The following is a 56747-nucleotide window of genomic DNA, read 5'->3' on the forward strand; positions in this document are numbered from 1 at the left end:
GTATCCGGCTGGAAACAAGCCATCAACCAAATGGCCGTAGCCTTTCCCGCCCGCTTCGACAAATACCTATAAACCTAACCCCACACACAAACAACTTGACACGCTCGATCAACATCAACCTCGTTGAAGGAATGAAACATCGCCAACCACCGCGGATGAACCCGAAACTATCCAAACCCCGGCCGAAACGCAGGCCATAACCATAAATCGCTAGAAGTGTCCAAGAACTCCATGGATTCCGTGTCCAAGAAGACACCGGACTCCGTGTACAAAAACCCTATGGACATAACATCATTAGCTTAGACCGGCGCGAACCCTTGACAGGCACAGGTACTGAACCGTAAATTGAGACACAAACGTGCAATCGATTGCACGACCCGTCGAAGCTGCTCTACCCCTAGGAGCCGAAATGGCCGCAACCACCCTCAAGCACGTAGCCGCTGCTGCTGGAGTGTCCATTTCCACCGCCTCGCGCGCACTTGCAGAAAACCCAGCTATTTCCGCAGCCACCCGCACGCGCGTAAAACAGGCAGCTGAACAGCTCAATTACCGCCCAAATGCCCAGGCGCGCGCGCTGCGCAACGCACGGTCCAATGCCATCGGCCTCGTCATACCAAGCCTGGATAACTCGTATTTCGCCGCCATGGCCGCCGCAATTGAGCAAGAAGCTAATGCTTACGGTTTCGCCACCATGATTACCAGTTGCGGCGAGGATCCTGCGCGTTTGAAACGCGCCCTCGATGCCCTCACGCAGCGGCAGGTCGATGGAATAATTACCGTTCCCCTCGATGGCGCAGAAGAGGCGATTGGCCAGGCCCACTCTTATCGGCCGTTGCTATTGATTGACCGAACACTTGGGGGCTTCCCTGCTGTGTTCTCTGATCCCAGTCCGGGAATGCACAGGGCAATTGCGCAGCTCAAGGACAAAGGCCATACCTCGATTGGCTATCTTTCCGGCCCCCAAGAAACCTCTACTGGCAGGCAGCGCCTCGCTGTATTCAAGGAAGCAGCTCGCGACCTTGATATCCACATTCACCACGGCAGCTTCCGGCACCGAGAGGGATATAAAGGGGCGATAGAGCTACTAAATGCAGGGGTTACGGCCATCGTCGCCGCTGACTCGATGATGACTGCGGGCGCATTAGAAGCCTGTCATAATTCCGGCAAGGCCATTGGAGAGGAAGTCGCACTCGTCGGTTTCGATGACTTCATTTATCTGCGCTTCCAACCGGCACCCATATCCGTAGTGGACCAAAACGTCGATCACATGGGCAAGATAGCCACCGCAGAACTCATCGCGGCCATCAAAAATAAGCGCCCGCCTCAAGGATCGATAATCGATACGCGATATATCCCCCGCATGTCCACAGCATTCACCGTAGAATCCGATTCATAGGAGGATTTCCAATGAGCAAGCTCACCGTCGTCGGCTCGATTAATGCTGACCTTATTGTCCACGCCGAACGCCACCCGCACCCCGGCGAAACCCTGCTGGGCTCCGGCGGCGAGATCCTCGCTGGCGGCAAGGGCGCGAACCAAGCGGTAGCCGCCGCGCAATTGGGCGCCAATGTAGCTTTCGTCGGCGCGGTCGGCTCCGATCCCTACGCCGAGCCCGCCATGCACTACATGCACAGCTCCGGCATCGACCTCAGCGCGGTGGAACAGTCCGATACCACTACCGGCTTGGCGGTCATCACGGTCTCCGCCGATGGCGAAAACACCATCGTCATCTCCCCCGGAGCAAACGCTCTTGTCGATGCCCCCTTCGTCACCGCCCGCCAATCCACCATCGCCGATGCGGACGTGGTCCTGCTCCAGGGCGAAATCCCCGCCTCCGGTTTCAAAGCCGCCGTCGATGCCGCCCAAGGACGCGTAGTCGTCAACCTCGCCCCTGTCATCGAGGTGGATCGCGACGCCCTCCTGCAGGCCGATCCCCTCATGGCCAACGAGCACGAGGCTGGCCTCATCCTTGAGCAACTGGGCCTTTCTTCCACCGGCACCCCGCGCGAGCTCGCCCACCGCCTGGTTTCCGCCGGCTTTAAATCGGTGGTGCTGACCCTCGGGGCCGAAGGCGCCTACGTGGCAACGCCCGAATCCAACACGGATATCCCCACCCCACAGATCACCGCGGTCGATACCACCGGCGCCGGCGATGCCTTTGCCGGAGCATTTTGCACCAAGCTCCTTGAAGGCGCCACGCTTGTCGATGCCGCCACCTTCGCCGCCCGCGTCGGTGCCTTCGCCGCCACCAGCGCCGGCGCCCAGCCATCCTATCCCACGACCTCTTCGAGGTTGCCAGAGGTCACACAGAAATAGGAGCGCACAGCTTTAAAATCACACCAATGGAAAGTCGCATCAGCCATCATGCATAAGAGCTTTGGAAAAGATAGTAAGAATGGGAGAAAGAGCAGCAAGAACGAGCCTAAAAATGGAAAGCCTTTTTAATCTCGCTATTGATATTCCTGCTTTTCCCCTTGCCTTTTGCTCTTTACCTTGGCGGCACTGAGTGGCTTTTCAACGACAAGGAATCGGTGCCGAAAGAATTCTGGGTTTCTTATGTACTAGGTTTCGTCGTTTTTATTGGTGGATTGCTCTGGATGCAGATCAAAGAGTGGTTCCACAATGACTCCAAGAATTCTAAACGGTAGCTGACTGGAGTCCCCCTCTCTTTTAGCCGACAAAGAAAGGGGGAGCTCCTCCCTACTCCCCTAGCAACTTCGAGCGCAGGTTCTTATCCTTCTGCTCAACTTCTTCTGCCATCTTTTCTTGGTAGGCAACCATCATGTCTTGCAGCGCTGGGTCTCCGGCGCCCAAGATGCGGGCGGCCAGCAGGCCGGCATTCTTTGCGCCGCCAATGGAGACGGTGGCCACGGGAACGCCGCTAGGCATCTGCACGATAGAAAGCAGGGAGTCTAGGCCATCGAGGTCCTTGAGTGCGCGCGGGATGCCGATAACGGGCAGCGGCGTGGCCGCAGCAACCATGCCTGGCAGGTGGGCGGCGCCACCGGCACAGGCGATGATGGCTTTAAGGCCGCGGGAGTGTGCGCCCTTGGCGTAGGCCAACATCTTTTCCGGGGTGCGGTGGGCGCTGACCACGCCAACCTCAAAGGGAATGCCGAAGTCCGCGAGGACTTCCGCTGCGGGTTCGACGGTGGGCCAATCCGAATCCGAGCCCATGATGATTCCTACCTGCGGTTCCATAATGTCCTTTCTAGGTTTAAGAGTTATGCCCACGTTGCGTGCATCAAAAAGTGCGCGGCCTGGCGGGCGGCATCGCGGGTCTCATCGAGCGATGTACCAGCGACATTGACGTGGCCGATCTTGCGGCCGACGCGGTGATCCTTGCCGTACAGGTGAATCTTGGCGTGTGGGAAGCGCTCCATGACCTCGCGCACGCGCTGCGGCATGGGCATCTCAGGATCTTTGTCCGCGCCGAGCACGTTGGCCATAACGGTCACCGGGGCGAGGGCGTCCACCGCGCCCAAGGGCAGGTCCAGTACGGCGCGCAGGTGCTGTTCGAACTGTGAGGTCACGCAGCCATCCTGGGTCCAGTGGCCGGTATTGTGCGGGCGCATGGCCAATTCATTGACAGAGATGTCCTCGCCACCCTCACCGTTGAAGGCGAAAAGCTCCACGGCCAGCACGCCGGTCACGCCGAGGGATTCGGCAATGCCAAGCCCCAGCGCAGAGGCGCGTTCGGCCAGATCAGGCGAGAGATCGGGCGCGGGCGCGATGGCCTCGGCACAGATGCCGTTGGCCTGGCGGGACTGGGTAATGGGCCAGACCTTGGCTTCACCGGATGGGCGGCGCGCTACCAAGATCGACAGCTCGCGGGTCAGGTCCACCTTCTCTTCGGCCATGAGCGGCGTGCCGGCCTCTAAAAGCTCGGCGACGAGCTCATCAAGATCGGCATCCGAAGGAAACCACACGCCCTTGCCGTCATAGCCACCGCGGCGGGCCTTGAGGCAAACGCGCCCGTCTACGGCATCGAAAAAAGCGCGGGCATCGGCGACTGATTCGATGGCACTAAACCGCGGGACGGGCGCCCCCAGAGCGGAGAGTTTTTCGCGCATGTCCAGCTTGTCCTGGGCATAGCGCAGGGCGCTGGGCTGGGGCTGGACGTTGAAGGAGGCATCGATAAGCGCGGCGGAATGCTCATTGGGCACATGCTCATGCTCGAAGGTAACCGCATCCGCGCCGCGGGCTGCTGCGAGCAGGTCCTCGTACTTGTGGTAATCGCCCACCACGATGTCCGGGGTAACCTGCGCGGTAGAAGAATCCGGGCTACCAGCAAGAATCCGCAGATGAATATCGAGTTCAGCCGCGGCCGGCTGCATCATGCGCGCCAGCTGACCATCGCCACAGACAGTTACAATAGGTTTTGAGACACTCACGCCCACAATATTAGCTTGGATACCATGTTTACCCGTCATTCGATCTTCCAGAACTCCCTCATGAGCGCCCTCCTTGATGGCATTTATGACGGCGAGATGACCATCTCTGAGCTGCTAGGAAAGGGCAATTTTGGCATCGGTACCTTTAATGGCCTCGATGGTGAAATGATCATCTTGGACGGGACCTGCTACCAGCTGCGCGGCGATGGCTCCGCGCGGGTTGCGGACTTGGACCAGCAGACTCCTTATGCCGTGGCCACCAACTTTGTGCCGCGCATTCTTGTCGATGCCCCTCGAGGCCTGCGCCGCGACGAGCTTTCCGCCTTCATCGATGAGGTGGAACCTTCCGCCAATTACATGTACGCCGTCCGCATCACGGGCAGGTTTTCTGAGGTCTCAACGCGCACCGTGGTCAAACAAACCAAGCCCTATCCCCCAATGACCAAGGCGGTCGGCGGCGATAAAGAGCTGCACTTTAGCGATGTCGAAGGAGTCATTGGTGGCTTCCGCACTCCCGTGTACGAGCGCGGGATTTCGGTGCCCGGCTGCCACGTGCACTTTATCGACGCCGCGCGTAAGTCCGGCGGACATGTGCTGGATTACACCGTGGATGAGGCGAAAATCGAGCTCTGCCCCGGTTCCGATTTAGAACTGCGCCTGCCGCTGACCCAAGAATTCGGCCGCGCAAACCTCGCGCCGGAGGACCTAGATAAGCAATTGCACTCGACCGAGGTTAAAACCAAGGGCGATCATTAATAATCTCCGCCACCTGCTTCGACTTGGCCACGGTGGGAAAATACATGGCCCTGTCCCAGCCGTTGAGCGCAATGGAAATGCCGCCGCGGCGCTTGCGGGCGCCGCGAATATCTTCCAGCGGGATCGAATCGATGTGGCGGCCCTCTCGCACGATGACGCGGCGATTGGTGACGATGAACCGCTTGCGGCGGGCCCTATATAAAGGAATAAGGAAGCGCCACGTGCTCAGCCCAGCCCACAAGACGACGAGCCCATTGCGCAACATCGGATCTACTCCCTGGGCATCGCACCAGCCGATGGCAATCCACAGCACGCCGGTGATGAGGATGAGCTCCAAGAATGGGAAAACGAGGGCGCGAAACGGCGCGGATACATCCGCGCGCTTTACCTCGCCTTGGCCCATCTTCATCAATCCCATAGCCATGGATAGTACCAGTGCGAGGCCGTGCTGCTCAGACCACGCGGACTCCGCAGCACCCGCCGCACGATGCCTATCGTGCGGCGCCTATCGCGCCGGACGCAGATGCGTCACGTCGCCGGCGGAGTAGTACTCGCCCGCGACGTTAATGCGGCCGTCATCGCCAATGCCCTCAACGCGGCCGATGACATCGCCAGTCGGGGTCTCCAACCGCACCTCCTGGTCAATGGATGAGCACACCGCGCGGTAATCCTGCATAAGCTGCGGATCCTGGTTCTCCCACTGCGTAATGCGGCGGCGCAGGTTTTTCAGCACGGTAATGGCCAGCTCGGTGCGATCGGTATCGCGTCCTTCAAGCGCCAACGAGGTCGCCTTTTCAATGGGCAATTCCTCGCGGGTGAGCGTGACATTAATGCCCATACCCACGACCACGCGCGCGGAGGGCGCCTGCCCGCCGACGGCCTTATTTACCTCGGCCTTATTGACTTCAGTCTTGTTGACCTCGGCTTTGTTCAGCTCTGTTTTGTTGAGCTCAGTCTTATTGACCTCGGTCTTCGGTGCGGACTTGAAGGCTTGGCCCACAGGACCGGCCTCGGCAAGGATGCCGCAGAGTTTATTGCCATCGATATGCACGTCATTCGGCCACTTGAGCACGGAACCCTCGATGGAATCGGTCACGGCCAGGCCCGCGGCCAGCGGAAGCGTCCCCAAGTAATCGAGGGAATCGGGCAAGAGCAGCACGGAAAAGATCACCTGGGATCCGGCAGGCGCCGTCCACGCCCGGCCGAGGCGGCCCTTGCCGGATAGCTGCTCATCGGCAAGCAGCACGGTGCCATCGGCAACGTTGGTGGCCTGCATCAGATCGGTATTGGTGGAACCGGTCTGATCCACGAAATCGATGGTGGTGAAGTCCTCTGCCAGGGCGGTGCGGATGCGGTGCTTATCAAGTGCAGTCATAGATTCCAAGATACCGCCCGCTGGTGGTGCTAGTGTGTTGCGCATGGCAAAGGTCACTTTTGAAAAGGTAAATATCACTTACCCCGGCGCGGCGGCGCCCACAGTGAAGGAATTGGACCTAGAAATCGCAGACGGCGAGTTCCTCGTTTTGGTGGGCCCTTCTGGCTGCGGTAAATCCACGACGCTGCGCGCGCTGGCCGGCCTTGAACCAATTTCTAGTGGCCGGATTCTCATCGATGATGCGGATGTCACGGGCCTCGAACCGGGCGATCGCGATATTGCGATGGTTTTTCAAAATTATGCGCTCTACCCGCACCTTTCGGTGGAAGAAAACATGGGCTTTTCGCTCAAGCTGGCCAAGCTCCCCAAGGCTGAAATCAAGCAAAAGGTCCAGGATGCAGCGGAGATGCTGGGATTGAACGAGTTCCTCAAGCGCAAGCCCAAGGACCTATCGGGCGGTCAGCGCCAGCGCGTGGCCATGGGCCGTGCCATCGTGCGCAATCCTAAAGCCTTCCTCATGGATGAGCCGCTATCTAACCTGGATGCGAAGCTGCGCGTGCAAACCCGTACGGAACTTGCGAGCCTGCAGCAGCGGCTTGGGACCACCACGGTCTATGTCACCCACGACCAGGTCGAGGCCATGACGCTGGGGCACCGGGTAGCCGTGCTCAAAGATGGCGTATTGCAGCAGGTTGCCCCGCCGCGCGAGCTTTATGCGGAGCCAGCCAACGAGTTCGTGGCCGGCTTTATCGGATCGCCTGCGATGAATATCTTTGACCACAACGGCAAGCGCCTGGGCGTGCGCCCGGAAAATATGCACCTCAATGAAGGAGCTGAGGGCCTGCGCGGCGTGGTCGACCTGGTTGAAGAATTGGGCTCCGAATCCTTTGTCTACGCCACGGTGGGTAGCGCACGGTTCGTCGCGCGCTGCGAAGGCACCCCACCGCGGCGCGGTGAGGAGGTTGTATTGGCCTTTGATGAAAACGTCGCACACCGCTTCGACCATGAAACCGGGCAACGCATCTCTACCTCCTAATTCACCCCCCATTTAGAGGTGAATAATCAAAATCTATTCTACGCGCGGTGTTTGTAAATTATTTTTAAGGAACACCCAAGCTTTCTGAAAGGTGAATTCCCCATGAAGAAGTACTTCATTCGCACCACAGTCGCCACCACGGCAGTATTGGCGCTGGCCGGCTGCTCCACGTCTGACGACGGTGCAGATAACGCGGATGGCTCCGCATCCGGTTCCGGTTCCGGCGCTGACTCCCACGGCCCTATCACCTTTGCCATGGGCAAGAACGACACGGATAAGGTCACTCCCATCATCAATAAGTGGAATGAAGAAAATCCGGATGAAAAGGTCACGCTCAAGGAGCTCGCGGGCGAGGCAGATGCCCAGCGCGAGACTCTGGTGCAGTCCCTCCAGGCCGGCAATGATGACTACGATGTCATGGCCCTCGACGTGGTCTGGACCGCGGAATTCGCTGCCAACCAGTGGCTCCAGCCGCTCAACGGTGACTTCGAGACCGATACCTCGGAGCTCTTGCCGGCCACCGTGGAATCCGCAACCTACAACGACGTGCTGTATGCGCTGCCGCAAAACACCAATGGCCAGCTCCTCTTCCGCAATACTGAACTCGCGGACGCTACCCCGGAGAAATTCGCCGACCTCGAATCCGCCTGCAAGGAACTGAAAGACGGCAAGAATTGCCTGACCACCCAGCTCAAGCAGTACGAGGGCTTGGCTCTAAATACCGCCGGCTTCATGGAGGGCTGGGGCGGCTCGGTGCTTGACGATGACGGCAATGCCACCGTCGATTCCAAGGCAGCCCAGGAAGGCCTGCAGGCCATGGTGGATGCGTATGAAGACGAAATCATCTCCAAGGACTCCACCGCCGCCACCGAGGAAGAGACCAACATGGCCTTCACCGAAGGCAAGACCGCCTTCGCAGTGAACTGGCCCTACATGTACACCAACGCCGTAGATTCCGGCATCGACGTTGAGGTCCAGGCCCCGCTGGGCAAGGACGGAGTGGGCGTGTCCACCTTGGGCGGCTACAACAACGGCATCAACATCAATTCCAAGAACAAGGGCACCGCCCTGGACTTCATGAACTTCATCATCAATGAGGAGAACCAGAAGTCCTTTGCTGAGCAGTCCTTCCCGCCGGTTCTTTCCTCCATCTACGATGACCCACAGCTGCAGGAGGAATTCCCCTACCTGCCAGCGCTGAAGGAATCCCTGGAAAACGCCGCACCGCGCCCGGTATCGCCGTTCTACTCCGCCATCTCTAAGGCCATTCAGGACAACGCTTATGCCGCGCTTACCGATGGCAAGTCTGTCGAGGATGCCACTTCCGATATGAAGGCGGCCATCGATTCTGCTTCGCAGGGTTAAAGATATGCTCCCTGCACCTCGTATCCCACGAGCAGGGAGCATGCTGAAAACGGAGAAATACATAGCGAACCGCTAGTACACAATTGGGTGAGGAAGGCGCATACGCCACTGCCTCACCCTTTGTGGTTTTCCCACCCTAGTTGGGGGTAGAATCGAGCGCACGAGAAATCATCTTAACTCAGAAAGGCGAACTCCCGTGGTCACCACTTCGCCGACGCAACAGACGCACTCATCATCGAAAAAGCCCAAGCGCGCCACTAGCACCTCCAGGTTTGCTAATTTCGGGCGCCCGGCCGCGCTGATCGCCCCGGCGCTCATCGTGCTGGGCATCATCATCGGTTATCCCATCGTGCGCGCCGTCATCCTGTCTTTCCAAGGAAACCGGCAGCTTAACCCACAAACGGGCCTCTTTGAAGAAGGCGGTTTCGCCGGCCTAGACAATTACCTGTACTGGATCAATAACCGCTGTGTTTCCGGTGCGGGTGAAATCACGACGTGCCCGCCCGGTGTTATCGCCACCGACTTTTGGCCCGCCGTTAAAATCACGCTGTTTTTCACCGTGGTCACCGTCGCCCTGGAGACCATCCTCGGCATGTTCATGGCCATCATCATGAACGGCGAATACCGCGGCCGCGGCTTGGTGCGCGCCGCCGTGCTCATCCCTTGGGCCATTCCTACCGCCGTGACCGCCAAGCTGTGGCAGTTCATGTTCGCCCCAGAGGGCATAGTCAATTCCTTGCTTGGTACGAATATCGCCTGGACCACGGACCCGTTTTATGCGCGCTTTGCCGTCATCATTGCAGACGTGTGGAAGACCGCGCCGTTTATGGCGCTGCTCATCCTGGCTGGCCTGCAGATGATCCCCAAGGACGTCTACGATGCCGCCCGCGTCGATGGCGCCAACCGCATCCAAACCTTCTTCCGCATCACCCTGCCACTGGTGCGCCCAGCCCTGATGGTGGCCGTGCTCTTCCGCACCCTGGATGCGCTGCGCATGTATGACCTTCCCGTCATCATGATTTCGAGCTCCTCCAACTCTCCTACCGCCACCATTTCCCAGCTGGTGGTGGAAGATATGCGCCAAGGTAACTTCAATTCCGCCTCAGCGCTGTCCACCCTTATCTTCTTGCTCATCTTCTTCGTCGCCTTCATCCTCATCCGCTTCCTCGGCGCGGATGTCTCCGGCAGAAAGGGTGCAAAATAATGCGTAAATTCGGACACTACGCGGGCATTATCTTCATCATGTTCTGGGGCCTTGCCCCCTTTTATTGGATGGTGGTCACCGCCCTGCGCAGCCGGGAATTCACCTTCGATACCACGCCCTGGCCAACGCATATCACGCTCGATAATTTCCGCGATGCCCTCGCGACGGACAAGGGCAACGACTTCCTCGGCGCGCTGGGCAATTCGCTGTTCATCTCGCTCGCAACCACCGCGGTAGCCGTCTTGGTCGGCGTATTTACCGCCTATGCGCTCTCCCGCTATGACTTTCCCGGCAAGGGCATCGTCACCGGCATCATCCTGGCAGCCTCCATGTTCCCCGCCATCGCGCTGGTTACCCCGCTCTTCCAGCTCTTTGGCCGCCTAGAGTGGATCGGCACCTACCGCGCGATGATCATCCCGAATATCTCCTTCGCCCTGCCCCTGACGGTCTATACCCTGCTCAGCTTTTTCCGGCAGCTGCCGTGGGAGCTCGAGGAGGCCGCCCGCGTGGATGGCGCGTCGCGCGCCCAGGCCTTCCGCCTCATCCTCCTGCCGTTGGCAGCACCAGCGCTCTTTACCACCGCGATCATCGCCTTTATCACTACTTGGAATGAATTCATGCTGGCCAAGCAGCTATCCACGACGGGCACCGAGCCGGTCACGGTGGCCATCGCCCGTTTCTCTGGCCCCTCGGCCTTCGAGTACCCTTATGCCGCAACCATGGCGGCTGGTGCATTGGTGACCATACCGCTTATCATCATGGTGCTCATTTTCCAGCACCGCATCGTCGCCGGGCTTACCGCAGGAGGTGTAAAGGCCTAATGCGCCGGTCCCTGCTGTGGGATTCGCTCCTCGGATTCCTCGGCTTCTTCGCGTGCCTTGCGGTCATCCAAGCCGTAGTGAACTTATTTGAAGACTCTCCCGCCGTATGGCCCAGCCTGGTGGCCGGCGTGCTGTGCGCACTGACGTACCTTGCGTGGCGGGCAAAAAGAAAGGATCTGCAATGAGCTGGTACCACAACGCCGTCTTCTACCAAGCCCTGGTGGGCTCGTTTAAGGACTCCGGCAATAACGAGGCCGAGAATAAGGGCATCGGTACGCTGCGCGGGGTCATCGACAAGCTGGATTACCTCCAGTGGTTGGGCGTGGACTGCCTCTGGCTCTCGCCGTTTTATGCCTCGCCGCTGCGCGATGACGGCTACGATATCGCCGATTATTATTCCATCCACCCTGATTACGGCACGATGGCAGATTTCGAGGAACTGGTTGAGGAATTGCACCGCCGCGATATGCGCATCATGACGGACCTGGCGCTCAACCACACCAGCTCCGATCACCCGTGGTTCCAGGCTTCGCGCTCCGACCCGGATGGCCCGTTTGGGGATTTCTACGTCTGGGGCGATGACCCCGAGCGCTACCCCGAAATCCGCGTCATTTTCACCGACGTCGAGACCTCCAACTGGACCTGGGACGAGGAGCGCCAGCAGTACTATTTCCACCGCTTTTACTCCCACCAGCCGGATCTCAATTACGATAACCCGGACGTGCAGGATGAGGTCTTTAATATCTTGTCCTTCTGGATGGACAAGGGCCTCGATGGCCTGCGCCTCGATGCCATCGCGTACCTCTTCGAGCGCGATGAGCTCGGCGGCGAGTCCCTGCCGGAGACGGTGGAGTTCGTGGAAAAGATTCGCGCCTTTATGGATACCCACTATCCCGAGGCCGTCCTCATTGCGGAGGCCAACCAGCCGCCCAAGGAGACGATGGAGTACTACGGCTCCGGCAATCGCTTCCACATGGTCTTCAACTTCCCGGTCATGCCGCGGCTGTACCAGGCGCTCGCGCTTGGCGATGCCACCCCCGTCTACGACATCCTCAACCAACTACCGCCGCTGCCCGAGGGCTGCCAGTGGGGTACCTTCCTGCGCAACCACGACGAGTTGACCTTGGAGATGGTCGACGATGACGTCCGCGAGCTGATGTATCAGACCTACCTGCCAGAAGAAGGCATGCGGGCGCACGTGGGCATCGCCAGGCGGCTCATGCCGTTGATGGGCGGGGACCGCCGCAAGGTGGAGCTGATGTTTTCGCTGCTGATGACCCTGCCGGGTGCGCCCTTTATTTATTATGGCGATGAAATTGGCATGCTCGATGACACCTCTTTGCCGGATCGCTATGCCGTTCGCACCCCTATGCAGTGGGACGATAGCGAAACCGCGGGCTTTAGCGCCCGCACCCCGGCGCGGCTGCCTATCGTCGGCGGCACGTCCGTGGAATCTCAGCTCAACGATGCCACTTCCCTGCTCCACAGCGTGCGCACCATGATTACGGAGCGCCACGCGCGCCCCGAGCTGGGCACGGCACCCTGCGAGCCGGTGGAAACCGGTAAGGAAAGCGTACTCGGTTACCAGCGCGGCGACCTGTTGTGCCTGCACAATTTCAGCGACCGCTCCGTTGACCTAGGCCCCGTTGAGCTTGGGCCATACGGTTACGCGTGGTTGCCGGCCTAAAGCGGTTGTCTTTGGCCATGCATGACCGCTGCATGGCCAGTCATGCCGGTGGATGCGCCCGGCTTTTGCAATTTGTGCATCCTCCACTGCGATAACTGAGCAAACCCAGCCCTCAGATATCGCAAATCTTCCTCAAATGTTGCAGAGGACCCTGCACTTTGGAGGATGCACTTCTACAAACCAAGCAGTGCGCGCCGTCGCTGCTACAAAAAGAGCCCAGCTCCACACCCCGATTCATAGGGTGCGGCTGGACTCATTTCCTGATGAATTAACTCCAGTCCGGAGCGTCTTCTAAGCGCAGCTCGGAATAGCGAGCTTCAGGGACAGTGGCCGAATATGGTTTTCCTACCGTTTCCCATACTTGGTCTCGGTTGCAGCGCACATCCTGGCCATCGGTATCCAGCATGGTAAAGCCCCACACCAACTTGCCTTGGGAATTTGCAGGCAAAGTATATGGCCCAACTACCTGGTTAATCTTCCAGTGCTGTTCGCTGACGTAGTTGAAGCCGTAGGTCTTGGTCAGGATCTTGGCCAAATCTCCCTCTCCCTGCACGGAGCCGGAAACCTCAACGGTTTCTGTCCGCGCTTTGGATACGGTGTGTTTGACCGGCACCGGCTCAGCATTGTGGTTGGCCACGCTGGCGGCATCGGTTTGCTTGAACCAGCGGCGCTTCGCGGTGACATAGGTGGAGTTCTCCCCCGGCGTTGCGCAATGCGTGCCGGGCTTATAGTCATCGTTCCAGCGCTGGGGCAGTTCAAAGTCTCCGCCGAAGTCAGAGGCGTGGGCTACTGGAACGGCCACCAAGCTCAGCGCTGCGATTGCACTAGCGATGGTCTTAGCCTTCAAGGTTTAACCCCAATCGTTGTTATCACGGGTGGAGACCGCGACGTGGCGTTCCTTGGGCAGAGTTGCGGTAAATTTACCGCCATTGGCTTGCCAGGTGTGGTCGGAACCGCACACGGTCTTTTGACCCTCGAAGTCAGAGACTACCCAGCCAGCCTTCAGCACGGCAGTCTTACCCGGAGCGATATCGTATGGGCCGACCTGCTCGCCTACCTCGTAGGTCTGGCTTGAGGTGTAGCTGGAGGAGAAGGTGAAATGAATCAGATCCAACAGCTTGAAGTCCACACCAGCAGAAACGTCCCAAGACTTGGTCTTGGTTTCCTTGATGGAACGGGTCACTGGAAGTGGCTCATCGTTGTAGTTGGAAACGGTCCAGGTGCCGGCGGAACCGTCGAAATAGGTGCGCTTAATATCAATGGTCTGGCCGGTATCGCCAGGATTGGCACAGCGCTCGCCAATCGTGGTGGGGTTTGCTGGGCCCAGGTCGCGCTGCGGCAATGCATTGGCGGCTGGGGCAGCGAATACGCCGGCGGCAACGGCTACAGCCGCGGTGGTGGACGCAATCTTGGAAATGCTCATGATATGTACTCCTAGCAGGTAGTTAGTAGATGGTTTGGGTGGGTACGGGCAGATCGCGGTATTCGTCAGGGGTGACGTCTACGGTGCGGGTACTACCGTCTTTGGAAGTGATTGTGGCTTCGGCCCAGAAACCGCTCGGGGCGGTGGTCTGTTTATAGTTCGAGGTGAGGTCGTACTTGCCGGATTTTCCGCAGTGCACCTCGCGATAGTTGATACGGGTCATGGTGGTGCCGTATTCCACGCGAACGCGCTCTCCGGGTGCAAGGTTTACGTGTTTGAGCTCAGTACCAACCGGCATATAGGCACGCTTGATGGCGCCGACCGACTCGAGCCAGCCCTGGGGAATATCGCCCCTATTGCCTCGCCAATTGGTATACGGATCGTGCTGGGCACCAACTACGAAGTCCGTTACCGGCGCGAATTCATAGTCACCCTGAGACCAGTTGAGGAAGTCGGTGGAATAACCGGGCTTGCGGAAGGTGGGCTTCACCGCCGTGATATCCAGCGGATACCAGGAGTTATCGTTGGCCTCGCACTTTTCGCCTTCCTTGGGCCACACAGGATCGCGTTGGGGTTCGGCGGCTGGTTGCATGATCTCGTCTTTGCTCGGATCAGCGATCTTTTCCAAGCTGGGTCCGGAAACCGCAGTGTAGTTACCTTCGATGGGCTTAGAGTTAGTGCTGCCGGAACGAGACGGAATTTCCATTGCCAAGTCCGATACGGATCCATCAGCCTTGATGATATAGGCAAAGGCATAGCGCTCTGCTGGGGCTTTACCGCGGATGACGTTGGCGCCGGGAATGTTTTCGAGGCGGTCATCATTGCAGCCGACGAACATGGAAATAAAGTCCTTTTCGACCACGCCGTATTCCACGCGGAAGGATTCGCCCGGCTTTAGTTTGACGGGCCCGAAGGTTTCTTTATCTCGCCAGCCATTGGCCATTTTTAGGCCAATATCGGATTTAGCGGTGGTGTCCCAACCAGAGGGCAACTTGGCCTTGGAGTTGGCGTCAATTTCGTGGTTGGTGCCGGTTTCTACCTGGGCGGTGTACGGCACCTCCTGGTCGGTGGTGTTTTTGAATTGCAAGGTTCCGTCGCTCATGTAGCGACGGCCTGTTTCAGCAAACCGCCATTCGCGTTCGGTGTTATCTCCGGCGGCGCTGCAGCTTTTATAGAGGTTGGTAATGGGATATGCCTGTGGCATCGGGGGAATATCGCGCGCATGTGCCGCGGGCGCGAGAAGTGTCGCGATGGCAAGCGGCGCGACAAGTCGCAGTCCCTTTGAAATCACCAGAAGACCGTCCTTATGATTGTTTAAGGATACGAGAAATAATTCATGAAGACACAGCCGATATTAAGCTCTTCGTTATAGCTCCTCAACAGTTACGGCTATCTCTCTTTATGACATTTATCGTCGATACGGTGGGAAAACGCCCCTTACCGGTAACGAACGCTGCACATCACATTTCATCCTTACCCCTATAAAGGGGAGCTAATATTTCCTAATGTCTGGCAGGTACTCCGGTTGCGCTAATGCCGCACCGATAACGCTCCGCCACCGACCCCTGTGACGATGCCCAAACTGCACAATTTCCGCATCTTTGGCCTTCCACTAGTACACTCAGCGCCTATGACTGACCTGAAGACCACCGCTGGCAAAATTGAGGACCTGGACAACAAGCTCGCCGAGTCCCGCGCGCCGTTGGGGGAAGGCGAGCCAGCCGCCCGCACTCGCGTGAATCAGCTGCTCGATGAGGGTTCCTTTGTAGAAACCGATGCACTGGCCCGCCACCGCTCCACCGACTTTGGCCGCGAGCACGATCGCCCGTACACCGATGGCATCGTCACCGGTTACGGCACCATCAACGGGCGCCGCGTGTGCATTTTCAGCCAGGATGCCACCGTCTTTGACGGCACGATGGGTGAGGTTTATGCGGAAAAGCTCACCAAGGTCTATGACCTTGCGCTGAAAACCGGCGTGCCCATCGTCGGCATCTATGATTCCACCGGCCCGCGCGCGCAAGAGGGCATCGTCACGCTTGCTGGCTACGCCCGCATCCTCGCCCGCGCGACGGAGGCCTCCGGTCTTATCCCGCAGATCTCCGTGGTGACCGGGGATACCAGCGGCATTGCGGCATTTGCGCCCACGCTTGCCGATGTCCTCATTGTCACCCACGGCACCAGCCTGCACCAAGCAGGCAGCGATGTCGCCGAAGCGGAACCGGAAACCTTTGGTGGTGCCGCAGTCCACGCGAAGTCGGGCACCGCGCAGCTCAGCGCCCCGAGCGAGCAGGCAGCCCTCGACTTGGTCCGCGACGTACTGGCTTACCTGCCGGCCAATAACCGCGCCGAGGCAACGCGCATCGATACGCGCGAGGTCGCCGAGTTCGATCTGGATTCCGTCATCCCGGATTCGGCAACGGATGCCTATGACATGCGTGAGGTGGTCAACGCGGTCGTCGATAAGGGCTCCTTCTTTGAGCTTTCGGCCGAGGCCGCGCCCAATATCATCACGGGCTTTGCCTTCGTAGATGGCCGCGCCGTGGGTATCGTCGCCAACCAGCCGCTAGCGCTGGACGGCGCGCTGGATTCGGCCGCGGCGGAAAAGGCGGCACGCTTTGTGCGTCTGTGCGATGCCTTTAATACCCCAATCATTGAGTTCGTGGACTCGCCTGGTTTCGTTGCCACCCCGGCGGAAGAAAAGGCCGGTCTCCTGCGCCGGGCGGCGGGGTTTGCGTATGCGCAGGCGGAGGCGAGCGTCGGCAAGCTTACGGTGGTCACCCGCAAGGCCATTGGCCCGGCCTACGCGTTTATGGGGTCCAAGGACCTGGGCGCGGATTTGGTCTATGCCTGGCCGACCGCGGAAATCGCCGTCGCCGAAGCGGCCCAGACCGCGCTGGCCATCTACGGCGATGAGGATAAGCAGGAAGAAATGGACGAGCTTTTCTTGCACCCCTACGCCGCCGCTGAGCGCGGCCTGGCCGATAATGTCATCGAGCCTTCCGCTACCCGCCACTACCTGGTTGAAGGCCTGCGCCTGCTAGAGCGCAAGGTTGTGGCCCAGGTACCCAAGAAGCACGGAACTGTTTAGGAAAAGATGTCTGAACCCGAAATCAAAGTCCTGAAGGGAAACCCCACCGAAGAAGAGCGCGCCGCGCTCTCGACGGTGCTCAAGCAGATGCAAAAGGACCACTCCGGTGCCTTTGGGGATCGCAACCACTGGGGCAGGCCCGGCGAGCGCTTCGACCACTACGGCGCGCAGCGCGTCTTTAATCCCTCTGCCTTCCACACCGTGCGGTATTACTAATGCGCCTCATTTTGGCCTCGCAGTCCCCCTCGCGCGCTGCCATCCTGCGCACGGCCGGCGTGGAACCGGTGCTCGAGCCCGCCGATATTGACGAGCGCGCCCTAGAAGCCCAGTTGGCGGGGCACTCGCCTGCCGATACCGTGGCAAAGCTTGCCACCGCCAAGGCCGAAAAGGTCGCCTCCCAGTACCCCGACGAGCCGGTTATTGGCGGCGATTCCATGCTGCTATTGGATGGCCAACTGCAGGGCAAGCCGCACACCGTCGAAGCCACCATCGGGCGTTGGCACCAACAGGCTGGGCGCACCGCGCAGCTGCTTACCGGCCATTGCCTGATTTTTGGCACGCAACGCCACGTGGAAACCTCTACCACGACCATCCGGTTCGCAGAGGCTTCTGCCACCGATATCGAGGCCTACGCTCGCAGCGGCGAGCCCTTGGAGTGCGCGGGCGCGTTTACCTTGGAGGCCATGGGCGGCTGGTTTATCGATAGCATCGACGGCGATCCCTCTTCTGTTATCGGGCTGTCCCTGCCGGTGGTGCGCCGCGCGCTTTACTCTTTTGGGCTTAACGTTTCTGATTTCTGGTAGGCCCGCACGAGCATCGCTAGAGTGTGTCTTATGGAAATGAAAGACATGCTTGCTCCAGAACCTATTAAGTTACCCGCCGATCCCGGCACCAAGGACGCGGCCGCACCTGCGGCCGGCATCGTAGACCACCCGGATTCCCCGTTGCTGTGGGCCATGCTCGCGGAGCAGGAGCTCGACAAGCTAGAGGGCGCGGATCCCAACGAATACATCACCGCTTATGCCTACGCCCGCACCGGCTACCACCGCAGCTTAGACCGCCTGCGCGGCAATGGCTGGAAGGGATGGGGCCCGGTCCCCTTCTCCCACGAGCCCAACCAGGGTGTCCTGCGCGCCATTGCAGCCCTTGGACGTGCCGCCAAGGCCATCGGCGAGGACGATGAATACGACCGCATTCGCCAGATGCTTTCCGATGCCGACCCCGATAGCGTCTCTCAGCTGCTCGATTAAGTATGTTTGCTAGAAATATATCCCGCTGCTTAAGTTCCAAGGCCGCAATAACGCTCCTCGCTGCGGCGCTGCCGCTTAGCTTGGCGGCGTGCGGCTCGGATGACCAGGAATCTAATTCAGCTTCGTCCCAATCCGAATTTTCTACCCACAGCCCAGAAGCCTCGGGGCAGACCCACACGGTAACCGAAACGCCCACTAAAGAAGCCCCGGAACAACCCAACGATAATAAGGGCAAGGATTCTTCCACCGATTCCGAATGCGCGGATCTACCAAACGATCCACGCGACGCTTATGCATCTGGCACCGCGCCCGGGCGCATGCCCTCTGATAGAGGTGATGACTTCAACTTTTGGATCGCGGATATCGACAACTCCTACGATCCCTGTGCGCCCATCAGTTGGATTACTTTCAACGGTGAGGTGGGGGACAAAAATGGCCCCAACAATAACGCAGCATCGGTCGGCCATGCACTGGCCCTATACGTCCATGGAGAGCCCGTGAATGAAGTCACCATGTTTGACTCGGTTGATAAGGTCAGCCGAGTCTCAGACGATGCAGTCGACTTCACGTGGGAAGAGCGCTCAATTACTACGTCCGCGGGGATCACCGCGCATCACACAGTGCGCCTCCAGGTTGATGGTGACTCGGTGGAACCAGTCTCTGGCGATATTGACCTTTTCAATAAGGCTTTGAATGAGCACATGACGTTCATGCTCGGTTCTTATGGCTAGGCCATAGGAGTTGCCGTCTTCCATTCGTCTTCGCACACCACATAATAATGACCCCGCGGATTGCCGCGGGGTCATTATCTATAGGAGTTTCAGGCACAATTCATAGTGCCCAGTCTTTATCCTAAGACTCCTTGTCCAATAGGTCTCCGGTGTTTTGCGCTGTGCGCACGTTTGCCACTAACGCTTCCAAGGCGAGCCTTGTGATCACCATCCCAGCATAAAAAACCACAGTAGCTAGCAGGACGAGGACGATGAATCCGATAAAGCTGAGGAGAACGTATCCAAACTCGCCCTCCGAAATTCCATCTATACCGACGATGGTCCCTAGAATAAATGCCACTAGAACGTGGAGAGCCCACCAAACTCCGCCCAGCACCATAGCGTCGACATAGATCGCCTTCACATGGGTCAGAGTCATGAAATCTTTAAATTCAAATTCCCAAAGCCCACCTAAGAGGCCTTTTTTATTCCCCAGGCCCTTCATAGCTGCACCGAATCCACGCTTGTTCTGTCCAGCTGCTCGCCCATAGCTTTGAGGGGCCTCAGTGCCCTGAGGGGGTTGACCAAAATTTGGGTGAGAACCTGCCTCCGGGTTGTACCCGCCTGCAGCCGATGCCTCCTGTGATTGTTGTCCCGTGCCCCACCCGGCGTCTGGCCCAGCATCATTAGCAGGCCGGCGGTTGTTTTCTGCCGAGTTTGCGGACGAGGGCTCCGAATCAGTAGCAGATTTATGGTCCTGCGATGCGGATTCTGCATCTGCTGCGGACGATTGGGAATCCTGGGGGCTGGACTTATCCGAACCAGCATCTACAGGCTGATCGCCGCCTGGAGTTGAAGCTGCATTCTCAGCAGACGTACTAGGTTCTTTGGCCTCCTGCGCACGAGGCTCCTGTCCACCATTTTTCTGCGCCTGATCGTTCTGTGGTTTAGGAACGGCGGACTCAGGAGTTTCAGTGTTCTGACGGGGTTGTTCCGAAAAATCACGGGGTGTAAAGCTTTGAGGGGCGTCAGAGTTGCGGTCGTTTTCAGCCATTATCTGGTCCTTTTAGTTGTAGTCAGGGTAGGTAGGAAAGTGTCCCACGACACTAATTCGCGGGGCCACTAAGCAGGTTACAGCGTCAACCCAAAATTTATCCATCTCTGACGCGGCTCACCCCTTCGCAACGTCGCGGCCCCTACCGAGTCAATTCATTCCACGCACGTTATGTATGGAAAACCACTTTCACTATTCCAATGTGATAAATCGAGAAAATTCGAGTTAAAGTAGTGGGAGCGAAAAAATAGGTTTATTAGAAAGGTAGGCGGGCAGTGGCAGACGTAGACCCCTATCCCCCATTCCAGCAATATGCGCACCCAGAGCGGCTTGTTTCCGCTCCGTGGCTGTCCGCGCGCCTAGGCATTAAAGGGTTACGCGTTATCGAGGTCGATGAAGACTCTCTTTTGTACGATATCGGGCACATTCCCACGGCGACGCGGATCAATTTCCGCACCGAGCTAATAAGCTCGCTCACGCGCGACTTTATCAACGGTGAGGAATTTACCCGCTTGATGCGGGAAAAGGGCATCCACGAAGACGATACCGTTGTCCTGTACGGCGATAAGTCCAATTGGTGGGCGGCCTACGCACTATGGGTATTTACCCTCTTTGGCCACAAAGACGTCCGCCTCCTCGATGGCGGACGCGATGCGTGGATGTCAGAAGAGCGCGATACCTCCTTCATGGTCCCAGAATTCCCCGAATCCAACTATCCAGAGGTAACCCGGGACGACTCCCTCCTGCGTGCCTTTGTCGCAGACGTACGCGAGGCAACCGGTTCCCTAGTTGATACCCGCCCGCCGGAAGAATTCGCAGGTGAAGCGACGGAGTTCGACCCGAATGGAAACTCGCCTTATGGCACCACCATGTGCCACGGGCACATTCCGGGTGCGATCAACTTGGAATGGGATCGCGCAACCTACCCCAACTCCTGTTTCCGCAACGTTGATGACCTGAAGGTCAACTACGGCATGCTGGAGCCTGATACCCACACCATTTTGTATTCCCACCTAGGAGCGCAGGCCGCGTTCACTTGGTTCGTGCTCACTTACCTTTTGGGCTTTAAAAAGGCGCAGGTCTACGATGGGTCATGGTCTGAGTGGGGCAACATGGTCAATATGCCGATTGAAAAGTAGATTTTCGTTCGGCCAATAATTACCCACATCGCAGCGATGTGGGTTTATTTTTGTTTAAACGTAACAATCATTGCCAAACGGACGACTTTATACTTTGGTGTGCAACAATAGATCCCGTAGTAAACGAAGTGTATTCAGGAGGTTACTGCCGTGGCAGTAGAAACCAAGAAGATCTCCAAGGTTCTCGTAGCGAACCGAGGTGAGATCGCCGTACGCGTTATTCGTGCTGCTCGCGATGCCGGGATCTCCTCCGTCGCCGTTTATGCCGAGCCGGACGCGCAGGCACCCTTCGTCACGCTGGCCGATGAAGCTTTTGCCCTTGGTGGTTCTACCTCTGCTGATTCTTATCTTGTCTTTGACAAGATTCTGGACGCTGCCGCAAAGTCCGGCGCGGATGCCATCCACCCCGGCTACGGTTTCTTGTCCGAAAATGCAGATTTTGCCCAGGCCGTTATCGATGCCGGCCTGACCTGGATTGGCCCGCCTCCCCAATCCATCCGCGCTTTGGGCGATAAGGTCACGGCCCGCCACATCGCCGAGCGTGCCGAAGCCCCCATGGCCCCTGGTACCAAGGATCCGGTGGCCAACGCGGATGAGGTCAAGGCCTTCGCGGATGAGCACGGCTTGCCTGTGGCCATCAAGGCGGCGTTTGGTGGCGGCGGCCGCGGCATGAAGGTGGCGCACACCGCCGAAGAGATTCCGGAGCTTTTTGAATCCGCGACCCGCGAGGCCACCACCGCCTTTGGCCGCGGCGAATGCTTTGTCGAGCGCTACCTCGATAAGGCCCGCCACGTTGAGGCCCAGGTCTTGGCGGATAAGCACGGCAGTGTGGTGGTCGTCGGCACGCGCGATTGCTCCCTGCAGCGCCGCTTCCAAAAGCTCGTAGAGGAAGCTCCGGCGCCTTTCCTGAGCGACGAACAGCGCACCTCCATCCACGAGTCCGCCAAACGCATTTGCCGCGAAGCTGACTACTGCGGTGCCGGCACCGTCGAGTATTTGGTCGGCGCCGATGGCCTGATTTCCTTCCTCGAGGTCAATACCCGCCTGCAGGTGGAGCACCCCGTTTCGGAGGAAACCACCGGGCTGGACCTCGTGCGCGAGCAGTTCCGGATTGCCCAGGGCGAAAAGCTTTCGCTCGGCGAGGACCCGGCACCGCGCGGGCATGCCTTTGAGTTCCGCATCAACGGCGAAGATGCTGCGGCCGGCTTCATGCCCGCCCCGGGGACCATCGTCAAGTACTCCGAGCCTGCTGGGCCGGGCGTGCGCGTGGACTCGGGCGTCGTCGAGGGCTCCGTCATCGGCGGGCAATTCGACTCCATGCTGGCCAAGCTCATTGTCTGGGGCCCGGACCGCGAAACCGCCCTGCGTCGCTCCGCCCGAGCCCTGGCTGAATACCAGGTCGAAGGCCTGCCCACCGTGCTGCCCTTTGACAGGGCCATCGTTGCCGATCCCGCCTTTACCGCGGAAAACGGTTCCTTCGATGTCTACACCAAGTGGATCGAGGAGGCCTGGGATAACCAGCTGCCGCCGCATGAAGATTCCACCGATGCGGAAGCCGGCTCGCCGGAGGCCTCCCAGGTCCACACCGTGGAAATCGACGGCCGCCGCATCGAGGTGGCATTGCCCGCCACCTTTGGCATTACCGGCGCACGCAAGCGGAAAAAGCGCAAGGGTGCCGGCGCCAAGGCTGCGGTGTCCGGCGATGCCGTCACCGCACCGATGCAGGGCACGGTCATCAAGGTCAATGTGGAAGAGGGCCAAGAGGTAGAAGAAGGCGATATCGTCATGGTCCTTGAGGCCATGAAGATGGAAAATCCGGTCAAGGCCCACAAATCCGGCATCGTGACCGGCCTGGCGGTCGAGGCTGGCGCGTCCACCACCAAGGGCGCGCAGCTGCTGGAAATTAAGTAACCGTGCCAGCTAACCTGGAAGAATGACTGATTCTTCTCTTGGTGTTCGCTTGGCCAAGGAAGAGGACCGCGACTACCTTGCGGGCCTCTTCCCCTCCCATATCGCGGACTGGTCCCCCATCGTCGATGGCGGCGTCATCGCCTTGCCCCTTGCCGCCAACGAGGACCCAACCATAGAACCCGTGGGGGCCGCGCTCCTGCGCTACTACCCCGCCGCCACCAAGGGCCCAGCCTTCCTTGGGGACCCGGGCGCTGACCCGCTTGACGATGCCACCTGGCTCACCCCCTTCGATCCCGAGGACATCCCAGAACTCATCGTCGCCACCGACAGCACCGGCGACGAGGCTTCCCGCGCCCACGACCTGCTGGTTGCCAACGCTACAGACCTCGCGGCCGAACAAACCGCCCCCGGCATCGCGTCCGCCACGCCACTACCGGGCTTCGAGGAGCTCACCCAGGGTAAATTCTTCCGCCGCTTCTAATCTGGCACCTATCTCCTGCAGGCGTCCAAAACCTGCAGGAGATAGATTTCGACGAAGGTCTTGTGTTCTGCACCACAGTTGCTACTGTTGAGGGCTATGAAGATTTCCGCCTAGTACGACGTCCCTTGCACACTCATTCTTTAAAGGTGGACTCTTCATGCCGATTTCTTTTTCCCAACTCAGCCTGTCGTGGCCAGACGGCACACCCTGCTTTTCCCAGCTTTCCGGAACGATCCCTGACTCGGTTACTGGGATGATTGGCGATAATGGCTCCGGAAAATCGACCCTTGCTAAGGTCCTTTCCCACCAAATCGCACCGTCCTCGGGCACATTCACGGCGCCAGAGGTCACCTACGTGGACCAAGATCTTGGCTTGCGTGATTCCTTAACCATCGCCGAAGTATTCGGCGCGGCGGAAAAGATTGCCGCGCTCCACGCACTAGGAGCGGGAAATTACTCCGAGGAACTGCTGAAAACTATTGGCAACGACTGGGATATCGAACACAGGATTCACGCCTGCCTTCAAAACGCAGGCGTTCCCTACCCGCTAGATCGCACCATCGGTACGCTGTCTGGGGGCGAAGCGGTCACCATCGCGTTAAACGCCGCGTTTTTTGATCACCCAGACTTTGTCATCCTCGATGAGCCGACCAATAGCCTAGACGCAGAAGGAAAATCCAAGGTCACCGAGCTTATTTCCAGCTCTCCTACGCCCATCCTTGTCATTTCCCATGACCTAGACCTGCTCTCCCATGTCGAGCACATCGCAGAACTCTACGCGGGAAGTTTGCGGTTATTTTCCGGAAATTATCACGCCTACCGGGAGCCCATAGAAACCGAACAGCGCGCTGCCGAAGCAGAAACGCGCGAGGCTAAGGCCGAACACCGCAAGCAAGTGCGCGAGCGCGAGGCGATGCAGATGCGCATATCCAGGGACAATCGCCGCGCCAAATCCTTCTCGCACAACCACCGAAAGCCTGGAATGGCGATGGGAAATGACAAGAACCGCGCCCAAAATACCGCAGCTAAGCGGTCGGCTCAGGCATCGGGTTCGGTGAGGGAAGCATTTGCTGCCTATCAAGCTGCGCAAAACAAGATCCGCCCGGACGAACACGTCCACCTCGACCTTCCAGAAACGCAGCTACCCAATGGCACCCGGGTGCTCACCAGCAGCATCGTGGATATAACCGGCCCTGAGCATGTACGCCTTACGGGACCTAATGGCAGCGGGAAAACCACGTTCCTTAATGACGTTGCGCGGGGCGCCGTTGAGTACAGCGTGGAGTGCGGATATTTGCGGCAGAAAATCACCTTATCGGAAGATCGCACAATCTTAGAGATGGTCACAGAGGCCAACCCCACTGCTCCCCCACAGCTCATCCGCGACCAATTGGCGCAGCTGTTATTTCGCGATGACCAGGTGCACCGCCGCACCGGCCAGCTATCCGGCGGCGAACGCTTCCGCGCGAAATTTGCCCGAGTGCTTTTGGCCGAGCCCAGCCCTCAATTCCTCCTACTCGATGAACCCACCAATAATTTGGATATCACCACCATGAAGTGGCTCGTGCAGATCCTCGAGTCCTACGAGGGCGCGTACTTGCTGGTCAGCCACGATGAAGGTTTCTGCAAAGAGCTCAACTTAACTTCGCAGGTGCATATCTAGGCCCAGCTTCCGCTTTGTATTACTTCAACTAATACAGACTGTGCTACTGTTAGTGGTACAAAACAAGTGGAAGGAGGTAGCTCATGCTCATCACGCTCAACCCTGACGCGGATGCGCCGGTCTTCCAGCAGATTCACGACGAAATCGTGCTGGCCATCGCCCGCAGGCAGCTTTTCGACGGCGACAAGCTCGATCCCGTGCGCCAGGTCGCCGCGGATATTGGCATTAACCCGGCCACCGTAAAACACGCCTATGACCTGCTCGTTGCTGATGGCCTCGTCGAAACCGCGGGTCGCTCCGGATCGACCGTCCGGCCCGGCGCGCACACCGCGGCGCAAGAACAGCAGGTTCGGCAACGCCTGCGCCGCGTGGCAACCCTCGCCCGCGCTCAGGGCTTTTCCGCTGAGGAGCTCCACGGCTATCTCGATTCCACACTGAAGGAGCTCGCATGATTCTTACCGTCCTCATGGCCGCGACCACGCTGGTCATAACGTGGATAATGACCACAATCCCGGCGCTTGCGTCGCCAGGCGCCCCGCTCGGCGTTCGCGTTCCCCAAAGCCACCTTTCGGATCCCGTTGTGGTCGGTGCTATTTCTGGATTTAAGACTCGGACGTGGGTTGTGGGCATCGCAGCGACGGTTATCTCACTGTTCTACGTCAACCACTCGTGGGTGGCGGCCCTGTCTTCCCTGCTGGTCATTATCGGCAGCACGTGGGCTTACCTCTCCCAGCGCCGCTATATCATCGCGGCCAAGAAGGACGGCGACTGGTTCGACGGGGTAGAAACCGCGGTCAGCGCCCAGGTAGCGAGGCGAGAAGCCGACGCCATACAGGATATTGATGTGCCAACGCCGTCTTTTCCCTGGCTGACCATGTTGGGTTCCTTGCTGGTCATCATCGCCGGTGCACTCATCGTCGCCGCCCATTGGTCCGATATCCCCGATCCCGTGCCAGTGCACTGGGATGGATCTTTGGAGCCGGATAGCTGGAGCGACAAGTCCATCGGCAGCGTCTTTTTCATCACGTTTATCGCGCTGGGAATGTGGTTGCTTTTCGCCGGCATCTGCTGGCTTATCCAACGCACCGCGGTTCGTCCACGCTCGGAGCGCTCCATCAAGGCGCGGCTACGCAATCAGGCAAACCTTGCAGCCTCCAACGAAGCGATGGGCGTCCTGCTGCTTCTCATGTCCCTCGGGCTGGCGTTTATACAGATCACCGGCCCGGTACCGAGCTATCAGGACCTGGCTGGCTTTTCCTTTATCACCATGGTGGTGATGACCATTAGCGGCACCATAGCCATCGTGGCAATGATACTGCGCGCCCAATCGCAGCTCGAGGATCAGCTGCGCGGGGTGAAACTTCCGGATGGAGACAAAGAATCCCCCGATAATGACGAGCATTATAAGTGGGGGATCCTGTATTACAACCCCGATGACCCAGCGGTGCTGGTGGACAAGCGCCTAGGCGTCGGAGTGTCCTTCAACTACGCCACGTGGCAGGCGAAGGTCTTCCTTGCCGTCATGGCACTCATCATCGGGTCGATTGCTCTTCCATTACTCCTGATTTAGCCAATGCGGTCCAGGATGATCTGGCGCTCCTTATCCAGCGGGGCGTCGGTAATCTTAAAGCCCTGCTGCAAGGTCTCAAGGGAGCGCTCGAAGCGCTCTGGGGTTTCCGTGTGCAGGGTGAAAAGCTTCTGGCCTTTGGATACCTTCTCACCCTTGATTGTGTGCAATTCGATGCCCGCGGTTGCCTGTACCGGGTCTTCCTTCCGGGCGCGGCCAGCGCCTAGGCGCCAGGAGCTCACGCCGACGGACAGGGCATCAAGTTCGGTAAGGTAACCATCGAATTCAGCGATAACATCGTGGGTATGCGTAGCCACGGGAAGCTTGGCGTCTGGGTCTCCGCCCTGCGCCTTAATCATTTGCTTCCACTTATCCATGGCGCGGCCATCCTTGAGCGCCTTTTCCACGTCGGCATTGTGCACGCCGGCCGCTTCCAGCATCTCGCGCGCAAGGGCTAGGGTCAGCTCGACGACATCGCTTGGCCCACCGCCAGCTAGGACCTCGACGGATTCCTCAACCTCGAGCGCATTGCCCACCTTGCGGCCCAGTGGGGTGGACATATCCGTGAGCAGTGCAGTGGTGTCCGTGCCGGCGTCATTGCCCAAGTCCACCATGGTCTGCGCCAGCTCGCGGGCCAAGGTCTCGTCCTTCATAAAGGCGCCAGAGCCCACCTTGACGTCGAGGACCAACGACGAGGTACCTTCAGCAATCTTCTTCGACATGATGGACGAAGCGATAAGCGGAATAGCCTCAACGGTGGAGGTGATATCGCGCAGGGCATAGATCTTCTTATCCGCGGGCGCGAGGCCAGAGCCTGCCGCGCAGATGATGCAGCCCGGATCCTCCAGGATTTCCATCAATCGCTCATTGGAAATATCCGCCTGCCAGCCCGGGATGGCTTCCAGCTTGTCCAGGGTGCCACCTGTGTGGCCCAAACCGCGACCAGAAAGCTGCGGGACCGCGACGCCAAAGGCGGCAACGAGGGGCGCGAGCGGCAGCGTAATCTTATCGCCAACGCCACCGGTGGAGTGCTTGTCCGCAGTCTTCTTGGACAGGGAATCAAAGCTCATCGTCTCACCGGAGGCAATCATCGCCTTGGTCCACTGCGAGATTTCCTCGCGGTTCATGCCGTTGAGGAAGATCGCCATGTTGAGTGCGGCCATCTGCTCATCGCCCACGACCCCACGCGTATAGGCATCGATAACCCAGTCGATTTCCTCCGGGCTAAACACCCCCTTGTCGCGCTTGGTACGAATAACATCTACCGCATCGAATTTCTCTGCCATGACGACTCCTCCTGTAATGATTTGAAGACCGAAACATACAAGCACATAATGTGATTTACCACACTATATTTAGTGGTTGTACACTCCACCACGTCTAATTATTATTCCCTATAGAACATATGTCAATGAGTATTTTTCTTTTTGTTCTATTGGAGAATTAACGCATTCCCTCTTCACCCCCGTACAAAGAAAGTCCATACCGCAATGAACGCCACCCCGGATTCGCCTCCCACCGATGCCGAATTGCTCAACCTCGCTGAAGAAGCAGCCCACCACGCCTGGGCGCCCTATTCCTCTTTCCCAGTCGGTGCGGCTTTGCTGCTTGCCGATGGCCGCATTGTCACCGGCTCCAACGTCGAAAACGCCTCCAGCCCGCTAGGCATTTGCGCCGAACGCAATGCCGCCGCGCACATGGTCACCACCGCAGACGTGACGGCCACCGATGGCCACTTGCCTAGCATTCCGCAGATTAAGGCGGTTGCTATCGTCGGCTTAAAGTCCGCGCCTTGCTACCCTTGCGGTGCCTGCCGCCAGGTCCTGCGGGAGTTTAACTGCGAGCGCGTCATCGTGTCTGTCGATGGAAAGCCCCGAAGTCATGCCTTTGCCGAGATCCTCCCCCACTCATTTGGCCCAGAGTCACTCTAATTAAAAAGTCCCTTTAAAGAACGGTCAGAAAATATGGAACGCTTACAAGGATTGCTCGGCATCATCGCCATTCTCGCAGTGATCTACGTCCTGTCGAGCTCGCGTAAAAATATCAAGTGGCGCACCATTGGCGTGGGCCTTGTCCTGCAGGTGGTCTTCTGCTTCTTAGTCCTCGCGTGGGAGCCTGGATTCAAAGCCCTCAAGGGCGTCGCCAATGGGCTGACTAAGCTCACGGATTTTACCAACGAGGGCACCCAATTCGTCTTCGGCGGCCTCTTCGGTGATGACTTCGTTTTCGCCCTCAATGTGCTGCCCGTGATCATTTTCTTGGGCGCCATCATCGCCGCCCTGTACTACCTCCGGGTTATCCAGTACTTCGTGGAATACGTCGGATCCGCCATCAAGTGGCTCATGGGTACCTCCAAGGTGGAATCGGTCTGGGCCACCACCGTGATCTTCCTCGGCCAATCCGAGGCACCGCTGGTCATTAAGCCCTACCTGCCCAAGCTCACCCGATCCGAGCTTTATACCTGCATGGTCGGCGGCTTTGCCTCCGTGGCCGGATCCACGTTGATCGGCTATTCGCTCTTGGGCGCACCCCTGGAGTACTTGCTCGCCGCATCGCTCATGAATGCGCCGGGTTCCCTGCTCGTCGCCAAGGGCCTCATGCCAGAGACCGAAGAGACGAATCTCGACGCCACCGTTAAAGACGTCCGCGATACCGAATCGAAAAACATCATCGATGCCATCAGTAGCGGCGCCATGGCCGGCGGTAAGATCGCCATCTCGGTTGCCTGCCTGCTCATCGCCTTCATCGCCTCGATCGTGATGCTCTCTTCCATCCTCGGCGGCATCGGCTCCCTCTTCGGCCAGGATAACTGGTCGCTCGAAGGCCTCTTCGGCATCATTTTCGCCCCCGTGGCCTGGCTTATCGGTACGCCGTGGAACGAGGCCCTCGAGGTGGGTAACTTCATCGGCCAAAAGACCATCCTCAACGAGTTCGTTGGCTACACCGCTTTTGGTGAAAGCGTCGATGAGCTCAGCGATAAGGCCATCTTGATCTCTTCCTTCGCCCTCGCCGGTTTTGCCAACCTGTCGTCCATCGGTATTCAGATTGGTTCCATCGGCGGCCTCGTCCCTGAGCGCCGCGGTGAGGTGGCCAAGCTTGGCCCGCGCGCACTCTTCGGTGGCTTCCTGACCAATATGCTCAATGCCGCCATCGTCGGCGTCATCGTTGCACCCATGGTTCTCTAACCAGCGCGCCGTACTTAAAGCATAGAAATCCCCTCCCAGCTGGATATTCATCCAAGCCGGGAGAGGATTTACGCGTCCGCGCTAGATGGCGCCGCTATTTGATCACAGCGATGAGATCCCCACCTTCTACCTTGGTGGCCTGGCCAATGGCCACGCGGTCCACCACGCCATCCTTGGTGGCGGAAATGGAGGCTTCCATCTTCATGGCCTCGATGACTGCGACCTGGTCGCCGGCCTTGACCTCGTCGCCTGGCTCTGCCGTGGGGTTGACCACACCGGCGAACGGGGCCGCTACGTGGCCGTCGTTGGACGGATCCGCCTTCTCCACCGTGGCCACGGTGGACTCGGCGTTTTCATCGCGCACCTTCATCGGACGGATTTGGCCGTTGACGTTGAGCACGACATTGCGCATGCCCTTCTCATCCGGCTCGCCCACGGCGTTGAGGCGCACCACGATCTGCTTAAGGTTGGAGCGATCGGTGGAATCTTCTGGGAAGAAGTGCACCACCTTTTCTTCGCCTTCGGTCAGGCCGTAGAAGAAGGTCGTATCCGTCAGCGCCTCGGTATTGCCATACTTGCGGCGGAACTCGTTGAATTCCTCGAACTGCTTGGGGAAAAGCAGGCGGTTCAGGCTGGCGCGGCGCTCATCCGAGTTATCCGATTCCAGGTGCGGCTGCTCCTCTGCCGGGACATCGTTAATCTGCGCACCGGTTTCGGCACGGCCATCGAGGACCTTATCGCGCAGCTCCGGCCAGCCACCCGGAGGGGTGCCCAGCTGGCCGCGGAGGAACTGGTCCACGGAATCCGGGATATCGTACTTCGTTGGGTTGGCCGCGAAGTCTTCCGGAGCAACGCCGGTGCCCACGAGATGGAGCGCCAAGTCACCCACCACCTTGGAGGACGGGGTGACCTTGGTGGGGCGTCCCAGCATCTCGTTGACGGCGGCGTAGTTATCCTCGATGACCTCGAAGCGATCCGCCAGGCCCAATGCGACGGCCTGCGCGCGCAGGTTCGACAGCTGACCACCCGGAATCTCGTGCTTGTACACGCGGCCGGTCGGGCCAGGGATGCCGTTTTCAAACGGAGCGTATAGCTGGCGCACGGCCTCCCAGTACGGCTCCAAGTCCGAGACTGCTTGCAGGTCAATTCCGGTATCGCGCTTGGAGTTGGAGAATGCAGCGATGAGCGCGGAAAGCGAAGGCTGCGACGTGGTGCCGGCCAGCGGCGCCGAGGCGCCATCGACGATATCGGCGCCGGCGCGCGCCGCCGCGAAGTAGGTAGCGATCTGGCCACCGGCGGTATCGTGCGTGTGGACGTGGACCGGCAGGTCGAATTCCTTGCGCAGCGCGGTCACCAGGGTGTGCGCGGCCTCTGGGCGCAGCAGGCCGGCCATGTCCTTGACAGCCAGGATGTGCGCGCCGGATTCTACGATCTGCTCGGCGAGCTTCAAGTAGTAATCCAAGGTGTAGAGGTCTTCCTTCGGCGAAGAAAGGTCACCGGAATACGCCATGGCCACCTCTGCCACGGTGGTATTCGTCTCGAGTACGGCGTCGATGGCTGGGCGCATCTGGGAGACATCGTTAAGCGCATCGAAAATGCGGAAGACATCCACGCCGGACTTGGCCGCTTCCTGCACAAAGGAGCGGCACACCGAATCCGGATACGGGGTATAGCCAACGGTATTGCGCCCGCGCAGGAGCATCTGGATGTTCTGGTTCGGCATCGCCTCGCGCAGCAGATCCAGGCGCACCCAAGGATCCTCGTGGAGGAAGCGCATGGCCACGTCATAGGTAGCACCGCCCCACGCCTCCACGGAGAAGAGGTCTGGGGTCAGGCGCGCCACGGCCTCCGCCGCGGACACCAAGGCGGTGCTGCGCACGCGGGTGGCAAGCAGGGACTGGTGGGCATCGCGGAACGTCGTATCCGTGACCATCAAAGGCTCTTGAGCGCGAATCTTTTCCGCGTACTTCTGTGGCCCCAGCTCCAAGAGGTCATCGCGGGAACCGCGCGGGAGCGGTTCTTCCGCATTAAACTTCGGCAGCTTATCAAAGGGGCGCAGCGCGGTCGGCCTATCGCCATTGGGCTTATTCACGGTGACATCCGCGATGTACTCCAAGATACGGCCGGACTCATCTATAGCTGGTGGGGCCTTGAGCAGATCCGGGTGCTCGGTAATGAATCCGGTATCGACGCGGGTATTGACGAAGTCGGACTCATTGAGCAACGCGCGCAGGAAGCCGATATTGGTGGCCACGCCGGAGACATGGAACTCATTCAGCGCGCGGCGGGCACGGTGGACGGCCTGCTCGAACGTGGTGCCGCGGCAGGTCATCTTCACCAAGAGGGAGTCAAAGTTGGGCGATACTTCAGCGCCCACGGAGGTTGCACCGTCCAGGCGCACACCAGCGCCGCCCGGCGAGCGGTACGCGGTCAACGTACCCGTATCCGGGCGGAAGCCGTTATTCGGATCCTCGGTAGTAATGCGGCACTGCAGGGCGGAGCCGGTAATGGTGATATTTTCTTGCGACAGGTTGATGTCTTCCAAGGAAGCACCTGCGGCGATATTCATCTGCGCCTTGACGATGTCCACACCGGTAACCTCCTCGGTCACGGTGTGCTCCACCTGCACGCGGGGGTTCATCTCAATGAAGACGTGGTTGCCGCGCTCATCCACGAGGAACTCCACCGTGCCGGCGCCCTCATAGTTGATGTGCTCGCAGAAGTTCACGGCATCCTGGCAGATGCGATCGCGCAACTCTGGATCCAGCGAGGGCGCCGGAGCGATTTCCACGACCTTCTGGTGACGGCGCTGCACGGAGCAGTCGCGCTCAAAGAGGTGGATGACATTGCCCTGGGAATCCGCGAGTACCTGCACCTCAATGTGCTGCGGATTAATCACCGCGGTCTCAAGGTACACGCTGCCATCGCCGAAGGCCGCCTCGGCCTCGCGCGAGGCTTCTGCCGCCCGTTCGCGCAGCTCAGATTCTGATTCCACGTAGCGCATACCGCGCCCGCCACCACCGGAAACGGCCTTGACAAAGACCGGGAAGCTGAAGTCACCGGCGTCTGCTACCAGCTTATCGATGTCCGTAGTCGGCTCCGAGTCCTGCAGCGTCGGCAACCCCGCTTCCTTCGCGGCATTGACGGCTGCGGATTTATCACCGGTGAGATCTAGCGTGCTCGGGGTGGGGCCAATGAACTTAATGCCATTGTCCTCGCAAGCACGGGCCAAATCGGCGCGCTCGGACAAGAAGCCGTAGCCCGGATAGATCGCATCCGCTTCAGACTTCTTGGCAGCGCGGATGATTTCCTCGATATCGAGGTACGCCTTGACGGGCTGTCCCTCGTCACCAATGCGCACTGCTTCATCCGCAAAGGCGCGGTGGAAGGAGTTGCGATCTTCACGAGGATAGACGGCGACGGTCTTCGCCCCCGTTTCAAAGGCAGCGCGGAAGGCACGCACGGCGATTTCACCGCGGTTGGCTACCAAAATCTTGTCGAACGATGGAAGGGCGGAATTGGCCACTTGGGTGTTCCTTTCAACTTGGAAGACGCTGCGTTGCAACGTCCCCACTGGGGTGATCCGTCTCTCAGTTTAGAGATAAGGTTAGTTTTTATCATCCCTTTTTTAAAACGGAATTTTCTACACTCACCTGCAACTTAAACCCCACAGGGGAAATTTCTGCCAGTCAACCAGTAATAACAGGCCTAACAATTCTGCAAAGTCTGCAAATTTCCATCCGGCAAATTTTTCGCAGCCGCAGTTGCAACAACAGTCGCCGCAGTCGCAGTCGCGGCCACAACCACCACCGATGCCACAACCATCGCCACAGCTGCTACATGTGCATCCTCCTATGCAATACCTGAGGCGAAAATGCGACATCTGAGGGCGCGGGTTGCTCAGTTATACCGTAGGAGGATGCACATTTAACGCCGATAGATACACATATAACGCAGGAGGGATGCACAAATGCTCCCCACGCGAAGGTGGGGAGCATAGACGGTCCACTCAACGGCCCACCGCGGGACGCAAGCGCGCGGAGGCCGAGCGATTAGAAGGACTTCGGCGGAACGGAGCGCTGGTCTTCGCCGACGTATGCGGACAGCGGGCGAATCAGCGAGTTGTTCTCGTTTTGTTCCACGATGTGCGCGGTCCAGCCTGTGATGCGGGCCATGACGAAGATCGGGGTGAAGAACTGAATGTCGAACCCGAGGATGTGGTAGGCAGGGCCGGCAGGGAAGTCCAGGTTCGGCTTGATCTTGATCGAGGTGTTTTCCTCCATGGTCTTGGCCATGATGTCGTACATCTCGATCCACTTGGTCTGGTCGTGCTGCTCGGCCAACTCCTTGAAGGCGGCCTCCATGGTGGGAACGCGGGAGTCGCCGTTCTTGTACACGCGGTGACCAAAGCCCATGACCAGGTCCTTATTGGCCAGCTTGTTCTTGGTCCACTCCTCTACCTTGGCAGGATCGTCCACCTCGAGGAAGTTCTTCATAACTGCCTCGTTGGCACCACCGTGCAAAGGTCCCTTGAGAGCGCCGATGGCGGCGACGATGGCGGAGTAGGTATCAGACATCGTGGAGGTAACCACGCGTGCCGAGAAGGTGGAGGCATTGAAGGAGTGCTCGGCATAAAGGATGAGGGACTTATCAAAGGCCTCGATATCGGCGCGGTTGACCGCTGGGGAGCCTTCTTCATCGCCGAAAACCATCCACAGGAAGTTTTCGGCAAAGCCCTTCTTGCGGGACGGCTCGATGTAGCCCTCACCGCGGCGGCGACGGATATCGAGCGCGATGATGGTGGGGATCTTCGCCATGAGTTCGAGCGCGGTACGGCGCACGTGCTCGGAGTCCTTGGTGTATTCCTCCGCGTCCTGGGCACCGATGAAGGAAATGGCTGTGCGGAGTACATCCATGGGATGGCAGCTTTGCGGCATGGACATGATCAAGTCAATGAGGTGGCGGTCCAGGTGACGCAATGCCTTCTCACGCGCGGAGAAGCGGATGAGGGATTCTTGCCCCGGCAGCTTGCCATTCCACAAGAGGTAAGCGACCTCTTCGAAGGAGCAGTAGCGGGCCAGTTCTTGGACCGGGTAGCCGCGGTAGGTCAAAGAGTTGGTCTCTGGAACGACCTTGGAAATGGCGGTTTCATCGACAACGACACCGTAAAGGACCTTGCGGATTTCTGGGGTTTCGTTTTTCTTATCGGACATGGTCACTGGCTCCTTAGCTTTCAAAAGTGGGTTGGTAGCTGTCTTTGGAATAGGTGAATACGGACTGGTCAAACTCGTTGTATTCCTGGTAGCGGACCAGTTCGTACAGGCGGGAGCGGTGCTGCATGCGCTCTAACCACTCGGTCTGGATGCCGGTATCTTGCAAGTCGCGCAGGAATTCTTCGGTAGCGCCCATGGCCACGCGGAAGCTGGAAACCGGCCAGATCACGGCGTTGTATCCCAGACCATCGAGGGTCTGTGCTGATTGCAGCTCGGTTTTGCCAAACTCCGTCATATTCGCCAAAAGCGGCATATCTACGGCGGCGCGGAACTTTTCAAAGTCTGCGGGGGAATACAGCGCCTCGGTGAAGATGAGGTCCGCGCCGGCTTCGGCATAGGCCTTAGCGCGGTCGATGGCGTCATCGATGCCATTGACACCGGCGGCATCGGTACGCGCGCAGATGATGAAATTAGGATCGCGGCGCTCGTTGACGGCCGCGCTGATGCGGCGGACCATGACTTCCTTGTCCACCACTTCCTTGCCGTCGAGGTGCCCGCAGCGCTTCGGGTTGACCTGATCCTCCAGGTGGCAGCCGGCCAGCCCGGCATCTTCGAGGGCGGCGACGGTGCGGGCGGCGGACATAGGTTCGCCGAAGCCGGTATCGGCATCGACAAGCACGGGCAAGTCCGTAGCGCGCGCAATCTGCCCGGCGCGCTGGGCTACCTCGGTCAAGGTGGTCAGGCCGATATCGGGCAGGCCCAAATCATTGGCCAGCACCGCGCCGGATACGTAGACGCCGTCGAAGCCGCCGATGTCCTGGATAAGGCGGGCGGTCAGCGGGTTAAACGCGCCCGGCAGCGTGGTGATCGATCCGGATTCGATGGATTTGCGGAAATTCGCGCGCTTTTCTGCGTTGCTGATTGTAGAACCAAATAGTCCAGCCATTAGAAGATTCCCTCCGGTTTCTCGGGCGCGGTGGCAAGGTGCTCATCGCTGACCCGCACGTTGAGTTCGGTTAGATCGGTGAGGTTTTCTAGGTCTTGCACGGCGGTGAGGAAGCGCTCTTGCTCGGCCTCGTCGACGACGCCATCGGCAAGCTTTTTGAACTTGGCAATGTACTGCTCGCGGGCGAAGGAGCGGGCGCCCAGCGGGTGGGCGTCAGCTACGGCGCGCTCGTCTTCGATGACGGTGCCGTCCTTGAAGGTGATAACGGCCTTGCCGCCGAAGGCTTTTTCCTCAAGGTCGTTGGAGTGATAGCGGCGCGTCCACTCGGGATCCTCAACGGTGGAGATCTTCTGCCACAGCTCGATGGTCTCCGGGCGGTTGGAGCGCTCAGGGGAATAGGAGGTTTCGTGGTCCCAGACGCCATCTTCTAGCGCGACCGCGAAGATGTACATCACAGAGTGGTCCAGGGTTTCGCGGGAGGCGGAAGGATCCATCTTCTGCGGATCGTTCGCGCCGGTGCCGATGACGTAATGGGTGTGATGGGAGGTGTGCAGCACGATGGACTCGATATCCGCCGTCTTCAGGCCCTTATCCTCCAGCGTCTTTTTCAGCGCAAAGGCCATGTCGATGGGAGCCTGCGCCTGGTATTCCGCGGAGTGTTCCTTGGTGTAGGTATCCAGGATGGCGGTCTTGGCCTCACCGTTTTCTGGCAGGGGCACGGTGTAGGTGCGCTCTGGTGAATGCAGCATCCAGGCGATGAACCCGTCCTCGCCCTCCCAGATCGGTGCCGGGGCGCCCTCGCCGCGCATGGTGCGGTCGACGGCCTCGATGGCCATCTTGCCGGCGAAGGCTGGCGCGTAGGCCTTCCACGAAGAAATCAGGCCCTTGCGGGACTGGCGGGTTGCCGTGGTGGTGTGCAGCGCCTGGCCGACGGCCTGGTAAATCGTGTCCCTATCCAGGCCCAACATGGTGCCAAGCCCTGCGGCTACCGATGGCCCCAAGTGCGCCACGTGGTCGATCTTGTGCTCGTGCAGGCACATGCCTTTGACCAGGTTGACCTGGATTTCATAGCCGGTCGCGATGCCGCGGATAAGGTCGCGGCCGCTCAGGCCCTTATGCTGCGCTGCGGCAAGAAGCGGCGGAATATTATCGCCGGGGTGGGAATATTCGGCGGCGAGGAAGGTGTCGTGGTAGTCCAACTCGCGGACTGCGGTGCCATTGGCCAGTGCGGCCCACTCCGCGGAATAGGTGCCATCGATGCCAAAGATGGTGGAACCACCCTTGTCCACGGGGTGGGCTTCTGCCATAACTCGCGCGGATGTGACGGGGCCACGGGCAACGGAGGCCATAGCTACGGCGGCGTTATCGATGATGCGGTTGATGATCATCTCGGTGGTTTCTTCCGGGACCTCTACGGGGTCCGCGGCCACCTCGGCCACCTTGTACGCCAGGTGCTCCTCGTACGGGAAGTCCTCGGCGGATTTATGAGTGCGTACCTCATGGTTTTTCACTAGTTGCGTCCTCCTTCATCAAGAATGCGTTGCACATCACAGTAAATGCTTGCATGTGGTGCACGCTATAGGTAATGTTTGTGGAAATTAGCGGACTTCTTTTGTGAAATCTGCAAAACTTGTGATTTTCACAGCGCAGGGGACTTAAAGGAAGGACGGGGACGCATGACCAAGCACTATGCGGGGGCACGGATTCACGCTTTGCGCAAGCAGCGCGGGCTCACCCAGGTGGCGATGGCGAAGAAGTTGGGGTTATCCACGAGCTACCTCAACCAGTTGGAAAACGACCAGCGCCCGCTGACCGTCACCGTGTTAATGCAGCTAGCCCAGCGCTTTACCGTGGATCCCAGCTACTTCGCCGAAGACCGCGATATCCATACGATTACCGAGCTCCGCCACATCTTCCCCGATGCCTCTGAAGAAACGCTCTCGGATCTCGCCTCTCGCTTTCCCGAGTTGATGCCGCGGTTTGTTGATGTTGCTTCCCGCGCGCCCGCTGCGGACCCCTCCCCCTTTGAAGTGGTGCGGGATTTCTTTTATGACGCGCATAATTACATCCACGAGCTCGATGTGCTCGCAGAAGAACTCGCTGGCCAGTTGGGCGATCGCGTCCTGCGCCGCGGCCGGCTCGCCTCCCGCATGCATGAGGATCTGGGGGTTACGGTGCGCTTTTCCCGTCCCGGCCCTCGGCGCAGCTTCGACCCAGATACGCGCGAACTCTCGCTGCGCGATGGGCTATCTGAGGCGCAATTGGTCTTTGAAATGGCCCTGCAATACTGCTTACTTGCCTACGGCGATATCTGTGACAACCTCGTATCTGAACTGCCCGAAGGCGAATCCCAAGACTTAGCAACCCTAGGCCTTGCGCAGTATTTCGCGGCTGCTGTCACCATGCCCTACCAGCGCTTTCTCACGATGGCAGAAGATACCCGCTACGATATCGACCTGCTATGCAACTACTTTGGAACCGGGTTTGAAACAACCGCGCAGCGCCTTGCCACGCTCCAGCGCCCAGGGCTTAAGGGCGTGCCGTTTTCCTTCATCCGCACTGACCGTGCGGGCAATATTTCCAAGCGGCAGTCCTCTACCGCCTTTCACTTCGCGCGCTCTGGTGGATCCTGCCCCCTGTGGGTAGTCCACCGCGCCTTTGAAACCCCGAACCGCATTACCCGGCAGGTCGCCGCCATGCCGGATGGCCACGCCTACCTGTGGATCGGGCGTTTCGTGCAGGGAACCGCCAAGTCGTGGGGCACCCCGCGCAAGGAATTCGCGGTAGGCCTAGGCTGCGATATCACTCAGGCCGATCGCATCGTCTATGCCGATGCCCTGAACCTGGACAGTTCCGCCGCCACCCCGATTGGCCCAGGCTGTACGGCCTGCCCCCGCGAATTCTGTCCGCAGCGCGCCCTGCCGGAGGCAGATAGGCCGATCAAAATCGAGCTCAACCGCACTGCGGAGCATGCTTACTCCACGTTCTAGGAACGAGGTTTACTCCAGGTCATCGTGGGCCACCAAGCGGCGGGCGGCCTCAGTGATGGTGCCAGAAAGCGATGGGTAGACCGCAAAGGAATCGGCCAGCTGGTTCACCGTGAGCTGGTTGGTCACCGCCATAGCGATGGGCAGGATGAGCTCGGAGGCGGTCGGCGCGACGATGACGCCGCCAATCACGCGGCCGGAGGTAGCACGGCAGAATAGCTTGACAAAACCGTGCTGCAGCGAACGCATCTTTGCACGCGGGTTGGTATTGAGCGGCATGGTAATGGCGCGGGCGGCGACCTCACCGGCCTCGATCTCGGCCTGGGTAAAGCCGACCGCGGCGATCTCCGGGCGGGTAAAGACCGCGTTAGCCACGGTCTTCAGGCGCAGCGGCGAGACGCCTTCACCGAGCGCGTGGTACATCGCCACGCGGCCCTGCATCGCGGCTACGGAGGCAAGCGGGAAGAGATCGGAGCAGTCACCGGCTGCGTAAATGCCGGCAATATTGGTGCGCGAGACGCGGTCTACCTGGATGTGACCAGACTTCGCGGTTTCCACGCCCACGTTTTCCAGCTTCAGATCCTTGGTATTCGGGACGGAACCAATGGACATGATGACGTGCGAGCCGTGAATCTCGCGCCCGTCTTGCGTGGTGACCAGCACGTTGCCGTCCTCGGTGCGGTTAACGGTTTCCACGCGGCAGTTCTTTTCCAGCTCCACGCCGCGCTCGCTCAGCACGGTTTCGAGGACGTCGGCGGCATCGGCATCATCATGCGGCAAGATGCGATCGCGCGAGGCCACCATCGTAACTTTGACGCCCAGCTCAGCGAAGGCGGAGACAAACTCGGCACCGGTGACACCGGAACCCACCACAATGAGGTGCTCCGGCAGCTCGGTAAGGTTATATACCTGCTGCCAGGTCAGGATGCGCTCGCCATCCGGCTGGGCGCCGGGCAAAATGCGTGGGGTGGCGCCGGTAGCCACCAAGACGAGGTCCGCATCCAGCGTCTCCTCGTGTCCATCCTCATTGAAGACCGCGGTGACCTTGTGCCCACCAAAGGCATCGGCCTGCTGATCCTCCGGGAAGTGCGCGCGGCCATCGATAACGCGGGCACCCAGGGAATCCATGGTATTGCGTATATCACCGGATTGCTTAGCCGCCAAGTCCTGCACGCGCTGGTTCAGCGCACTGATGGAAAGCTGCGCCTTGCCGATGCCCTCGTTCAGCTCCATGTCATCCGCGCGGCGCAAGTCCGTTTTAATATTGGCGCCGGCGATGAAGGACTTGGAGGGAACACAGTCCAAGACCACGCTATTGCCGCCCATGCCTTGGTCTTCGATGATGGTGATTTCCGCGCCGTACTTGGCGCCAGCCAGCGCTGCCTCGTAGCCCGCCGGGCCACCGCCGATGATGACAATTCGCTTGGTCTGGTTCAACACGCAATTGCTCCTTTATAGGCTCCACTTTTAAAGTCGCCTACGAGTCTAACCCGTAGGTAACCCCAGCGCGTTAGTCCGCCTGCGCATTCTCCCCCATAAATTGCTCGACCACAGCCCCGAAAAGCTTAATGCCCACACCAATTGCCCGCTCATCCACGATGAGGTCGCCCATGTGCAGATCGTGCTGCTCCCCCTCCCCGGACCAGCAACCAAGGCGCGCCATGGAACCGGGCACCTTTTCCAAATACCAGGAAAAGTCCTCGCCGCCGGAAGACTGCGGGGCCTGGACCACGGCTTGCGGGTCGATGGATTGTGCGGCAGAAGCGAGCATGGCGGTAGCGACGTCATCGTTAAGCACCGGCGGCACGCCGCGATTATAGGACAATTCGTGTTCTACCCCCACCGGCGCGAGGATCTGATCCACTAGCTCCGCGAAGAGCTCCTGCATCTGGCGCCAGATGGTGATATCGGCGGTGCGCATCGTGCCGGTCAGCATGCCAGTTTCCGGGATTGCGTTAGGAGCGTAGCCGGAATTGACCTGGCCAAAGACCAAAACCGTGCCGGTGCGCGGATCAACGCGGCGAGACAGCAGCGCCGGCAGCTCCGTAATAACCTTGCCCAGCGCATAGACCACATCCGCGGATAGGTGTGGGCGCGAGGTATGCCCGCCCGGGCCCTTGATCTTGAGCTCCACCACGTCCGTTGCCGAGGTAATGGCCCCGGCGCGGATTCCGATGCGCCCCACGCGCAGCTTCGGCTCGGCGTGGATGGCGAAGATGGAATGCACGCCTTCTAACGCGCCCCAAGAAATAACGTCGGTGGCCCCGCCGACCCACACTTCCTCCGCCGGCTGGAAGATGACGCGAATGCCCAGCTCCAGCTCATTAACCCGCTGAAAATCCGCCAGCGCGCAGGCCAAACCGAGCGCCACGGTAGTGTGCACGTCGTGACCGCACGCGTGCATGGTCCCCGGCTTCTCAGAGGTAAACTCCAGCCCAGTTACCTCGGTAATGGGCAGGGCATCGATATCGGCGCGGAAGGCCAAGCGGCCAAGCTCTGTATCCGGGCCGATATCCACCATGAGGCCGGTGTGCGGGAAGCGCTGCGGCTCAAGCCCGTAATCCGCAAGGATATTCGCGATGTAATTGGTGGTTTCCACCTCTTGGTTCGCCGTTTCCGGATTGCGGTGGATATGGCGCCGCCACGCAATGACCTCCGCACGGTGAGCATCGAACCACTCGTTAATAAACTCCGAGATCACGCGCACGCCTCCCTGTTGCTGGACTATCTCTTGGAGGCAGTCTACAACTAGACCATGCGGTTCAGTAAGTCAGGGTGGTTAGCCTCGCGCATTACTAAAGCGTCGCTGGTTGATGTAGTCCTGCGGAAAGGGCGCCACATCTTCTACCCCGAGCACGGCGGAGTCTGCCAAGTGGCCCTCCACCACGTCCCCACCGGCCGGCAAGAGGACCGCCGGCGGGATTTCTAAAGCCAGCGCCAGCTTGTACACCGTGGATAATTGCGGGTCCGCCATGGTGTGTAAGCCATTTTCATTGCGTTCCAGATTGGAAATCTGGCTGCGCGATACCCCCGAAATATCCGCAAGCACTTGCTGGGATACCCCGCGCCGCTCGCGCACGCGGCGCAGCTGTTGCGAAAATCCGTAGCCGTAGCTCGACCACATTAGTTGAATAAAACTCACGATCATTTCCCCCTTTGAAAGCCACCTTCGGGCTTTCAGGGAGAAATACTAGCTTAAAGATCGATATTGCGCGGGCCGTAGAGGCGATCGCCGGCATCGCCAAGCCCCGGCACGATATAGGCATCCGCATTGAGCTCGGGGTCAATGGCGGCGGTGACGAGGCGGACGGGAGGCCCGATTTCTCCAGCGCATCCACGCCATTTTGGGCCGAGACCATGCAGATGGCGGTGATATCGGTAGCGCCGCGGGCGGCCAAGAGGCGCAGGGCGTGCAGCAGGGATCCGCCGGTGGCCAGCATGGGATCAACGACGAAGACGGTGCGCCCGGTGAGGTCTTGCGGCAGCGCCTCCAAGTACGGCACGGGCTCGTGGGTTTCTTCATCGCGCGCCATGCCAATGAAGCCGACCTGGGCATCTGGAATCATCGACAGGGCGGGATCCACCATGCCGAGCCCGGCGCGAATGATGGGCACGATGATGGGTGGATCCTGCAGGCGGGTGCCTTGTGCTGTGGCAACCGGGGTTTCGCAAGCGAAGTTTTCTACCGCCAAATCGCGGGAGGCTTCATATACGAGCATGGTTCCCAGGTCCTTGAGCGCAGCGCGAAAAGCGGAGTTATCACTGCGCGCATCGCGCATCAGGGTCAGGCGGGAAGCGGCAAGCGGGTGGTCTACGACGTGGATATCCATGCCCACTACTTTAAACTTTTTGGGAACCACTTGGGCCATTGGCCAGTCCAATAGGGCATGAGACCATTTCAGATAGATACCGCCCACGCCCGCCATTTAGCCCGTGACCTGCATGCAAACGCGCAGGGAGACAATCCACCCCACCCGGCATTGCCCGAAGATCCGGCCTTTACCGGGTTCAATGAAGCGGTCCATGCCGCCTTAGACAATATTGGGGCGCGGATGACCATGCTGCGCCACGATATGGGGCACATCGCGCAGTCTTCCTTCCAGATGTCGCGCGAGGCGGAAGACTCCGATGCGGCGTTGCGCGACTTACTCGGGGCGGCGATCTAAGTGCTTGCTACCGCCATTAAAAATATCGCCGCGCTGCAGCCTTCGCCGCTTCCCGATGTCCAACTTCCCCGCGTCCCAGATCTCTCCGCCGCCCAACCGCTGGCGGATATCGCCCACGGCGATGCCTCGCAGCTTATCGCTGCCGCGAACCTCCTCACCGGCGATAACGAGACCATCTCCGCAGTACTCAACCAGGCCCGCGGCCTCGTTACGGCGGCTGCCAGCGATATCTTTGGCATCGGCACGCGGCTCATCCAAGCCGCTGCGCCCATCGCGATGGGATTAATCTCCCTTGATCCCGCCTCCCGGGCTGCAGCGCTTGCGTCCCTTCGCACCATGATAGACGAGCACATTGGCTTGGCGATGGCCCGGGTCAACCGCCTGAAAGACGAGCTCACCAATGCCGCCTCGGCCCTGTTGCCCATCTCCCAGCGCCCAGTGGAATCCGCCGTGGGCCAGCCCCAGCAGCTAACAGCTGCCGCGGCGACGCACACGGCCGTGGCCCCTCCATCAGAACTGGACCCTGCTCCCACACCGAACCCGCCGGCGGGTACCGAAGCCGGCTCGGATGCGGGCCGAGCGGCCGTGGCCGCGGCCAAAAGCCAATTGGGCCAACCTTATACTTGGGGCGGAACCGGCAATGGTGGCTTTGACTGCTCGGGGCTTACCCAATGGGCCTATTCCCAGGCGGGGTGGATATACCGCGCACGGCGGACCAGCAGGCCATCGGCAAGCAGGTCAGCGCCGATCAGCTCCAGCCCGGCGATCTGGTGGTCTGGGATGGCCATGTGGCGATGTATTCCGGCAATGGCGAGATCGTGGAGGCCGGCGACCCCGTGCAGACCAACCCGCTGCGCACGAATAATATGGGCATGCAATTTAAGGGCTTTTGGCGGCCGACTGCCTGACAAGGCCCCGGCAATTCCGCGCGGCAGCTGGGGCGTTGGGTAGACTAAAAGGCCATGAGTACCCGTGCGATTGTGCCTATTAAGCTCTCCTTGACTGAGGGCGATTTTTATACCCTCTGGGCGCCCAAGTGGCGCGAAAATGGCTCCGAATGGCAAGCCTTTTTGGGCGACGATGACTCCGTCTTGGTCTTCGACTCCCCCGCTGAGATGCTGTGCTACCTGGAGTCCGATGCCAAGCATGACCTGCTGGATCACCCGCAGTGGGAGCAATTTTCCGCCCGCCCGGCGCACCGCGTCACCCCAGCCAAGCGCGATGAATACGATCTCATCGGCATGCCGGAAGCCCTCGCCGGCCGCCCCAGCCACGCCAATGTCTCCACCGTGGCGCGCGACCTCGAGGTGGCATCCGCGCTTGCCGATGTCGCCGCTGCCGAACAGACCACCATCTTCTTCGCCACTCACTCCATCCTGCGCAACGTCTCCCGCGGCGCCGATCACTACTCCGGCGAGCAGGGTATGAACGAGTGGACCGGCGTCGGGCGGGTCATCTTGACCAACTGGAAGAAGGTCATCGCGGATCTGGATAAGCACGTCCGCGTGGTTCCGAGCGATGAATTCGACGCCGCCGCTATCTCCGATGCCGAAACCCGCATCTCCGAGGCAGCGAGTGCCGCCGACGCTGCCGCCAAGGAAGCCGAAGAAAAGCGCAAGGCCGCAGCAGATGCCGCCGACCCCTATGACGAGTCCCCCTGGGCCGCCGCCGGAATCGACCCGATTAAAATCACCGCGCAGTCCAAGTCCGTCTACACGCTGCGCACCTACTTGGACGGCAATCCCATCTTCTTAGGCAAGTGGGGCGAAATCTTTACCTTCGATTCCTCCAAGACGCTGGTGCGGTGGCTCATCGATAATGATGACCACGACTTGGCGCGTGTCTCCACCTGGCAGGACGTCGTCACCGCCGCCAATGCCGGTGAGCTAGAGGTCCAGGTCCACCCGGATAACCAATATTCCTTTAATGGCATCGTGCGCGATATTGAAAAGGGACCGGAAGCGGTCGACTCCGACCAGCTAGCCCGCTGCTACGAGGTCTGCGCCGATGCCGCGGACTGGGCCGGGGATGATTCCATTAATTCCTATATGCTGGCCAATCCGCGTTTGCAGGACTACCTCGGCTACATGCTCGGTTCCACCGAACACGCAGGCTACGTCCCGTCCAAGCCGTATAACGAGCATGCCGAGTCTTGGAAGGGCCTCGAGAACATGCTAATTAAGCGTTTTTCCCGCTTTTAGTTTTCCTCTGCTCTGCGGACTACCGGCCCTAGCGACCTCAGCTGCCGGTAGCCGCTGCTAACCGAAGACCGCCCCAGCCCAACCGCTCCTCAAAGTGGAGCGTGGACTGGGGCGGTTGCTGCATTTTCACCTACACCCCAATCCGCAAAACGTGCGGCTAGAGGTGAGAGCCGAGGTGCTCGATAAGATCTGCCAGCATTCTGCGCGACTGGGGCGCACGCGGGCGTACCTGATCGAAGCCGTGATAGGCGCCTGCATACACATCAAGTGTGGTCTCGACTCCGGCGTTCTGCAGTGCGGTAGCAAAGGCTACGGATTCATCATGAAAAAGGTCGATGTCTCCCACGCCGATCCACGTGGGCGGCATCCCCGAGTGATCCGAACGCGTCGCCGGCGATGCATACGGTGGCAGCGGGGTTCCTAAATGGTCCTTGCCTAAGTACATATCCCAAGCGCCGCGATTTAAATTCGGAGGACAAATAAACTGCCCCACCGCACCCTCTTTAACAATGGTGCGGTGATCAAGCATTGGATAGACCAATCCAAGCGCTCGAATGGAATGACCTTCATCCACCGTGCGCTGGGCAAGGCCTGCGGCCAAGCCACCGCCGGCGCTATCGCCAGCGACCGCAATGCGCGAAGTATCCGCGCCTAAAAGCTCGCCATTTTCCTGCATCCAGCGCAAAGCGGCATAACACTCTTCCAGATCCGCAGGAAAAGGTTCCTGCGTGGATTTGTGATAGCGCGGCGCGATGACAATGGCCCCCAGCTCCGATGCGATGAGCGAAGTTTGGGGATCATGCATCGCGGGACCACCGAGCAGGTGACCTCCGCCGTGAATCCACATCACCACGGGACGTGGCTCGGCTGGCGCTCCATCTCCGCGTGGAGTAATAACGCGGGCACGGAATGCTTGGCCTTCAAAAGAACAAGATAGCTCTTCGATGTCCACCGGACGCCACTTCGGACGTGCCACGTCCATATTGGCAAATAGCCTGCTCGTTCGAGCGAATCGATCACCCGAAAGCAAGTGCAGCGGCAAGTACAGTAATGGGCTGCGAAGCTCAGGAGCAACGCTGCGTAGATAAGGACGGCGGCTCTTTATATATGCCGCCGCCCCTACTACCGCGCTACCTGCAGCGAGAGCTTTCAGCGCCCGCATTAAAAGTCGCGCAGGATGCGCTGTGCCAAAGGCTCAGAGGATGCTGGGTTCTGGCCCGTGTAGAGGTTGCGGTCAACCTCGACATAAGGCTGCATCGGATCGGTCTGCTTGAAATCAGCGCCGAGCTCGCGCAGGCGGGTCTCAACAACCCACTTGGCAGCGGCGATGGTCTCCTCGCCCTCTTCGGCGTTGGTAAAGCCGGTCATGGTGTAGCCCTTGAGTGGCCAGTTGTCATTGTCCAGCGCGAGCAATGCAGCCGGTGCGTGGCATACCAGGGACAGTGCGCGACCGGACTCGATGCGCTCCTGCAGCAGCTTGGCGGAGTCCTGGTCATAAGCCAAGTCCTCCATCGGGCCGTGGCCGCCGGGGTAAAAGACGAGGTCGTAGTCGGCTTCCTTAACATCGGCCAAGTTCAGTGGGTCTTCCAGGTCTGGACCGATTTCTGCGAGGTAGTTCTCCTGCTCTGCGCGGTCGCCCTCAGACAATACCTCGAGGCTGTACTCGTCTACCACTGGAGCCTTCGCGTTCGGCGTAGCAAAGTCGATATCCCAACCAGCGTTTTTAAAAACGCGGTGCGGAGCAATGAGCTCCTCGGCCCAGTAACCGGTAGGGCGGGCGCTGCCATCAGCAAGCGTCCACTTATCAGCGGCGGTAACAACGAATAGTGCGGAAGGCATGTCTTCCTCCTTTTTGTAGATTAACTCTCTATTACTCTTCGGAAGCGTTGTCATTCAGGTTCACTGAGAACCCGGAATCTTGGAGCGACTCCTCAGTATCGGGACCGGCAAGTTCCGGATCGGAGAGGTCCTCGTAGGCCGGAAGGACAACGGTCTCAAGGATACGCTGCCTTGTCTCCTCCGTGCCGAAAATATTTTCAATCGCCTTCACAGTGAGATCGAAAAACTCCTCCAAGCCGTATCCAAAGGTCTCGCTCAATGCGAGAAATTGCCTGCTCAGAGTGGAATCGCCGGAAGAAACGGAACAGGTAAAGCCAAGCTGCTGCAACAGCGGCAGCGGATGATCCGTCAGTTCCTCAACGTCGTCCACGGGCGAAAATACCAATGGAATGTGTCGGTCGCGGATCCATCCGGAGGCCTTGCCTGGGCGGATTCCATCGACATCGGCGGTGAAATCATCAATCATATTCACCGGTCGCAGCAAGCGGTTCACGCCGGCCTGCGCCGCGCTTTCGGTGGCTGCGAAATCCTCACCCACCGCGATTTGGGTAGGCAGGTACTTCGTACGGAACTCCGCCGCTGCGGCAGCATTCCCCTCCAGCAGGGTGTAGCCAGCAATGCCCGCGGCGTCCTCAGCATTAGCCGCCGGCTCTGCCGCCTCGAGGACAAACCGTACCTCGAGTTCTCCGAAGCGTTCCGCGGCCACCTCGCGCACGACTGCGGACGTATCGAAAGAGTAAGCCGCGGGGTTGAGCTGCAGCTCGGCGTAGACCACGTGGTCATCGGCAAGCTGGGCACACTGCTCGCGAATATCCGCGTTCAATTCCTCCGCGGTGCTGGCCTGCGAGCGAACCGGTTCCCACAGGGATACCTTTGGAAGTTGTTCCACCACGCTCTCGGCGGAATCCTTATTTTCGGGGCTAATTAATGGTGCATCATGCATGCGCACCATCGTAGGTATCTGCCCGAAGTTGCGCCATGCAGCGTCCTACTTGCGCGGCTTCCTCTTGACCACTTCTGCGTTGGCGAGCTCGTCATGGGAACCGCGCCGGTTGTTTTCCTCATTAATGGTGGTTGTGTGCACCACCGCGCCCACCAGTCCCGCCAATTGCCCAATTCCCGGGACCACGTTGATAAGGCGCCACCACTGGCGCTTTGCGGACTGGCTGAGGCTGAGCTTTTTCTTCGTATCCACGTCCCGCACGGTGTACCCGGCAAGAATTTTTGCTGGGCTGGCACCCATCCACACCTCGCTGCCCACAACGTAGACCACCATCACGATGCAGGCGACGACGTAGTACAAAGTGTCCGCATCCACGAGCTCGTCTACGCCCGCAGCAAACGCACTGCTGATGCCACCGGCCAAGAAGAAATCCACAATGCCCATGCCAATGCGCGTACTTTGCGATGGCCGTTCCTGTGCCTGGTGCTGGAACGGCGCCGGCGCGGCAGCGAACGACGGCGACATTTGCTGCTGCGATGATGCGTGCTGACCGAATGGGTTGTGCGTGTACGGGGAGCTATACGGGCTGGGTTCGGCAAAATCCGGCGCCTGCTCCGGACCACCCTGCGGTTGATTGTGGAAGCTCGGCTGCGGGCGCGGCGCCGGAGACCACTGCCCCACCGAACTCAGCGTGCCGAGCTCGCCCCACGTCGGGCGAAGACCTGTGCGCAATGCTTCATCATATTCGGCCCTCTTCTTCGCCGAACCCAAAATGCTGGATGCTATGCGCAGCTGGACACGTCGCGGCTCATCGGGGTTATACCCTTGTTGCCCGAGCTTGATATCTTTTGCTTCCAATAAAACGAAAAGCTCATCCTCGCCACCACTGCGGTCGAGGTCCCACTTTTCGTAGAGATCTGGGGCAATATCATCGGCGTTCATAGTGGAGCGTGTCAAGTTGTTTGTGTGTGGGGTTAGGTTTATAGGTATTTGTCGAAGCGGTCGGGAAAGGCCACGGCCATTTGGTTGATGGCTTGTTTCCAGCCGGATACTCGTGCTCCTTCCACGAGCCTGCTGGCTGTAGCTGAGGCTCGTTTGCCTTGCTTGGCCCTCTTTAAGGCTCGTTTGTCTTCAATATTGCAGATCATCAACCACAGCGTCTTTAACGCGGATTCATCGTTAGTGAACTGCACCCTGTTGCGGGTGGCTTTACGCAGCTGATTGTTAAACGATTCAATCGAATTCGTCGTATAGATAACCTTCCTAGCCGCTGGAGGAAACTGCAAAAATGGCACGAATCTATCCCACGCATCCTCCCAGACCTTGACCGACCGAGGGTACTTCACACCCAGTTCAGACTTTGAAAATTCCTTCAACGCCGCTTGCGCCGTGGATTCATCGGTAGCTGTATACACCTTCTTCAACGCTGCTGATACGCTCTTGCGGTCACCATAAGATACCCACCTGTTGGCAGCGCGAATTAAATGCACGATACAGGTTTGGACCATTGAATTCGGCCATGTTGCCTCTACTGCCTGTGGCAAGCCTTTCAGCCCGTCACAGCAGACAATAAAGACGTCTTTGACCCCACGGTTAGATAAGTTGGCACATACATGTGCCCAAAACGATGCGCCTTCTTCTTTGGCAATCCACAATCCCAAAATATGCTTGATCCCGTCGAGGTCCACCCCGATTGCCATATAGGCAGACTTGTTGACAACCCTGCCACCATCGCGGACTTTAATGCGCAACGCATCCAGGAAGATAACGGGGTAAAACTCTTCTAGCTGGCGGTTTTGCCAGACCATGACCTCATCGAGGACGGCATCAGTTACTGCAGAGATTGTTTCATGAGAGATATCTACCCGCAGTGCAGTAGCCATATGATGCTGGATATCCCGAATGGTCATTCCGCCGGCATATAAGCTGACAATCATATCGTCAACATCTGTCAGCCGCCTAGAGCCTTTAGGAACCATCGTAGGAACAAATGTGCCGTTTCTATCTCGTGGAACATCAATGCTTACTGGCCCGTAATTAGAATCTACGGTTTTCGGATACGTCCCATTGCGGTAATTATCCGTTCCAGCAGTAGCTTTAGCTGCTCTATCACCGGATGCATAACCCAGGTGGGTATCCATTTCCGCGTTCAGCCCGCGGGTAATTGAAGCTTGCAACATACCGCGAACCAAATCATTGGCATCCGTGGTGGAAGTGCCTAGCTCATCAATAAGTTTCGCCATCTCAGGGTTAGCAAGAAGCTTCTTTTCAATCGCATCAATCTTGGCCTTATCAGCCGGATCTCGTCGTGCCACACTAGTCATTCTGGCTTATCTCCTTATGCAGGTTGGGAACCTACACACAAACCATTAGACACTCTCTCATAGTGTCCTATCTTAAAGGTAAAGAGCGCGGCGGCCCTCACCCGTAGGGAGGATTTTTATTTCCGGCGGAAAAGCTTCGTCGCGCCCACAGCCGCAGCGCCCAGAGCGGCGCCCACACCGAAGACCGCACCTGCTGGTGCACCCTCGCGCACCTCGTTGCGCACGCGAATAACGGCAGGTTCTGGAACCGGCGGGTGCGCGTACTTCAGGGATTCTGCGGTCGTCGCGGTCCATGCGGAAATATACAGCACCACGCGCCACACCAAGTACATGACAATCATCAGGACGATGACCGGGCCAAAGACCGCACCGGCCGGGCTGCCGGTGGCAGAGGCCATGATCACCGTGGACAGCTGTTTAATGGCCTCGAACGCTACCGCACCGATGGCGGCACCGATAAAGCCGGACTTCTTAGGCACCTTCGTGCGCGGCAGGATCATAATCAGCCACCACATGACGATGAAGTTGGCGATAAGTCCCAGCAACAAGCCGCTGAAGAAGAAGACATAACCCATGCCGGGGAAAGAATCGATACCTAAGAGGTCAAATATCTTCTGCGTAAGGCCGGAGGAACCCGCCGCGGTCACGCCGAAGGCGACGACAAAGGCAATGATCAGGCCGATAAGCCCCAGAAGGTCAGAGAACTTCTTTTTCAGGAAGGAGCCGCCATCATTGGCATCGATGCCCCACATGGCGGAAATGCCGATGCGCAGGTGGTTCATCCACCCCAGTCCGGACCACAGAGTAGTCAAACCACCAATACCGAACATGGCGCCGCGCTGGTCGATGGCCGTATCCAAGATCTCATTGACCGACTCGCTGAGGTTCCCGTCAATGGAGTCGGTGATATAGGACTGGAGATCATTGAGTAGGTCCTCACGGTTAGCAAGGACAGCGGCGATGGTGGCCACCAGCAGCATCGCCAACGGGAAGATGGACAGGACCGAGTAATAGGTAATGCCAGCAGAAAACTGGTTGCCGCCCTCTGCGGCATAGCGCTCCTGCATGCGCATGAGGTGGTCAACAAAGGGCGATTTACGCCGTACCTTATCTATCGCTCCCGGATCATCGGCGTTCGCACGCTCGATGCCGTAGTGGTCCGTCTTCTTAGATGAGGATTGCGTGGTGGTGGACACGTGCTTCCCTTCTTGTTCGCACAGCGCTTATCCCGTATAGCGTAGCTGGCAAACACCCACTTGTCCCTCGGTGGGGTGGGTTAAGGGGTACCTACTACCTGCGCGGGCGAGGAAGGAAGCCGACTTTTTCATAGACGGCATCGACAAGCGGCTGCGCTACTTCCTGTGCGGTCTGGGCACCGCGCTCCAAGATGCGCTCCAGCTCGCCACGATCCGCCATGAGCTCGTCATAGCGCTGCTTGAGCGGCGTGGTGAAGGCCTCGAGCGCCTCCGCGGTATCCACCTTCAGGTGCCCGTAGCCCTTACCGGCGTACTTTTCCACCAAGGAGTCGATGGACTCGCCGGTCAGCGCAGACTGGATGACCAGCAGGTTCGATACGCCCGGCTGGTTTTCCCGGTCGAAGGCGACCGAGCCCAGGTCATCGGTCACGGCGGACTTAATGCGCTTGGCAGAGGTCTTCGGGGCATCGAGCAGGTTGACCAGGCCCTTCGGATTCGGGCCGGACTTGGACATCTTGGACGTCGGGTCCTGCAGGTCATAGATCTTCGCCGCGCCCTCTGGAATGAACGGCTCTGGCACGTGGAAGGTCTCGCCGTATTTATTGTTGAAGCGCTCGGCCAGATTGCGGGTGAGCTCCAAGTGCTGACGCTGGTCCTCGCCCACTGGCACGTAATCCGGCGAGTACAGCAGGATATCGGCCGCCATCAGGATGGGGTAGGTAAAAAGACCCACCGAGGTGCGATCGGCGCCGCGCTTGGCGGATTTATCCTTGAACTGCGTCATGCGGGAGGCCTCACCGAAGCCGGTCAGGCACTGGAATACCCAGGTCAGCTCCGCATGGGCGGGCACGTGGGACTGGACGAAGAGGGTGGATTTCTCCGGGTCGATGCCCAGCGCGATGAGCTGTGCCGCACCGGCCATGGTGCGGTTGCGCAGCTCCTCCGGATTCTGTTCCACGGTAATCGCGTGCAGATCCGGGATGAAGTAAAAGGCATCGTAGCCTTCCTGCAGATCGATCCACTGCTTGAGCGCTCCCAAGTAATTTCCCAAGTGATAGGAATCAGCGGTGGGCTGAATGCCGGAAAGTACGCGGGATGCAGAATTAGATGCAGTGGAATCAGTCATGTCAGGTAATGTTACTCCGTCATTTTTGCTTGTTGATTGGCCGCCCCAAGATGCTGCGCGGCATCATCAAAAATCGAGACCAGCCGGACACCGCGGGTAACGTGCGGCGTCCACGAGGTGTCGATCACGTCATCGAGGTTGTCATCCTCCAGCGAGGTCACATACGCCTTGACCTGCTCCAATGCTTCCTGGGTATAGCTGCGGAGCTTGCCGATGTCCTGCGTGGTCACCGCACGCGCTTCCTCCGCCGATTGGCCATAACCCATGGCGTCCGGCAGGTCGAGGTCGTAGCGCTGCCACAGCTCTTCTTCCCCGGTCAGTTGCGCAAGCTGCAGGTCTGCCATGCGGCCGGTGTGCCATAGCAGCCACGTGATCGAGTTCGGGTGATCACCAAAGTGCGCATTGGCGGTCTCGTTGCTCAACTCCGGCAATGCGGCGAGCGCATCGAGCGGGCGCTGCGCCATGTCCGTGAGCAGATCGATAGCCCTCATCGCCAGACCGTGCCCTTAGACCTTGCGGGAGGTGGGGCTGACGATGTCCATGAAGATGGCGAAACCGGTCACCATGAAGGCACCGCCGACGCCCATGAGAACGATGGGGCCAAGGAAGGCGAAGGACGGTCCGACAGTAGTCCACCACCAGATGCTCAAGGCGAGGATTACGGCGCCAAGGACAAAAGGAATAATTGCGCGAGCCATGAACTTTCTCCGTTGCAGATTTCGAAATTTTTAACGTGTTTATACTAGCACTACTGCTTGTGCTTGGGGGTCCTTTGCCTGCCCACATCCTCCTTGTTGAAGGTCCATTGCTGCTGCGCATCCACTCCCCTCGCCCCAGGTGAGTGCTTGCCGCTGGGGCGGGTAATGGATGAGCGGGCGGTCGGCCGTGCAATCCGGTTGTTATTTAGCTCCTCGAGGCTGAGCGGGGAGGAAAAATCGCTTGCGTTGCGCTTGCTGCGGCCCAGCGGCCGGGTAATCGGGCTGGCGTAGCGGGTGGCCGCGCCCGCCTTCCGCTTTGCACGGCGGGCACCATCGCGCACGATGCGCGCCGATAGCCGCAGGCGCGGATCCATCTGTTGCTCACCATCGCGGTATTCAAAGACGGGCAGGCCCGTCTTGAAGTAGATAGCCGCAAGGCGCGCAGCGAAGCAGACCAAGGCGGTAATGATCGCCGTGGGTTCCTCCGATAGCCCGGCGCGCAGGAGAATCATGTAGAGTCCGGCCGCGAGGATCGAGATGGCCGCGTAAAATTCGCCAGAAAATACCAGCGGAATGCGGTCTGAGAGCAGATCACGCAACACGCCGCCGAAGACGCCGGAGATGACCGCGGATACCGAGGCGATGATGAAGCCGTAGCCCAAGTGCGCGGCAATCTGGGTGCCCAGCACGGAAAAGACCGCCAGCCCCAAGGCATCGAGGATGAGGAAGAGGTAGCGGAAATAGTGCATGAGGAAGGACATGCCCACCGTGACGATGGCGGCGGCGATGACGATGACCAGATAGATGGGGTGCTCCACCCAGGTCAGCGGCGGATCCGCGAGCACGATATCGCGGACGGTGCCGCCGCCTAGCGCCGTGATGGAGGCGATCATCGTCACGCCGAAGAGATCGAGCTTCTGCCGTCCGGCCGATAGCGCAGCGGTCATGGACTCGGCGGTAATACCAATGACGTACAGGACGCTAAATAGCGGCGACATCAGGCGTATTCCACCAGGAGCGGCGAGTGATCGGACCAGCGCTGCTCCACGGTCGGGGCCTTATCCACCCAGGTGCGCTGCGCGCGATCGAGCAGCGGCTGAGTTGCGGCTTGGTAGTCGATGCGCCAGCCCGCATCGTTATTGAAGGCCTGGCCGCGGTAGGTCCACCAGGTATAGGGCCCATCGGCCTCTGGGTGGAGCCGACGCGCCACGTCGAACCACTGCGGCGCGGTGGACGGCTCCCACGGCGTGGTGCCCGCGTAGTCCACGACGCCGAGCCACTCACCCAAGTTCTTTTTCTCCTGCGGCGTCTCATCCGGGAAGCTGCCGAAGACGTGGTCCAAAAAGGCGCGCTCTTCTGGCAGGTGGCCGGCCTTCTTCTCGTTGGCCTTATTATTCTTCAAATCCTGGGCGCGGTGGCAGATATTCCAGTCGCCGCCGATGACCATGTCCTTATCGGCGTTTTCTGCCAGCACGGAATCGAATTCATCCAAGAAGCGGTATTTTTCATCCAGCTTCGGCGAATCGGTATCGCCGGAGGGCAGATACAGCGAGGCCACGCGGATATCGCGGGTGGTAGCGGCAATCCAGCGGCCGGCGTCGGTGAAGGAACCGAAACCGATTTCGACATCGGCAAGCGGCGTGCGAGAGAGGATGCCTACTCCGGCGCGGCCCTTGGCGGCGGCATCGGCAAGCTCCAAGTGCCAGCCCGCCTCCAGGGCTGGTGCCAGGGCCTTTCTGGCTTGGTCCGGGGTGGCGCGGACCTCTTGCATCAGCACGATATCGGCCGGGGTCTGTTCCAACCAGGCATTCATGCCGGGGTTATTCTCATTGCGCTGCTTGCACGCGGCGCGGATTCCGTTGACGTTGACGCTAGCGATGGTAAGGCTCATAGTGCTCCAGAATATAGGCGTGTGCGGTGGTAGTTCTAGCCGCGATTGGCAAGGCGTTTTTTATCCCACATTGTTATCGCCCACACAACGCAACCCGCGGCCGCCAAGCCGGCGCCCGCCAGCGCCGGAGCAGAGTAACCCAAGCCCGCGCCGACGACGATGCCGCCGATGGTCGCACCGGCCGCGTTCGCGATATTGAGCGCGGACTGGTTGAGCGCTGCGGATAAGGTTTGGGCATCGCCCGCCACGTGGACCAAGCGTAGCTGCAGGGATGGCACCAGCGTGGAGCCCATAAACGCCACCATGCCAAAGCAAATGGTGGCCGGGATGGCGTGGCTGGACAGGAAGTAGAAGGCCGTGAGGATGATGATCAGGCTGGCCAAGGCGAAAATGATCCCGAATTCGAGGTTGCGGTCCGCCAACCAGCCGCCAAAGGCATTGCCAATCGTCATGCCAATGCCGTAGGCCATGAGCACGACCCAAATCAATCTATCGCTCAGGCCCGCGACCTCGGTCATGGTCCAGGAAATATACGTGTAGACGGAGAACATGCCGCCGAAACCCACCACGCCCATGATGACGGTGAGCCACACCTGGCTGTTTTTAAAGGCGCCGAACTCGGTGCGGATATCGGTCTGTTTCATCTCCGTCATGTGCGGCATGAGGAAGAACAGGGCCACGGCGGTAATAAGGCCGATGACCACGACCACCAGGTAGGCCGCGTGCCAGCCCAGCGCGGAACCCAAGGCCTGTGCCGCGGGCACGCCGATGACCGTGGCGATGGCAAGGCCCATGCCCACAAAAGCCATGGCCTTGCCGCGCCCGCCGGGAGGGGCCATCGATGCCGCAGACAGGTTGGCCACGGAGAAATACGCACCGTGGGGCATGCCGGCGATGAAGCGTGCCACCATGAGCACCCAGTAATTCGGCGCGAGGACCGAGAGCAGGTTGCCCACCACCAAAAAGCCGATGAGCAAGAGGATGAGGCGGCGGCGCGGGAGCTTGCCGGTAAACGCCGCAATCAGCGGCGCGCCGACCACCACGCCGAGCGCGTAGGTAGTAATCAGCGTGGAGGCGGTATCTTCAGAAACCCCGAAGTCCTCCG

Annotated in this window: 54 protein-coding genes and 2 pseudogenes (1 of these 56 running past the window's edge); 26 read left to right on the forward strand and 30 right to left on the reverse strand. The window is 59.3% G+C overall.

Annotation, left to right across the window (positions count from 1 at the left end; all coding sequences use genetic code 11):
* Window positions 1-409 precede the first annotated feature (409 nt).
* Both ABRP87_RS06805 and ABRP87_RS06810 read left to right on the forward strand, forming a co-directional pair.
* Window positions 410-1396, forward strand: coding sequence for a LacI family DNA-binding transcriptional regulator (locus ABRP87_RS06805; RefSeq protein WP_349868152.1), 987 nt, complete (start codon window positions 410-412; stop codon window positions 1394-1396).
* Window positions 1397-1407: 11 nt separating this feature from the next.
* Complete coding sequence (locus tag ABRP87_RS06810) at window positions 1408-2316, forward strand: ribokinase (protein ID WP_284631457.1); 909 nt, start codon at window positions 1408-1410, stop codon at window positions 2314-2316.
* Between the two features lie 384 nt (window positions 2317-2700).
* Here the strand turns inward: ABRP87_RS06810 and purE are convergent, their stop codons facing one another.
* Together purE and ABRP87_RS06820 are read right to left on the reverse strand one after the other, a co-directional pair.
* Entirely contained in the window at window positions 2701-3201 is a 501-nt protein-coding gene (gene purE, locus ABRP87_RS06815) for a 5-(carboxyamino)imidazole ribonucleotide mutase (RefSeq protein WP_349868153.1), read from the reverse strand.
* A gap of 23 nt (window positions 3202-3224) precedes the next feature.
* Window positions 3225-4433: a 5-(carboxyamino)imidazole ribonucleotide synthase gene (locus ABRP87_RS06820; RefSeq protein ID WP_349868154.1), complete on the reverse strand. Its 1209-nt coding sequence runs from the start codon at window positions 4431-4433 to the stop codon at window positions 3225-3227.
* Between ABRP87_RS06820 and budA the strand changes: the two genes are divergently transcribed.
* The gene (gene budA, locus ABRP87_RS06825; RefSeq protein ID WP_349868155.1) at window positions 4419-5150 is read left to right on the forward strand and encodes an acetolactate decarboxylase; all 732 of its coding nucleotides are present in this window, start codon (window positions 4419-4421) and stop codon (window positions 5148-5150) included. The genes ABRP87_RS06820 and budA overlap by 15 nt on opposite strands.
* On the opposite strand, the gene ABRP87_RS06830 is transcribed toward budA, so the two are convergent.
* Window positions 5128-5568, reverse strand: a complete 441-nt coding sequence (locus ABRP87_RS06830) for a YdbT family protein (RefSeq protein WP_239269360.1) — start codon at window positions 5566-5568, stop codon at window positions 5128-5130. The genes budA and ABRP87_RS06830 overlap by 23 nt on opposite strands.
* 87 nt (window positions 5569-5655) lie before the next feature.
* The gene (locus ABRP87_RS06835) at window positions 5656-6525 is read right to left on the reverse strand and encodes a biotin--[acetyl-CoA-carboxylase] ligase (protein WP_349868156.1); all 870 of its coding nucleotides are present in this window, start codon (window positions 6523-6525) and stop codon (window positions 5656-5658) included.
* Window positions 6526-6568: 43 nt separating this feature from the next.
* On the opposite strand from ABRP87_RS06835, the gene ABRP87_RS06840 reads away from it, so the two are divergent.
* The 6 genes from ABRP87_RS06840 to treS all read left to right on the forward strand — a co-directional run bounded on the left by ABRP87_RS06840 (window position 6569) and on the right by treS (window position 12638).
* Window positions 6569-7561 carry an ABC transporter ATP-binding protein gene (locus ABRP87_RS06840; protein ID WP_349868157.1) on the forward strand — a complete coding sequence of 331 codons (993 nt, stop codon included), beginning with the start codon at window positions 6569-6571 and terminating at the stop codon, window positions 7559-7561.
* A gap of 102 nt (window positions 7562-7663) precedes the next feature.
* Complete coding sequence (locus ABRP87_RS06845) at window positions 7664-8926, forward strand: ABC transporter substrate-binding protein (protein ID WP_349868158.1); 1263 nt, start codon at window positions 7664-7666, stop codon at window positions 8924-8926.
* A 298-nt stretch (window positions 8927-9224) separates the two neighbouring features.
* A complete protein-coding gene (locus ABRP87_RS06850; RefSeq protein ID WP_349868190.1) occupies window positions 9225-10130 on the forward strand; it encodes a carbohydrate ABC transporter permease in 906 nt (301 codons plus the stop codon).
* A complete protein-coding gene (locus tag ABRP87_RS06855) occupies window positions 10130-10951 on the forward strand; it encodes a carbohydrate ABC transporter permease (RefSeq protein WP_349868159.1) in 822 nt (273 codons plus the stop codon). Before ABRP87_RS06850 ends, ABRP87_RS06855 begins: the two co-directional genes overlap by 1 nt.
* Window positions 10951-11136 (forward strand): hypothetical protein, encoded by a 186-nt coding sequence (locus ABRP87_RS06860; RefSeq protein WP_005277398.1) that lies wholly within the window; start codon window positions 10951-10953, stop codon window positions 11134-11136. Before ABRP87_RS06855 ends, ABRP87_RS06860 begins: the two co-directional genes overlap by 1 nt.
* Window positions 11133-12638, forward strand: a complete 1506-nt coding sequence (gene treS / locus ABRP87_RS06865) for a maltose alpha-D-glucosyltransferase (protein WP_349868160.1) — start codon at window positions 11133-11135, stop codon at window positions 12636-12638. Before ABRP87_RS06860 ends, treS begins: the two co-directional genes overlap by 4 nt.
* A gap of 268 nt (window positions 12639-12906) precedes the next feature.
* Here treS and ABRP87_RS06870 read toward each other — a convergent pair whose 3' ends face one another.
* Genes ABRP87_RS06870 through ABRP87_RS06880 form a run of 3 tightly spaced genes read right to left on the reverse strand, consistent with a single transcriptional unit; the run spans window position 12907 to window position 15352 of the window.
* Window positions 12907-13485 carry a hypothetical protein gene (locus ABRP87_RS06870; protein ID WP_239269354.1) on the reverse strand — a complete coding sequence of 193 codons (579 nt, stop codon included), beginning with the start codon at window positions 13483-13485 and terminating at the stop codon, window positions 12907-12909.
* A 3-nt stretch (window positions 13486-13488) separates the two neighbouring features.
* Entirely contained in the window at window positions 13489-14061 is a 573-nt protein-coding gene (locus ABRP87_RS06875) for a hypothetical protein (RefSeq protein ID WP_349868161.1), read from the reverse strand.
* A 22-nt stretch (window positions 14062-14083) separates the two neighbouring features.
* On the reverse strand, window positions 14084-15352 hold the full coding sequence (locus ABRP87_RS06880) for a hypothetical protein (RefSeq protein WP_349868162.1): 1269 nt from the start codon (window positions 15350-15352) through the stop codon (window positions 14084-14086).
* 339 nt (window positions 15353-15691) lie between these two features.
* Between ABRP87_RS06880 and ABRP87_RS06885 the strand changes: the two genes are divergently transcribed.
* Genes ABRP87_RS06885 through ABRP87_RS06905 form a run of 5 tightly spaced genes read left to right on the forward strand, consistent with a single transcriptional unit; the run spans window position 15692 to window position 19133 of the window.
* The gene (locus ABRP87_RS06885; RefSeq protein ID WP_349868163.1) at window positions 15692-17152 is read left to right on the forward strand and encodes an acyl-CoA carboxylase subunit beta; all 1461 of its coding nucleotides are present in this window, start codon (window positions 15692-15694) and stop codon (window positions 17150-17152) included.
* Between the two features lie 6 nt (window positions 17153-17158).
* A complete protein-coding gene (locus ABRP87_RS06890; RefSeq protein ID WP_284628984.1) occupies window positions 17159-17368 on the forward strand; it encodes an acyl-CoA carboxylase subunit epsilon in 210 nt (69 codons plus the stop codon).
* A complete protein-coding gene (locus tag ABRP87_RS06895) occupies window positions 17368-17955 on the forward strand; it encodes a Maf family protein (protein WP_349868164.1) in 588 nt (195 codons plus the stop codon). Before ABRP87_RS06890 ends, ABRP87_RS06895 begins: the two co-directional genes overlap by 1 nt.
* 30 nt (window positions 17956-17985) lie before the next feature.
* Window positions 17986-18402: a DUF3151 domain-containing protein gene (locus tag ABRP87_RS06900; RefSeq protein WP_349852116.1), complete on the forward strand. Its 417-nt coding sequence runs from the start codon at window positions 17986-17988 to the stop codon at window positions 18400-18402.
* Window positions 18403-18404: 2 nt separating this feature from the next.
* The gene (locus tag ABRP87_RS06905) at window positions 18405-19133 is read left to right on the forward strand and encodes an LppP/LprE family lipoprotein (protein WP_349868165.1); all 729 of its coding nucleotides are present in this window, start codon (window positions 18405-18407) and stop codon (window positions 19131-19133) included.
* A 121-nt stretch (window positions 19134-19254) separates the two neighbouring features.
* Here ABRP87_RS06905 and ABRP87_RS06910 read toward each other — a convergent pair whose 3' ends face one another.
* A complete protein-coding gene (locus ABRP87_RS06910; protein ID WP_349868166.1) occupies window positions 19255-20166 on the reverse strand; it encodes a DUF4282 domain-containing protein in 912 nt (303 codons plus the stop codon).
* Window positions 20167-20441: 275 nt separating this feature from the next.
* Between ABRP87_RS06910 and ABRP87_RS06915 the strand changes: the two genes are divergently transcribed.
* The 6 genes from ABRP87_RS06915 to ABRP87_RS06940 all read left to right on the forward strand — a co-directional run bounded on the left by ABRP87_RS06915 (window position 20442) and on the right by ABRP87_RS06940 (window position 26930).
* Window positions 20442-21305, forward strand: coding sequence for a sulfurtransferase (locus tag ABRP87_RS06915; protein ID WP_349868167.1), 864 nt, complete (start codon window positions 20442-20444; stop codon window positions 21303-21305).
* A 150-nt stretch (window positions 21306-21455) separates the two neighbouring features.
* On the forward strand, window positions 21456-23216 hold the full coding sequence (locus ABRP87_RS06920) for an ATP-binding protein (RefSeq protein WP_349868168.1): 1761 nt from the start codon (window positions 21456-21458) through the stop codon (window positions 23214-23216).
* A 22-nt stretch (window positions 23217-23238) separates the two neighbouring features.
* On the forward strand, window positions 23239-23697 hold the full coding sequence (locus ABRP87_RS06925; RefSeq protein WP_349868169.1) for a hypothetical protein: 459 nt from the start codon (window positions 23239-23241) through the stop codon (window positions 23695-23697).
* 157 nt (window positions 23698-23854) lie between these two features.
* A complete protein-coding gene (locus ABRP87_RS06930; RefSeq protein WP_349868170.1) occupies window positions 23855-25360 on the forward strand; it encodes an ATP-binding cassette domain-containing protein in 1506 nt (501 codons plus the stop codon).
* Window positions 25361-25443: 83 nt separating this feature from the next.
* Window positions 25444-25812 carry a GntR family transcriptional regulator gene (locus ABRP87_RS06935; RefSeq protein WP_349868171.1) on the forward strand — a complete coding sequence of 123 codons (369 nt, stop codon included), beginning with the start codon at window positions 25444-25446 and terminating at the stop codon, window positions 25810-25812.
* Entirely contained in the window at window positions 25809-26930 is a 1122-nt protein-coding gene (locus ABRP87_RS06940) for a DUF1648 domain-containing protein (RefSeq protein WP_349868172.1), read from the forward strand. The genes ABRP87_RS06935 and ABRP87_RS06940 overlap by 4 nt, the downstream gene beginning before the upstream one ends.
* Here ABRP87_RS06940 and ABRP87_RS06945 read toward each other — a convergent pair.
* A complete protein-coding gene (locus tag ABRP87_RS06945) occupies window positions 26927-28213 on the reverse strand; it encodes a thymidine phosphorylase (RefSeq protein ID WP_349868173.1) in 1287 nt (428 codons plus the stop codon). The two genes, ABRP87_RS06940 and ABRP87_RS06945, sit on opposite strands and share 4 nt — an antisense overlap.
* 204 nt (window positions 28214-28417) lie before the next feature.
* Here ABRP87_RS06945 and ABRP87_RS06950 point away from each other — a divergent pair, with 204 nt between their 5' ends.
* Together ABRP87_RS06950 and ABRP87_RS06955 are read left to right on the forward strand one after the other, a co-directional pair.
* Entirely contained in the window at window positions 28418-28858 is a 441-nt protein-coding gene (locus tag ABRP87_RS06950; protein ID WP_349868174.1) for a cytidine deaminase, read from the forward strand.
* 33 nt (window positions 28859-28891) lie between these two features.
* Window positions 28892-30112, forward strand: a complete 1221-nt coding sequence (locus tag ABRP87_RS06955) for a NupC/NupG family nucleoside CNT transporter (RefSeq protein WP_349868175.1) — start codon at window positions 28892-28894, stop codon at window positions 30110-30112.
* Window positions 30113-30206: 94 nt separating this feature from the next.
* Here ABRP87_RS06955 and ABRP87_RS06960 read toward each other — a convergent pair whose 3' ends face one another.
* The 4 genes from ABRP87_RS06960 to prpD all read right to left on the reverse strand — a co-directional run bounded on the left by ABRP87_RS06960 (window position 30207) and on the right by prpD (window position 37782).
* Window positions 30207-33638, reverse strand: coding sequence for a pyruvate carboxylase (locus ABRP87_RS06960; RefSeq protein WP_349868176.1), 3432 nt, complete (start codon window positions 33636-33638; stop codon window positions 30207-30209).
* Between the two features lie 526 nt (window positions 33639-34164).
* Window positions 34165-35325, reverse strand: coding sequence for a bifunctional 2-methylcitrate synthase/citrate synthase (locus ABRP87_RS06965; protein ID WP_349868177.1), 1161 nt, complete (start codon window positions 35323-35325; stop codon window positions 34165-34167).
* Window positions 35326-35338: 13 nt separating this feature from the next.
* Window positions 35339-36271: a methylisocitrate lyase gene (gene prpB / locus ABRP87_RS06970; RefSeq protein ID WP_023016836.1), complete on the reverse strand. Its 933-nt coding sequence runs from the start codon at window positions 36269-36271 to the stop codon at window positions 35339-35341.
* Window positions 36271-37782, reverse strand: coding sequence for a 2-methylcitrate dehydratase PrpD (gene prpD, locus ABRP87_RS06975; protein WP_349868178.1), 1512 nt, complete (start codon window positions 37780-37782; stop codon window positions 36271-36273). The genes prpB and prpD overlap by 1 nt, the downstream gene beginning before the upstream one ends.
* A 165-nt stretch (window positions 37783-37947) precedes the next feature.
* Between prpD and ABRP87_RS06980 the strand changes: the two genes are divergently transcribed.
* A complete protein-coding gene (locus ABRP87_RS06980) occupies window positions 37948-39261 on the forward strand; it encodes a short-chain fatty acyl-CoA regulator family protein (protein ID WP_023016835.1) in 1314 nt (437 codons plus the stop codon).
* A 9-nt stretch (window positions 39262-39270) separates the two neighbouring features.
* On the opposite strand, the gene ABRP87_RS06985 is transcribed toward ABRP87_RS06980, so the two are convergent.
* From ABRP87_RS06985 to upp, 4 genes and pseudogenes are all read right to left on the reverse strand, one after another.
* Window positions 39271-40698, reverse strand: a complete 1428-nt coding sequence (locus ABRP87_RS06985) for an NAD(P)H-quinone dehydrogenase (protein ID WP_005281545.1) — start codon at window positions 40696-40698, stop codon at window positions 39271-39273.
* Window positions 40699-40768: 70 nt separating this feature from the next.
* Window positions 40769-41959, reverse strand: a complete 1191-nt coding sequence (locus ABRP87_RS06990) for a M20 family metallopeptidase (protein ID WP_005277354.1) — start codon at window positions 41957-41959, stop codon at window positions 40769-40771.
* A 78-nt stretch (window positions 41960-42037) separates the two neighbouring features.
* Window positions 42038-42406: a helix-turn-helix domain-containing protein gene (locus tag ABRP87_RS06995; RefSeq protein WP_278722773.1), complete on the reverse strand. Its 369-nt coding sequence runs from the start codon at window positions 42404-42406 to the stop codon at window positions 42038-42040.
* A gap of 47 nt (window positions 42407-42453) precedes the next feature.
* A pseudogene (gene upp / locus ABRP87_RS07000) lies at window positions 42454-43088 on the reverse strand (uracil phosphoribosyltransferase).
* Window positions 43089-43145: 57 nt separating this feature from the next.
* Between upp and ABRP87_RS07005 the strand changes: the two are divergent.
* The gene (locus ABRP87_RS07005; protein WP_349868180.1) at window positions 43146-43424 is read left to right on the forward strand and encodes a chemotaxis protein; all 279 of its coding nucleotides are present in this window, start codon (window positions 43146-43148) and stop codon (window positions 43422-43424) included.
* Here ABRP87_RS07005 and ABRP87_RS07010 read toward each other — a convergent pair.
* Entirely contained in the window at window positions 43404-43682 is a 279-nt protein-coding gene (locus tag ABRP87_RS07010; protein WP_349868191.1) for a hypothetical protein, read from the reverse strand. The two genes, ABRP87_RS07005 and ABRP87_RS07010, sit on opposite strands and share 21 nt — an antisense overlap.
* A 105-nt stretch (window positions 43683-43787) precedes the next feature.
* Between ABRP87_RS07010 and ABRP87_RS07015 the strand changes: the two are divergent.
* Together ABRP87_RS07015 and ABRP87_RS07020 are read left to right on the forward strand one after the other, a co-directional pair.
* Window positions 43788-44332, forward strand: a pseudogene (locus ABRP87_RS07015) (C40 family peptidase).
* Window positions 44333-44386: 54 nt separating this feature from the next.
* Window positions 44387-45625: a SatS C-terminal domain-containing protein gene (locus ABRP87_RS07020; protein ID WP_349868181.1), complete on the forward strand. Its 1239-nt coding sequence runs from the start codon at window positions 44387-44389 to the stop codon at window positions 45623-45625.
* Window positions 45626-45782: 157 nt separating this feature from the next.
* Here the strand turns inward: ABRP87_RS07020 and ABRP87_RS07025 are convergent, their stop codons facing one another.
* The 12 genes from ABRP87_RS07025 to ABRP87_RS07080 all read right to left on the reverse strand — a co-directional run.
* A complete protein-coding gene (locus ABRP87_RS07025) occupies window positions 45783-46607 on the reverse strand; it encodes an alpha/beta hydrolase fold domain-containing protein (protein WP_239275584.1) in 825 nt (274 codons plus the stop codon).
* 179 nt (window positions 46608-46786) lie between these two features.
* A complete protein-coding gene (locus ABRP87_RS07030; protein ID WP_023025374.1) occupies window positions 46787-47464 on the reverse strand; it encodes a type 1 glutamine amidotransferase domain-containing protein in 678 nt (225 codons plus the stop codon).
* 31 nt (window positions 47465-47495) lie between these two features.
* Window positions 47496-48407, reverse strand: a complete 912-nt coding sequence (locus tag ABRP87_RS07035) for an amidohydrolase family protein (RefSeq protein ID WP_502879289.1) — start codon at window positions 48405-48407, stop codon at window positions 47496-47498.
* A gap of 45 nt (window positions 48408-48452) precedes the next feature.
* Window positions 48453-49364, reverse strand: a complete 912-nt coding sequence (locus tag ABRP87_RS07040) for an RDD family protein (RefSeq protein ID WP_349868183.1) — start codon at window positions 49362-49364, stop codon at window positions 48453-48455.
* Between the two features lie 23 nt (window positions 49365-49387).
* Window positions 49388-50731: an IS256 family transposase gene (locus ABRP87_RS07045; protein ID WP_349868184.1), complete on the reverse strand. Its 1344-nt coding sequence runs from the start codon at window positions 50729-50731 to the stop codon at window positions 49388-49390.
* Window positions 50732-50847: 116 nt separating this feature from the next.
* Window positions 50848-51927 (reverse strand): YhjD/YihY/BrkB family envelope integrity protein, encoded by a 1080-nt coding sequence (locus ABRP87_RS07050; protein ID WP_298692636.1) that lies wholly within the window; start codon window positions 51925-51927, stop codon window positions 50848-50850.
* Window positions 51928-52021: 94 nt separating this feature from the next.
* Complete coding sequence (gene trpS / locus ABRP87_RS07055; protein ID WP_239270103.1) at window positions 52022-53053, reverse strand: tryptophan--tRNA ligase; 1032 nt, start codon at window positions 53051-53053, stop codon at window positions 52022-52024.
* Between the two features lie 11 nt (window positions 53054-53064).
* Window positions 53065-53544 (reverse strand): DinB family protein, encoded by a 480-nt coding sequence (locus ABRP87_RS07060; RefSeq protein WP_005281515.1) that lies wholly within the window; start codon window positions 53542-53544, stop codon window positions 53065-53067.
* A 15-nt stretch (window positions 53545-53559) separates the two neighbouring features.
* Entirely contained in the window at window positions 53560-53751 is a 192-nt protein-coding gene (locus ABRP87_RS07065; protein ID WP_239270105.1) for a hypothetical protein, read from the reverse strand.
* Between the two features lie 50 nt (window positions 53752-53801).
* Window positions 53802-54749, reverse strand: coding sequence for a trimeric intracellular cation channel family protein (locus ABRP87_RS07070; protein ID WP_284771952.1), 948 nt, complete (start codon window positions 54747-54749; stop codon window positions 53802-53804).
* On the reverse strand, window positions 54749-55642 hold the full coding sequence (locus ABRP87_RS07075) for an exodeoxyribonuclease III (RefSeq protein ID WP_284771951.1): 894 nt from the start codon (window positions 55640-55642) through the stop codon (window positions 54749-54751). The genes ABRP87_RS07070 and ABRP87_RS07075 overlap by 1 nt, the downstream gene beginning before the upstream one ends.
* A 35-nt stretch (window positions 55643-55677) precedes the next feature.
* Window positions 55678-56747, reverse strand: the 3' portion of a protein-coding gene (locus ABRP87_RS07080) for an MFS transporter (protein ID WP_284771950.1). It continues 184 nt past the right edge of the window; the window shows 1070 of its 1254 coding nt (coding positions 185-1254); its start codon lies beyond the right edge, outside the window; the stop codon is at window positions 55678-55680.

The sequence above is a fragment of the Corynebacterium sp. KPL2830 genome (assembly GCF_040225635.1).
Taxonomy (GTDB): Bacteria; Actinomycetota; Actinomycetes; order Mycobacteriales; family Mycobacteriaceae; genus Corynebacterium.

What these genes read in the sequence shown, in the direction of transcription:
- ABRP87_RS06805 (WP_349868152.1), top strand. Translation starts at nt 410, where the DNA reads ATGGCCGCAACCACCCTCAAGCACGTAGCCGCTGCTGCTGGAGTGTCC.
- ABRP87_RS06810 (WP_284631457.1), top strand. Translation starts at nt 1,408, where the DNA reads ATGAGCAAGCTCACCGTCGTCGGCTCGATTAATGCTGACCTTATTGTC.
- purE (WP_349868153.1), bottom strand. Translation starts at nt 3,201, where the DNA reads ATGGAACCGCAGGTAGGAATCATCATGGGCTCGGATTCGGATTGGCCC.
- budA (WP_349868155.1), top strand. Translation starts at nt 4,419, where the DNA reads ATGTTTACCCGTCATTCGATCTTCCAGAACTCCCTCATGAGCGCCCTC.
- ABRP87_RS06820 (WP_349868154.1), bottom strand. Translation starts at nt 4,433, where the DNA reads ATGACGGGTAAACATGGTATCCAAGCTAATATTGTGGGCGTGAGTGTC.
- ABRP87_RS06830 (WP_239269360.1), bottom strand. Translation starts at nt 5,568, where the DNA reads ATGGGATTGATGAAGATGGGCCAAGGCGAGGTAAAGCGCGCGGATGTA.
- ABRP87_RS06835 (WP_349868156.1), bottom strand. Translation starts at nt 6,525, where the DNA reads ATGACTGCACTTGATAAGCACCGCATCCGCACCGCCCTGGCAGAGGAC.
- ABRP87_RS06840 (WP_349868157.1), top strand. Translation starts at nt 6,569, where the DNA reads ATGGCAAAGGTCACTTTTGAAAAGGTAAATATCACTTACCCCGGCGCG.
- ABRP87_RS06845 (WP_349868158.1), top strand. Translation starts at nt 7,664, where the DNA reads ATGAAGAAGTACTTCATTCGCACCACAGTCGCCACCACGGCAGTATTG.
- ABRP87_RS06855 (WP_349868159.1), top strand. Translation starts at nt 10,130, where the DNA reads ATGCGTAAATTCGGACACTACGCGGGCATTATCTTCATCATGTTCTGG.
- ABRP87_RS06860 (WP_005277398.1), top strand. Translation starts at nt 10,951, where the DNA reads ATGCGCCGGTCCCTGCTGTGGGATTCGCTCCTCGGATTCCTCGGCTTC.
- treS (WP_349868160.1), top strand. Translation starts at nt 11,133, where the DNA reads ATGAGCTGGTACCACAACGCCGTCTTCTACCAAGCCCTGGTGGGCTCG.
- ABRP87_RS06875 (WP_349868161.1), bottom strand. Translation starts at nt 14,061, where the DNA reads ATGAGCATTTCCAAGATTGCGTCCACCACCGCGGCTGTAGCCGTTGCC.
- ABRP87_RS06885 (WP_349868163.1), top strand. Translation starts at nt 15,692, where the DNA reads ATGACTGACCTGAAGACCACCGCTGGCAAAATTGAGGACCTGGACAAC.
- ABRP87_RS06890 (WP_284628984.1), top strand. Translation starts at nt 17,159, where the DNA reads ATGTCTGAACCCGAAATCAAAGTCCTGAAGGGAAACCCCACCGAAGAA.
- ABRP87_RS06895 (WP_349868164.1), top strand. Translation starts at nt 17,368, where the DNA reads ATGCGCCTCATTTTGGCCTCGCAGTCCCCCTCGCGCGCTGCCATCCTG.
- ABRP87_RS06900 (WP_349852116.1), top strand. Translation starts at nt 17,986, where the DNA reads ATGGAAATGAAAGACATGCTTGCTCCAGAACCTATTAAGTTACCCGCC.
- ABRP87_RS06905 (WP_349868165.1), top strand. Translation starts at nt 18,405, where the DNA reads ATGTTTGCTAGAAATATATCCCGCTGCTTAAGTTCCAAGGCCGCAATA.
- ABRP87_RS06910 (WP_349868166.1), bottom strand. Translation starts at nt 20,166, where the DNA reads ATGGCTGAAAACGACCGCAACTCTGACGCCCCTCAAAGCTTTACACCC.
- ABRP87_RS06925 (WP_349868169.1), top strand. Translation starts at nt 23,239, where the DNA reads ATGACTGATTCTTCTCTTGGTGTTCGCTTGGCCAAGGAAGAGGACCGC.
- ABRP87_RS06930 (WP_349868170.1), top strand. Translation starts at nt 23,855, where the DNA reads ATGCCGATTTCTTTTTCCCAACTCAGCCTGTCGTGGCCAGACGGCACA.
- ABRP87_RS06935 (WP_349868171.1), top strand. Translation starts at nt 25,444, where the DNA reads ATGCTCATCACGCTCAACCCTGACGCGGATGCGCCGGTCTTCCAGCAG.
- ABRP87_RS06940 (WP_349868172.1), top strand. Translation starts at nt 25,809, where the DNA reads ATGATTCTTACCGTCCTCATGGCCGCGACCACGCTGGTCATAACGTGG.
- ABRP87_RS06945 (WP_349868173.1), bottom strand. Translation starts at nt 28,213, where the DNA reads ATGGCAGAGAAATTCGATGCGGTAGATGTTATTCGTACCAAGCGCGAC.
- ABRP87_RS06950 (WP_349868174.1), top strand. Translation starts at nt 28,418, where the DNA reads ATGAACGCCACCCCGGATTCGCCTCCCACCGATGCCGAATTGCTCAAC.
- ABRP87_RS06955 (WP_349868175.1), top strand. Translation starts at nt 28,892, where the DNA reads ATGGAACGCTTACAAGGATTGCTCGGCATCATCGCCATTCTCGCAGTG.
- ABRP87_RS06965 (WP_349868177.1), bottom strand. Translation starts at nt 35,325, where the DNA reads ATGTCCGATAAGAAAAACGAAACCCCAGAAATCCGCAAGGTCCTTTAC.
- prpB (WP_023016836.1), bottom strand. Translation starts at nt 36,271, where the DNA reads ATGGCTGGACTATTTGGTTCTACAATCAGCAACGCAGAAAAGCGCGCG.
- ABRP87_RS06980 (WP_023016835.1), top strand. Translation starts at nt 37,948, where the DNA reads ATGACCAAGCACTATGCGGGGGCACGGATTCACGCTTTGCGCAAGCAG.
- ABRP87_RS06995 (WP_278722773.1), bottom strand. Translation starts at nt 42,406, where the DNA reads ATGATCGTGAGTTTTATTCAACTAATGTGGTCGAGCTACGGCTACGGA.
- ABRP87_RS07005 (WP_349868180.1), top strand. Translation starts at nt 43,146, where the DNA reads ATGAGACCATTTCAGATAGATACCGCCCACGCCCGCCATTTAGCCCGT.
- ABRP87_RS07020 (WP_349868181.1), top strand. Translation starts at nt 44,387, where the DNA reads ATGAGTACCCGTGCGATTGTGCCTATTAAGCTCTCCTTGACTGAGGGC.
- ABRP87_RS07025 (WP_239275584.1), bottom strand. Translation starts at nt 46,607, where the DNA reads ATGGACGTGGCACGTCCGAAGTGGCGTCCGGTGGACATCGAAGAGCTA.
- ABRP87_RS07030 (WP_023025374.1), bottom strand. Translation starts at nt 47,464, where the DNA reads ATGCCTTCCGCACTATTCGTTGTTACCGCCGCTGATAAGTGGACGCTT.
- ABRP87_RS07035 (WP_502879289.1), bottom strand. Translation starts at nt 48,407, where the DNA reads ATGCATGATGCACCATTAATTAGCCCCGAAAATAAGGATTCCGCCGAG.
- ABRP87_RS07045 (WP_349868184.1), bottom strand. Translation starts at nt 50,731, where the DNA reads ATGACTAGTGTGGCACGACGAGATCCGGCTGATAAGGCCAAGATTGAT.
- trpS (WP_239270103.1), bottom strand. Translation starts at nt 53,053, where the DNA reads ATGACTGATTCCACTGCATCTAATTCTGCATCCCGCGTACTTTCCGGC.
- ABRP87_RS07060 (WP_005281515.1), bottom strand. Translation starts at nt 53,544, where the DNA reads ATGAGGGCTATCGATCTGCTCACGGACATGGCGCAGCGCCCGCTCGAT.
- ABRP87_RS07065 (WP_239270105.1), bottom strand. Translation starts at nt 53,751, where the DNA reads ATGGCTCGCGCAATTATTCCTTTTGTCCTTGGCGCCGTAATCCTCGCC.
- ABRP87_RS07070 (WP_284771952.1), bottom strand. Translation starts at nt 54,749, where the DNA reads ATGTCGCCGCTATTTAGCGTCCTGTACGTCATTGGTATTACCGCCGAG.
- ABRP87_RS07075 (WP_284771951.1), bottom strand. Translation starts at nt 55,642, where the DNA reads ATGAGCCTTACCATCGCTAGCGTCAACGTCAACGGAATCCGCGCCGCG.